Genomic DNA, 57,671 nt, shown 5'->3' with positions numbered 1-57,671 from the left:
AAGCCCCGCTTGCACGTCGACGATACGTTAGATGCGTTCGGTTGTCATGGGGTATCTGGAATTGTTGGTAGTCTTTTGACCGGACTGTTCGCTAGTAAGGCAATTAATCCGCAGGTGAAGTTTAGTGGCATCTTTGCTGGTGGTTCACTTCATCAGTTTTGGATTCAGCTGCTGGCAACTGGTTTCAGTATCGTGTTTGTGACCGTCATGGTTTTCTTGATTGTGTTAGTGCTAAAGCACGTTACGAAGATGCGAGTTACTCCAGAAGAAGAGGCTAAGGGACTAGACCTGAGCGAGCATAAGGAACGAATTGATTGTGATGCGATTAATCGCTAGGATAACATGAAAGAAAATAATTTTATGTAGCTTGCCTATTAAGTAAAAAAGCTCCTTCCTAAAGTGAAAGGAGCTTTTCTCTAGTCTTTAGTTCCAGAAAAATAGTTAAGTAAAAAGTCAATTAATTTTTCAATCAAATGAGTTAATAAATTAATTATTACTGGAATAATGACTGATAGTAAGAGATACATCAAATCACCGACGAGTATAGTTAGTATTGTGGTGTAAATACTCGCCTTAATTAGTGTATCATTGACTAAATAATAATATTAGATATAATTAAAACAGTAAGAGATACACAAGTCACCAGTTTGTGGTGAACTGATGATTGAGCTTATCAGCTAAAGCTGGTGGGCTCTTTTTTGTCTTACTATCGAAGCTAATGCCAATTGAATTACCACGTTTTTGATTTTATTTTTTTCATTTTAAAACCAACATTGTTAATATTGTCTATTCAGTTTGATTATTCTAGCTCTATATACTTCACTTGAAATTGTGGGAATAAAATCCTAATACCTGAATAATTGAGTCTTCCGTAAACACCAATGTTTTTTTGCCCTAACGATCCTACGTAATAATCTAAGTTTCCTGACCCTTGATCATCTGATAAATTTTTTAATGTCTCATATTTATGGCGTTTTATGTAGTTATAAGTGGCTAAATTCTTGCTAAACTTTTTAATTTTAGTATTTGATAAAGTTATTGCTCTCATTTGAATGCTTACTGCTGCATGGTCAGCAAATAAAAGGTCAAAAGCAAGAAAACCAATCGATAAAATGATAATGAGTGATGTTGATATAAGAATTGTTTTAGCTTTCATTTTGTAGTCCCCTCAATTTATTATTTTTAGTGATAATATTTTATCACGAAATATTATTTATGTAACATAACACCTATGAAAACGGATGAGCTGATTTTATTTGTTGTAATTTCAATTTTCTCGGTGTTTTTGGTTGCTTTTAGTAATATTAATTCAAATCCAATTAATATTTTTAGCAAGGACTTAATGAGCATGGATATGGGGTCAAAGATTGCTCATCATGGAGAGTCAAAAGAAACGACATCACAATTGGCCTAAAACTGCATGGTATCGAAATTAGAAAAAGTGCTATTAGATATTATAGGTAGGCATTTATGTGATTTTCTGTTTCTCATTATAATGATGATACAATTGTCACAGGAGCCTTTATAACTCTAAAAAACAAAAATCGAGGTAGATATCTATGTCAAAAGAAGATGATCTTTTAAAGGCCGCCTTAAACGGTGGAACGTTTGACTTTCGTGACCCGTCGTTTAAACCAATCTTTGATATTCATTTTAAAAATGCTGAATTATTGAAACAGTTTAACAGTGAACCAGATCCAGTTAAGCAACAGGAAATCTTGGCTAAGATTACTGGCAGAGAAGTACCGGAAAACGTGATTGTCTTTCCACCACTTCAGACTGATTTTGGTCGCAACATTTTCTTAAAATCAGGAGTCTTAATCAACATTGATTGTCTGTTTGACGATGCTGGTGGAATTTATCTCGACGAAAACGTTTTGATTGGACCACGAGTTTCACTGATTACGCTTAACCACGATACGCGACCAGACCACCGGAATTTGATTACTACTGGTGCCATTCACATTCACAAAAATGCTTGGCTTGGAACTGGTGTCATTGTTCTTCCAGGTGTTACCATTGGTGAGAATGCCATTATCGGTGCTGGCTCGGTTGTCAATAAGAATGTTCCTGCCAATTCAACTTACGTAGGCGATCCGGCCAAACCAATTAAGCGGCATGACTAAGAGTAAAATTGGTTTTAGCGTTTTTGAAACATGGAATGATTTGAGATAATAAAACTGTGAGTATTAACAATATAAATGCCAAAGCCCCTAACTAATGCGATAGTTAGAGGCTTTTTGTGGCGTATCAGTTTTTTATTACTATTTGTTTTATCCCTGGCTAGGGAAATTAAAGATCTGACCTACTAGTTGTTCTATGATTAGTAAGTCGTATTGAGTTAATTTTTCAATGAATTTAATATTTCTATCACTGTTACTAGACCAATCATAACTTGCTAGTTGACTAGTTATAACCTGACCATGTGTTTTGTATCCATTTAAATTAAAATTACCAGCATAGTTCCGAATTGTACTCGTAATTGGACAAACAACAACAAAACGAGTTGCGTCATTAAAGGCTTTGGTACTGATTACTAGGCCAGGACGTCTTTTTTTAATTTCGTTTCCTCTACTGGGATCAAAATCAATCCAAACAACGTCTCCTTGATTTGGACAATACGATTGATTATTCAAATCATTTCACGTCCCTCTAGTTGACTTTTATTATTAATGGGAGACTGGTAAAGTTTTCCGTTGGCATATTTTTTGTCGCCATAAATTTGTTTTATTTTTGGGACCAACATAAGTGCTCCCTGTTGATCTTTAGTTAGAAAGTATTCTTGTCCCAAAGCTAATCCATATTCTTTTTGAGTCTCACTATTGAAGTTAATACCAATTGAGTTTCCGCGTTTTCTGATTTTAACTTTTTCCATCAACATCATCTCCTTAATTACATTGTATCACATGTAACACTGAAGAACATAAGAGTACATAGTTTTTCTTTTTTTATTGTTAATTAAACTTTTTAATATATTTAGAACCTCTTAATTGGTTTTGAATTTTTGGTATTTTATTTCTCATTATTGGTGACTGTTGTTCGTTTTTGGAGGATTTATAGGATGGTTTGTTCCTGAAATTGTTGATGTATTTAAATAAATTAAATGAAGTGCCAGACATAGAATTTTAACTTTATCTGGCACTTCATTTTATTTTTACGGTTTTTGTTAAATAGTTTTACCTCATCTCAATCACTATCTTGCCAGTAGCGTGGTGTGATTCCAGTAGTTTATATCCCGTTAGCACGTCACTAAACGGGAAGACCTTGTCAATAATCGGCCTTAACTGCTGGTCTTCAATCATCTGGGTTAAAATATCCAGTTGAGGTCCACTGGGATGCATGATGAAAAAGGTGTATTCAACGTGATGTTTTTTGGCTAAAAGTCGCAAGGGACCACTAGCAATCTCAAACAAAATCGATTTAAACCAGCCGAGATGATGTTTCATTCCAAATTTAAAGGTTGGAATTCCATTGATTGTGATTAGCTTGCCACCAGGTTTTAAGATTTTAAAGGTATCTTTGAGGGTCTTACCGCCACGACTGTCAAAGGCAATGTCGTAATCACTTAACACCTCGGAAAAATCCGTCGTATGATAATCAATCACTTGATCGGCACCTAAAGAGCGCATTAACGCCACGTTCTTTTGACTCGTGGTTGTCGCAACGAAGGCACCTCGCGCTTTGGCAATCTGAATTGCCATGGTACCAACGCCACCAGATCCGGCTTGAATGAAGACTTTTTGGCCCTTTTTCAGTTTGCCAATTTCAATTAAAGCCTGGTAGCTTGTTAATCCGGTTAGGGGAACGGCACTGGCGTCAACTAGACTCAAGTTACTAGGCGTTTTAGCGATGTCGTTCTCGTCAATCGCGATAAATTCGGTTAAAGTGCCACTTTGATAATCATCAGGACGCCCGTACACCTGGTCACCCAATTTGAATTTAGTTACCTTTTTACCGATTTTGACAATCGTGCCAGAGAAGTCGTTTCCGACGGTAATTGGCAACTTGTACGGCATGATGATTTTTACCTTACCGGATTGAATCGTGTAGTCGATTGGGTTGAGTGACGATGCTGCGATTGACACTAAGACCTCGTTGTCATTGATTTGAGGAACGGGAATGGTGTCTTTTACAAAGGGCGTTCGGTATTTCAGCAGTTGTAGTGCGGTCATTTGTTTGGGGATGTTAGTCATATTAGACACCTCTTACATAAATTTAGGGATCAGACGATCCATCAGTCGCGTTGGTAAAACGGCATTGAAGAAAGCAGTCGGTTTTGCACCGAACCCGATGAGATATCGTGGTCTGAGATTTCTGGCTAAAACGACTTTTTGAATTGTTTTGGCAATTAAAGTGGGTTGTGACGCTAATTTTGAAGCATAAATTTTATTAGTTTTCTCGGCCATTTCTTTAGCGGCTGCTTCGTACTTGGTTCCTTTAGAGGAATCAACCAGCTTGTTCATAGCGATTTTGGACCAGTTACTTTTAACGACCCCTGGTTCGATTAGAACTACCTGGATGCCAAACCTTCTTACTTCCATTCGAAGTGAATCACTTAAAGTTTCAAGTGCATGTTTGGATGCGAAGTACCAGCCGGCGAGTGGGCTACTAAACCGGCCTGCCATTGAAGAAATGTTGATGATTTTGCCCGCGTGTTGTTTTTCCATGTAGGGTAAAACCAGTTTGGTTAGGGTAACTAACCCGAAGACGTTGACGTCAAATTGGCGTTTGGCTTCCTCAGTGCTGACGTTTTCGATGGCGCCAAAAGAACCATAACCAGCCCCGTTGATCAAGACGTCAATCTTGCCGGTGGTTTGAATAACTTGATGAACACCTTTTTGCATCGAATTTTGGTTGGTAACGTCCATGTTAATTGGTGTAACCCCGAAAGCCTTTAAAGGTTCCATTGCGTCCGTGTTTCTGGCAGCTCCAAAAACTTGATAACCGGAGTTTGCCAGTCGTTTAGCGGTTTGATATCCCATTCCGGAGCTAGCTCCTGTGATTAAGATCGTTTTCATTAGTTACCTCCTAAATGATATAAGTTTCATTGATTAAGTTACACGAGTATATTATAATACAACTGTTACATTTGCAACTATTAACCAAAAAAAGGTGATTATTAATGGAAAAGAAGATTGACAGAAGAGTTCGAAAGACCCAGAAAGCCATCCAGGACAGCTTTCGTGAACTATTGCAGGAGAAACCTAGTTTAGATCAAATTTCGGTGAAAATGATTTGCGATCAAGCCGACATTACGAGAAAAGCCTTTTACGACCACTATTCTGACAAGTCGGCGCTGGTTTTGGACTTTATGAATTCGTATTTCAAAGAGTTGAGGTTGACCTGTCAGAATGTCGACGACACCAAAGTCCAAGAAAAGATTGAACTTTGGATTAATTTCTTCACTCAGGATCGTAACTTCTTTCGTAATCTATTAAAAAGTCAAGATTCGTATCAGTTCAGAAAAGAATTCAACGATTTTACCAGGGAACAACTGGCGTTTGTCACTAAAGACATCAGTCAAACGGAACTAGATTTCATTTGCTACGGAATTGATGGCATCATCGAAGAGCTAGTTTTATCAGACGAGCAGGTTAATAAGGGTAAACTGGCTAAAAGGGTGAAGGCGATTTTAGTGCCATATCTGAGTCAAGATAAATAGGAGGATGCTGCGATGAAAAAGATTTTAGTGGTTGAGACTAACACGACTAATTTTCCCAATAGTAATCGACTGACTGGCTTATGGTTGGGGGAATCAGCTGAATTTGTGGCGGAAGTTCAAGAGGTTGGATACGACGTGGATTATCTTAGTCCGAAGGGAAGGTACGTCCCGATTGATCCGAGAAGTATGAAGTCGTCGTACGTTGATGCTGATACTCTAAGGATGTATCAAGATCGCGACTATCAGAATCATGGATTGGCTAACACTCTGAAACCAGTCGACATCAACCCCGAAGACTATTTGGCGATTTACTATACTGGTGGCCACGGAGTAATGTGGGATTTCCCCGATGACCCGCAGTTACAAAAAATCAGTTTGGAAATCTACAATAACGGTGGATACATCTGTTCGGTGTGTCATGGCATTGCGGGAATCCTTAACATTAAGTTGCCAGATGGGAAATATCTCATTTCTAATAAAAAGATTACTGGTTTTACGACTGCTGAGGAAGTTTTAAGTGGCAACTATAAAAGAGTGCCATTCTTAAATGAGAAGGTTGCCAAAGAGCATGGGGCCCATTTTGAAAAGGTACGACCATTTAAAAGCCATGTCGTGAGGGATGGACGCTTAATCACGGGACAAAATCCGCAATCACCGAAAGCGGTGGCAAAGGAGCTTGTGAGGGCGATAAATATAAGCAAGAAATAAAAAGATATATAATACTAATTATTAATTTAGCTAAAAGGAGGCTCACAATGATTGCCATTGTGAGCCTCCTTTTAATAAGAATGATTAATTTTCCCTTTCTTTTTTCATTTGCTTATATATTTCTAGTTTTTTGTTTATAAAATTGATGTAATTATTTACGATATTTTTGTTTTCAATAAGATGTTTTTTATGTTCATTTAGTAAATAAATTCTTTCATCAATTGAACTGTTACCCTTTTTTCGTAACATTGAATATTTAACAATTGTTTTTAATGGCATTCCGGTTTGTTTTAATCTTTTTATGAATTCAATCCATTTTATGTCTTTTTCTTGGTACGTTCTTCGATTACTTTTAGATCTTTTCGGATTCAATAATCCCAATTTTTCATAGTACCGTATTGTATCCATTGAAAGGTTTACTTTTTTAGAAAATTCACCAATATTCATAATTAATTATCCTATTTTGTTGATATAGATCTAAAATTGTATTTATATCAGCATTAATTATACTATATAATAATTTGTTTTTAACAGTAAAAGGCTAAATAAATTAACGTGATTTAAATACAGTTTTAGCTACTTCAATTGCATTCAACACTTTAGGAAATCCAACATATGGTATGCACTGGATAAACGTTTCGATTATTTCGTCTTTTGTAAGACCAACATTTAAACTTCCATTAATATGAACTTTTAATTGCTCTTTAGTGTCTCCTTGGGTTAATAGGGAAGTAATTGTTATCATTTCTCGTTGCTTTAAGTTTAGGGTTCCTCTTCCATAAATATCGTTAAAAGCAAATTCGATAATCAAAGATCCAACATCTGGAGCAACTTCATTCAATGACTCCATAACTTGATCGGCTGAAGACACATCGATCTTATCTAACAATTTTTTGCCATTTTCAAATCTTTTGTTATCCATAAAATATTATCTCCTTTATTTTTGTTAATTAGATAATATCTTATGGAGTTAACTCCATGTAAAGCGTGATTTTAGGATATTAAAAATATCATTTTAATTACGTACTACTAATAAGGTCATAATTTAAATTATTATAGATAATTGTAGAGAAATAAGTTTATAATTAAGATGAATAATTAGAAAGATAGGAGATTAAGAAATGCTATTACATAAATATTTAAAATTATTATCTCACTCGGGATCTTTTTTGTGGTTCTCAAGTAATTAATAAAAGTGTTCATGCCGATGATGTGAATAATCAATCAGTTACGCTACAAATTAATTATCTTGATAGTGAAAGCTATCAACCAATCTCGTCGTCTACTTCTATAACTGGAAATGCGGGATCTTCTTATCACATTACTCCTTCACAAATTAGTAATTATAAGTTTTTTGGTAGTAGTGACCCGATTAATGGTACTTTTACTTCTGGTGATAATGTAATTAATTTATATTATAGTAAGACTCCTGCAGCTAGCTCAAAAACTAGTAAAGAGGCTCAAAGTCCCGCTAGTCCTAAGAATTCGTCCAGCAATAACAGTCCTATGAAAAATGGATCGAAAGAAGCAATTAATAACTCAAATAATTCAAATAAGTCTAGTAATACAAATGATTCAAGAAAATCGAAAGTCAATAAAAAGAATGCTAGTTCATCTCCGGTTACTAGTAAAACGGATGATAATGGTAAAAATGCTGGTAGCAAAAACAAAGTCAAAAATTCTGGTCATGAAAAGAAAGATACAAATAAAAAATCAACTAAGCATGATAAAAGGAATAAAAGTAGTAAAACGCCATGGATTATTGCAATTATTGTGTTAATTTTAGTTGGTGCAGTTGGTGGATTCATCTGGCATCGTTTCCACAAATCAGAACACTTTAAACATTAATTTTAATAAGAACTGAATATCAGTAAAATACAACTAATTTATGATTAGTTGTATTTTTTATGATTTATATTTTATTTAAGTGTGAAATTTGAAATTATATAGAAAGCAGTACCATTATTTCTGTCGTTCATAATAAGTCTGAACTACAGTACTTTGATCATGCAATTAATCTAAATAGCTTAATTTGATAGTCATCCTCAGGCCACTAGCGGTTTGGGGGTGATTTTATTTCCGAACAATTCGTGTGATTTTCATTTTTATTTCGTTTTATCAAAACAATTATTGTGAAATTATTATTTATGTTAATTTATTTCAGAATAAAATGAGAATCAAAATGATTTAAAATATTGATCTTAGTATATTTGCTGATCCAGAAGCGCTTGTGAAGTTGTTATTTATTGCCATGCCAATAGTGTAAGCGGTTGCATTATTAAAATCCCGAGTATATATTGAATGTGTAAATAAAAACAAGCGCTTATTTTACTTACTATTAATTAATACTAAATTTAACATGATAAAAAGAGGCTATTTATTATGAACGATAAAATGAATGCTTTAGTAATGACTGCCAAACAGAAGATGAAGATGGAGCAGATTGACACTCCAACTCCAAAAGACGATGAAGTTTTAGTTGAAACAGCCTATGCCGGAATCTGTGGGACTGATAATGGGCTGTTCAACGGACTACCAGGCTCCACTGACGCCACCCCACCAATCGTGCTAGGTCACGAAAATTCTGGGATTGTTGCCGCCGTTGGTAAAAACGTCCAAGAATTTAAAAAGGGTGATCGGGTGGCCGTTGACCCCAATATTTATTGTGACAAGTGTTTCTATTGTCGAACTGGTCGTTATGAACTCTGTGACAACTTGTCAGCCATTGGAGTAACTCGTAATGGTGGACTTGCTCAATACTTTACAGCACCTGAAAAAGTGGTTTACAAGTTACCAGATTCAGTCTCACTTCAAGCTGCATGTTCACTTGAACCAATCTCTTGTGTGGTTCACGCAATGAAGATTACCGAGAACATTACCCCTTACCAACACGCTTTAATCATTGGTGATGGTTTCATGGCTCGTCTGTTCGCTCAAATCCTGCGTGACTACGGGATTCAACGAATTGATTTAGCTGGGATTCTAGACGACTCGGTGCTTGACCGTTTGAAGACTGAATTAAAGTTAGACAACGTGATTAACACGACAAAGACCCCGATTAAAGAAAATTATGACTTTGTGGTTGAAGCCGTTGGTCGTCCTGAAACTCAAGAAGAGGCCGCTGAACACACCAACAAGGGTGCTCAAGTGCTGATGTTTGGAGTCGGTAAACCTGATCAGACCTTCTCAATGAATACTTACAACGTCTTTAAGAAACAGTTAACGATTAAGGGATCGATTATTAATCCCCATGCCTTTGAAGATGCGATTGCTTTACTGGCATCCGGTGCCGTTAAGACCACTCCATTCCAGGATAATATTTTAAAGCTTGACGAAGTTGAAGGAGTTCTAAATCACACGACCCCCAGGATGGGGAAGTCGATTGTCGCAGTTAACCCAGAACTTAAATAGAAAAATGTGGTGATTGTTATGACTGCAAAGAAAACACCACGAACGATTTCGATGAGTGCTTCGATTATTTATTTTATTATTTCAATCATCATCAATTCGCTTGGAAACGTTCTGACGTTGGTCACCAGTGCCAAGGTGGTTCCGCAGTTTTTGGGATCCGCGTACTGGACGGCGGCCGAAACCAACTTTAGTATTGCGATTCATTGGAATCTTTTTTGGACTTTCGTCCTGATCGGAGTCGCCATCATCATTTTGAATGCACTCTTGCTTGGAAAATGGGACTGGGGCAGAGCCATTGGAAACATGATTTTCATGATTCCGTTTTCCTGGTTAGTTCAGGTATTCTATGACCTTTTGACCGAGATTATCAAGTTACCGGAGGCCCGTTCGTTGGGCTTAATCACCGTTTACGTGCTGGTCAACTTTATCGGAGTTGCATTTATTGCGATTGGAATTTCGATTTATCAACGGGTCAACCTGGTCTTACACCCAAATGACGATCTAATGCAGATCCTACGTTTCAAGTATTTTAAGGGGAACGCCGCTGAAGCAATGTGGGCTTCATACATCCCACCGACTGTTATTGGAATAATTGCGATTTTGATCACACATCGAATTGAATACTATGGGATTGGAACGATTTTTGCCTTTCTTTTCCAAGGTGGCATTACCGGAATTGCCGATAAGGTCGTTTTTCCAAGCCTCAAGCACCAAGCGTTAGATACGTCTAATGGCATAGAAGATTCAACGGTGGCAACCAACGTTGATAATGATGAACACCAATTATCGCATAATAAAAAGGGGAGTAAGAAAATGAATATTAGTGATTACTTTACTGGTCTTCAACACTTAGGAATTCCTACCAAAGACCTTAACAAAACCATTCAGTATTATGAAAAACTTGGATTTAAAAAGATTGGCGATTTCCCAAATGGTAACATTCACTGTGCCTTTATGAAATACGACAACCTCACCCTTGAAATTTGGGAAGGCGAGCCAACCAACCCAGTTGATGGCGCGATTAACCACTTTGCCTTAAATACCACTGACATTGAAAGTGCCTTTAAGGCCGCTAAAGAAATGGGACTGAACGTCGATGATGATCAGATTCAATACATTGGGGCATACTGGACAAAGGGAATTAAATTCTTTAACGTCTATGGTCCTAATCACGAACGCATTGAATTTTGTCAGATTCTGAAGTAACGATTGATTGCCATTAAATTATTAAAACCTTAATTTTTAAAACCCATACCAAAAAGGGGATGTTGAACAATTTGTTCAGCATCCTCTTTTAATTTTATAGGGATTTTTCTGATTTGTAGTTATCAGATTGATTTATTTATCACATTCACAAAAAAACTCTTGCAATAAATCCTCTGGGGGGGGGTAACATGGCATTATGAGAAGTTAAAATTTAATAACAATGTCATGATAATGTTCGTTTTTAATGAATACTTAGTACATTGTAAGATAGGATTGTGAAAGAGTAATGCATTTTAAATCAAGAAGGATTCGTTTTAATAAGGTTTTTAATCGTACGAATTTAATGTTTTTTTGTATTTTTTTATTTGCTAGTATGATTTTTTTAGGAATATGTAGTTACACTTCTCCTTTGTACTATTTTGACTATTCACCAGATAGTAACTGCTATTTTACTGTTGGGAAAGCTATGATGAATGGAATTATTCCGTATAAAGATTTATTTGAACAAAAGGGTCCTTATGTTTATTTTATTCATGGAATTGCTTGGTTAATAAATTCCAAAAGTTTAGTTGGAATGTTTCCATTTGAAGTGTTGTCTTTAATGGCAATTATGTACTTTGCTTATAAAATAACGCATCTTTATATAAAGAGTAATCCTATTTCTGTTTCAGTAGGCCTATTAACGTCAATATTATCACTCTATCACCCATACTATAATTATGGAGATTCCGTTGAGTTTTTTGCTTTTCCTGCAGTTTTAGGACTTATTTATCTTGTTTTACTAATTAGTAATAGAAACTTTACAGTTACAAAGCTTGAATGGTTAATTCAAGGTATTATTGTTGGAATTATTATATTTTCAAAATTTACTTTAATCGGAAGTTGGATTGTCTTCTATTTTCTCATTTTTGGTTTTTATCTTTTTCATAAAAGGTTTGAAGCGATGAGAAACATGATTTTATATAGTGGATTAGGTTTTTTATTATCTACTGTTCCATGGATTATTTATTTTATTATTACTAATTCATTAAAACAATTTATTAATGTTTATTTTATTGCCAATATTTTCCAATATAGTGGATCTCATGCTTCTATCATTGGGAAATTAATTAATGCTTTAATAGTATTTGAAAAATTTCTTACTTCTGATCCAATAATATTTTGTTTTGGATTTTTAGGAATTTTATTTTTATGTTTATATAATAACTTTTTTACAAACACGTTTACGCATATATTAATTTTGCTTATGTTATTTGGTAATGCACTTATTTCAATTTATGGACATGATCTATCTAATGTTCTTCAATATTATGAGCTTATATGGTTCCCTTATATTATTCTTTCAATAATTGCCTTAGTAGTCTACTTATATAAATCCTTATTAAAAAGTAAAATAAATGTAAAAGAGAGAAATATTATATTAGGAACTTTTCTTCTTTCCTTTTCACTTTTGCTAGGAATAAATAATAATGTAATGAACTCTAAAGTTTTTGCCAATAATGGATCGATGACTGTCAATCCAACTGGCAAGCCCACTCAACCTGCGCAAGTTATATTTGGTAAAATTATAGAACATAATTCGAAAGGGAAACCAACTTTATTAAACTACGGATCTCTTGATATGGGAATTTATACAACTTCAGGTGCAATGCCATCAACTTATTATTTTCAAAATTATAATTTTCCAGCAAAGTTTGAAAAGAAAGTTTTGAATTCTCAATATAATGTTATTAAGGATAGAAAAGTTCAGTGGGTAACTTTGAATACACTTGGAGGAACAAGTATTAGTGAATATAGTGGACCAGGTGGTGAAAAACAAGGACAGATGGCAGGAAGTAATTTAAATCCTGGAACACAACAAATTTCTTCGACGCTTTTTAAAAATTATAAAATCGTAGCAAAGCATGGGCAGAATTTTGAGAACCAAAATGTTACGTATTGGTTATTAGAAAGAAAAAAGATTTCTCATCATAAAAACAAACAACATAAAAATACCATTCAACGGGGTGCTTATCAAACAACATATAATAGTTATTATTGATCACAAAAAAAGGGATGTTGAACAATTCGTTCAGCATCCTCTTTTAATTTTATAGGGCTTTTTCTAGTTTTTGTAGGTGAGACATGTGTTGGTTGAACTTGTTGTGAATGTGTCGTCTTACGAAGTACTTTCTGACCTCATCAATTAGAACCAGCGGAATTGGAATGGCAATCAGATAGATCCAGTCACTGACACCAATTGCGGCGGTTCCAAAGACACCTTGAAGGAACGGAACGTAGATTAGAAGGGTGATTAGGACAATCTGAAAGGCGATGCCCCACATGATGCGGTGGTTACTAAAGATCCCAATTTTAAATAGGGAAGTCGAATCGGTTCGACAGTTAAGGACGGCAGCGATTTGACAGAAGCCGATGGTAGCTAGCGTCATGGTAGTGGCTTCGGCGTAAAATGTGCCACTGCCAGCTAGCGGAATCTTGGGCCAACCGTGTTGGTAGTTGGCAAAGAAGTAACCTCCAGTTGACAAGATAGACGCAAATAGTCCGTACCAACCAAACGCTTTGATAATAAGTCCCTTGTTTAACAGGTGCGAGCTTCTTGAACGTGGTGGCCGTTTCATGATTCCCGGTTCACTCTTTTCGGTTCCAAGTCCCAGAGCTGGCAGGAGATCAGTCCCCAGGTCAACGGTTAAAATCTCCATAACCGTCAGGGGGAGTGGAATGGCACCGTTAGAGATTAGAAACAGAATTGATGGAAAGGCTTCGGCCATATTACTGTTCAAGATGTAAAGGAGGAACTTCTGGATGTTGCTGTAGACGGTCCGACCTTCTTCAATGGCAGAAACGATAGAGGCAAAGTTGTCGTCGGTTAAAATCATGTCGGCGGCATCCTTGGCGACGTCGGTTCCGTTAACCCCCATGGCGATGCCGATGTTAGCTTTCTTTAGAGCTGGAGCGTCGTTGACACCGTCACCAGTAGCGGCAACCACGTCACCGTTTTTTTGACACATTGAGACGATGCGATATTTGTCTTCCGGAGCCACTCTGGCAAAGATGACTTCACCCTTGACGGCTTCTTGAAGTTGATCGTCTGACATCTTGGTTAATTCCTCTCCGGTGATGACCCGAGCCTTATTAGAGGTAATGCCGATTTGGACGGCAACACTCTTGGCAGTTAAAGAACTGTCTCCGGTGACCATGATGATTCGAATGTCGGCACTGTGACACTTCTTAACCGCGTCGAAGATTTCCTCTCGTGGGGGATCGGACATGACGGCTAGACCAACAAACACAAGGTTCTTTTCGGTGTTGTCAATCGTGGCTTGTTTCGGATCATCAGTATCGTTATCGCGGTAGGCAAAAGCGAGTGAACGCAGTCCTTGCTTAGCGTAATCGGCGTTCGCCTGGTTAATCTTTTGCCTGTCAGTTGCGGTGATGGAGCGCACCTGACCGTTTACTAGGATTTTGTCACAAATCGAAAGAATGTTATCAAGGGCACCTTTAGTGTAAATGACGTTACTGCCGTCTGGCGCCGTCTTTTGAATCGTGGTCATGCGGCGCCGATTGGCGTCAAATGGAAGTTCTTTCAGCCTCGGAGTCTGTTTTGTTGCGTCATCACGGGTTAAACCAGCCTTGTCGGTTAAGATGTTCAATCCCGCTTCGGTTGGAGTTCCTAAAATTGACGGAGCTTTCTTGTTGTCTGGGTCGTACTTAATGGCCGTATCATTATTTAGCAGGGCAATCTTTAACAAAAGGTTCAAATCCGGTTCGTGAGCGAGATCAACGTCTTGTCCGTTGAACTGGATTTTGCCGTTGTTGAAATACCCCGTTCCGGTAACGGTATACTCCTTGTCTGGAAGCCAAACGTGGTTGACCGTCATCTGATTTTGGGTCAGCGTTCCGGTCTTATCAGAACAGATTACGTTGGTTTCACCCAAGGTCTCAACGCTGTCTAAGTCTTTTAAAAGGGCGTGGCGTTTGGCCATGACCTGGGTGCCGTGGGCTAGAGACAACGTGACGGTCGGAAGGAGTCCTTCTGGGATAAAGGCCACAATCATTCCCAGTGCGAAGATAAACGACTTGGCAAGTGGGTAATGAACGAAGTAGATGGCGAGGATGAAGAACGTAATCCCAATCGCAAAGGCGATAATCGAGATTTGACGAGTGAGACGGTTCAGTTCCTTAGTAAGTGGTGAGTCCGTCTTCTTTTGGTTTTGCGTCAGGCTGGCAATCTTACCAAATTCGGTGTTCATCCCGGTCTTAACGGCTAAGACGGTCGCCGTTCCGTTAGTGACAACGGTCCCAGCGTAGACCACGTTACTGATGGCAAACTTTCCGTCGCCGTGTTGGTACTTATTGTTCTTATCAACCGGAAGTGATTCACCAGTTAGAGCAGATTCGTCCACCTGTAGTGATGAAGAATGGACCACGACTCCATCAACTGGGATGGCGTTACCGGCTTGTAGTTGTAGTAGGTCGCCGGCGACAATCCCATCAGCGTTGATTTGAACTGATTTCCCGTTTCTGATGACGTTGACGTAGGTTGGTAGTAGATTGCTCAGTGCGTCGGTAGCCTTTTTGGCCGCGTGTTCCTCCCAAAATGAGAAGAGACCATTAATAATGTTGACCGCCCAGATTGCGATTCCAAGGTCTACGGTGCCTGCCAGAATGGCAATCACACCACTGACCCACAGCAGCATGGCCATTAGTGAAGTGAAGTTTTTAAGGAAGGCGACTAAAACCGATTCCTGCTTACCCTTCTTGATGACGTTGTATCCGTTTTTTTGTAACTTTTGTTTGGCCTCGCTGGTAGTTAGACCCTTGGTGCTCGAGGTGTCTAGCGTGCTAGTGAGATCTGACAATGGCATTTTGGCGTAATCATCGTCAGTTAGAATTTTGTTATCCAATGTTTCTCACCCCTTTTTCCAAATATCGTTTAGAATGTGCTTCTAAACAACCGTGGACTGATTTTAGCCTCTTTTTTTAAAAAAGCAATAGAAAAAACTGACTTTTGTAAAATAAATTAATTTAACCTGAGTCAGGGCAAAACCATCACGATTAAGTAGGAATAATTGCCGGCCTTCTGCTTTTGAATTATCATAAAATTAACTACTTCAAAGGAGTCTTAAAATGGTTAAATTCATTGAACGTGAACATAAATTTTCGCCTGCCGATTCTGACTTCGTGGACCGCAAGTTCATCGATGTGGCCTATGCGGATGGAGAACGACACAAACTAGACGTTTACCTCCCAAACGAAAAGCGTGACCGTTACCCGGTCATCATTGATGTACATGGCGGTGGGATGTACTTCGGACAGAAGAGTTCTTTTAAATTAAACGGTGCTTTGGAACTGTTAAAGCGCGGTTACGCGGTTGTCAGTCCCAATTATTCGCTTAGTTACATGAAACCATTTCCCACCGCAATCTACGAATTAAAAGCCGTGGTGCGCTTCGTGAAAGCTCACGCTGATAGTTATCACTTTGATAGTAACGCAGTTTTCATGATGGGTGAATCATCAGGGGCTCAATTAGCGATGTTACTGGCAGCTTCTGAAGCCAGTGGCCACCTTGAAAGTGATTTTGGTAGTCATTTTGACTATTCGAGTCAGGTTGATGGTGTGATTTCTTCGTACGGATTGTACGAAATGGACCTTTTAAAGCCGGAGTTTGAGGCGCTCGGTCAAAAGCCCAATTTTTATGAAACCGGTGACGCCGACTCTTTTGAGGGTGCCATGCTGGGATTTCACCGACCGATTGACGTTCCTGATTTAGTTGCCGAGGCCAATCCGGTGACGTACCTAAATGATGCCATGGTTCCGGCGCTTCTATACGCGGGAACCGGTGACCGAGTTGTTCCTTACGTTCAGACGATTAACATGGCGGCCGAACTCATCAAGTTCATTGGCAAACAGAACGTTGAGGTTCACATTGTTGACGGCGTTCCCCATGGTCCAAGTGGTTTTATGAATGAGACCGTGTTTGACCAGAAGGATCAGTTCATGAAACGAGTTATGAAACAAAAGGAAAAGGCATCCTAGTGGGATGCCTTTTTGTTAATTAATGAAAGAAATGGGCAATCGTTCCGTTTTGAACTAAAACGGAGACTCCCAAAAGAATGTACACGATTGATGACAGGTAACGGCCGTATTTTCCTAACAGCTTCTTGATGGGCTGGTTATCCTCAATGAGGATGGCACAGAAGAAAAAGATGACCGCCATGATGAGCATGGTGATGAGTGCCAAGAGTAGTTCTAAATTAGTTTTGCGGATGAAAATGGGAATGAAAACGGCGACGTTATCGGCACCACACGCAGTGATGGTGATCGCCACGACTTTCATCACGATTTTGAATTTCGATCCCTTACTGGTACTGATGTCACTACTTGAGTGCGGCTTTGGTGGAAATAACTCCTTAATTCCGAATAAAATGGGGAAGATCCCAAGAAGACCGAGAATCCACATCTGAGGCACGGCCCCGAGAATTCGCGCAATTATCATTGGCAGTAGAGTGAGCCCCACCGTTCCAATTAAGTCACCAGTTAGGACCAACTTTGGGCTCTTATAAGCTCCTAACAAGAGGACCAAGACGAGTAAGTAATCCAGATTGGTTGAAAAATAAGCCACGATTGAGCTGAAAATAATTTCGATCATTGGTTCACTCCTTAAAATGCTCGAACGGCAATGACGATGCCATCGGCGACGAAGAACAAGGCCAATAAGATGACCATTTCTGAGGTGGAGACAAACGACAGAATGGTGAGGGCAACTGAAACGATAATGCCCAAAATCCCAAGGCCAATCACGACTGCGTGGTACCACTTCCGAACCTTAGGGATGAATTTGACCGTTAAAAGTTCGGTGAGGGAGTCCACGATTATCCAGGTAAATATTAAGATCAGGACCACGTGAAAGTTTAGTAACTGATGAAAAAACAAGATGATACTGATTACGAGTTCAATCGTTCCCGTTACAATTAGGGTCTTATTAATCACATTGAAATAGTTGGACAACTCGTAGTACAGGACGTAACGGTAAATTCCGGCAAGTAGGGTTCCAAGTGCCATAATGGTAATTAAAGAGCCAATTGGTCGGATAAATAGGAGGAACGCAACAAATAAAAAGTAGAGTCCGACTACAAGTGAGAAGGAGTCGAAGCGTTTGTTTTTGGTGGTGAGCATGGGGGGTGTTCTCCTTATTGATAGAATAAATCTGCAGAAAACCTGCAGAAAAGATGATGTAAAAACGTTGATTTGATAGTCTTTGGGTACTTAAGGGTGCTGAAAACCTGCAGAAAACATGAAGAAAACCTGCAGAAAAAATTAATGATTTTGCTTTATTTTCTCACAGTTTTGGGTCTGACCAACAATAAATTAATCAGAATCATGGCAATTAAAATGATGAGTCCCATTGGCAAATACGTATTTTCACCCATGATACCAACGAGTGGTGAAACAATTCCACCCATGGCGTTTTGCGTTAGACCCACAAGAGCTGAGGCACTGCCGGCGTTCTTACTGGCAGCGTTCATGGCGACGGTCGTGGATAACGTCAGCATGGCACCGATAAAGATGAGAATGATGAAGACTAGGATAATAACCACTAACAGGTTTTTAAACCAGATGGCACTGAGAATCAGGATGAAACTAGTGATGATGGTGGCCTTAATGAACCATTTTAATAGGGTGATGGAGTCGGTTTTCATTACCAAACGACCCGGCAACGCACTACCAATCCCAATTGCAACTCCGTTTATGGCGTATAAGAAGCTAAATTCGGTGACTGACATGTGAAACTGACTCTGAAAGACAAAGGAAGAGGAAGAAATGTAGCTAAATAGCGACCCGTAGACCAGTCCGGTTGCGAGCACCAGGCGGAGAAACTTGGGATCCTTTAGTAGGTAAAACATCTGTACTTCGGATTGAAAAAGGGAACCGGTGCTGCGGTTTTTGGGCGTTAAGGTTTCGGGAATGCCAAAGAGGCACATGAAAACGATGACGATTCCGATCACCCCTAAAATGAGAAAGATTCCCTGCCAGTCGGTAATTTTAATGATTAAACCACCAAAGATGGGAGCAATGATTGGGAAGATGCCGTTAACAGCAGTCAATAGTGAATAAAAACGGGTCAGGATTTTTCCTGAAAACATGTCACGAGCGACGGCTCTAGAAATGACTTGACCGGTTGCTCCAGCGATTCCTTGAATGAGTCTTAAAGTGATTAAGGCATAGATATTGGGAATGAACGCGATCATTGCAGATGAGACACTAAATAGGACAAAACCGATGATTAGTAGTGGTTTTCTACCATAATGGTCACTTAAGGGGCCGATGATGACTTGTCCAACCGCCAGGCCAATCAGACAAGCAGTGATGCTTAGTTGCATCATAGAGGCGTTGGTGTGAAACGTTGCCATCATCTGTGGGAGCGCCGGCATGTATAGGTCCATTGATAGTGGACCTGTTGCGCTCACGATCCCAAGGAGGACCGCTAACCAAATGACGTGACTTTTCTTTGTTTCCATTTTTTCATCCCTAGTAAAAAATTTGCGATCAATGACGCACTAATTGCTATTATAAGGTATACTTACTAAATATATAAAGGAAATTTTCGGGATGGAGTTCATCCCTGACAAATCATTAGTGATAGAATAAAATTATACATAATGATTGAGGAGAATCTGAAATGAAATTTTTTAAGAGCGTCATGAGTTGGGTGATTCCGATTGTGATTGGACTGATCCTAGCCTTAATAATCAGACAATATCTATTTACGCTGGCCAAGGTTGATGGACCGTCGATGCAGCCGAACCTTGAAAATGGGGAACGGATCATGGTCTTCAGACAGGCGAAGATTAAGCATCGAAGTGTCGTCGTGTTTAATGCGGCGGGGGAGGATCCCACCGCTGCCCCGAACACCGACTACGTTAAGCGGGTGATTGGACTTCCTGGTGATACTGTTGCCTTTAAGGGTGGCAGTATCTACGTTAACAACAAGAAGGTTAACCAGGATTACATCAGTAAGAGTCAGCAGCAACAGGGAACTTACTACAACCGGATGCCTGGTGACTGGGATCTAACTAGTTTATCCAAGAACTGGCCTAAAAATAAGGGTGCCGTTAAAGTACCTAAAGGTGAGTACTTCGTTCTAGGTGATCACCGGAGCGTCTCAAACGATAGCCGTTACTGGGGCTTTGTTCCAAAGAAGAAGGTCGTTGGGGTTGTCAAGACCTTCCCATGGAGTACCACCAAGCAAAAGCGGTATAATATTAATGAATTAGGATATTAAATCAATAAAAGCTCATCATATTTATGATGAGCTTTTTATTTAAATTAATTTTTGGGGGATTATATGAAGGGATTGATGAAGAAGCTTTTATTTGTGATGTGTCTGCTTTTTGTTGGATTGGTCGTCATTTTTTACCTTTTAGAATTTATGAAATCAAATCAAAATGAGACCCAATCATCAAAACAAGCACACGCCTATCAGGTAGTTGACAACAAGGATTACTCACGGGGCTATTATCCATACGAATCGGCCTATAAACCCGATGAGAACTATCCGAACACTTTACATACGATTCGGGGTGACGGTCATTCTGACTTTGTTACCCAATACTTTTTACCTACTTATACCAGTAGACACGCGCGTTTGAACGACCGCAATCACCGGCTGATGCGTAATCCACAGAGTGTGGTGCTACACGGACAGTATGCGTACGTTATGTACACCTTCTACGGTGGCTCCAACACCGGGTTCGTGGTGCGCTATGATTTAAAAAAGCTAAACGAACTGGGATTTGACTTGCCAGGCTACATGGGGAAGTTTCGTCATAGTAAGACCGAATTGGCCGCCATCAAGGTTGGGCCCGTCTTTCACACGGGGCACGGGCAGTCGATGGCCTATAACCCTAAGAATAAACAGATGTGGTTTATCAAACAGAATGGCTTCAAACCGGTTGTCCAACGTCTGAACATGGACACCTTAAAGCCAGAACAAAAAGTCAGAGCACGGGTTCAGTCGACCATTCCTGGTAAGGTTCCAATGGGAATGGTCCTCGCCTTTGATAAAACCGGTCGGGCGTATTTTTACAGCATCACCCATCATGGAATTGCTCCAAGGGGAGCCGTCAAGATTTATCGCGGCCAGATTAACGAGCGGGGAGCTAAGTTCAAACTAATTCCGCAGTTAATCCGACACGCTCCTGGGATTGTGCCTCAGTCACTAGCGTACAATGATAAGAATAATAACCTATATCTCGTTTCCAATGGTGGCATCATGCGGATTCCGGTCAATAAGTTAGGCCACTTAAAGACCAGTGACATCCGGACGATTATCACCGATGGTCACCGTGAATTTGAGGGACTGTCGTTTGAAAACGGGAAGGGCATGTTGCTGGTAAACCGTGGTCCCGAGCTGATGCGAATGACGAATCCTAATTTTTAGTCCCTTCGCTTGTAAAACGATTAGTTGAGACTTAGAATTACAATTAACTAATTAATCGAAAGAAAGGACGAAGATAATGACGGAATTTAATCATCCAATTACACCAGACGACGTTGATCAAATGCAGGCCGATCTGGAAGTGCAACCTAAAAATGAAGTGATCTCACGGGCCATCATGACTAATGGGATTGATAAGGCTTCAGAGGACCCTAAGACGGCGGTGCGTCTGAACCGCACCTTCTCAATTGACATTGATACGGGAACGGTTTCTAATCAGAAACACAGTGGCCGCTGCTGGCTATTTTCATTGTTAAACACCTTGAGACATAAATTTGCGGTCAAGTACAACAAGAAAGACTTTGAGTTATCCCAAAACTACCTGTTCTTCTGGGACAAGATTGAACGGGCGAATATGTTTTACGACCGTATGATTGCATTGGCCGATCGACCAACGAGTGACCGGGACGTTGACTTTTACTTGAGCATGCCGGGTGAAGACGGTGGCCAATGGGCAATGGCAGCGGCACTGGTCCAAAAGTACGGCGTTATGCCCAAAGAGGCTTTTCCAGAAACGGCCGTCACCGATGACACCACCGACTACGATGAGGTGATGGATCGAAAGTTACGTCACGACGGGATGGTCCTCAGAGACTTGGTTAATTCTGATGCCTCAGACGATGATATTAATCAAATGAAACAGAAAATGATGACAGAAGTCTACCGCATGACGGCTTACTCATTTGGTGTTCCACCAAAGACCTTTGACCTTGAATATCGTGATGATGATAAGAAGTATCATTTAGACCAGGGTTTGACTCCCAAGCAATTTTACGACAAGTACATTGGCGTTGACTTAAACGATTACGTCGTTTTGACCAATTCACCTGATAAGAAGATGGATGAGATGTATTCTCTTCCAAGTCAAAACAACGTTGAGGGTGGCATGCCAATTGAGTTCTTGAATGCCCCAATGGACGAACTGAAGGAAGCCGCCATTAAGCAACTTAAAGATGGCGAGACCGTTTGGTTTGGAAATGATGTTTTGCATCAAATGAACCGACAAAAGGGTTACTTGGATAGCAAACTCTACCGTCAATCTGCCTTATTCGGGGTTGATATGACCATGACCAAGGCTGAACGCCTCAAGTACCACGAAGCTGAAGTTTCCCACGCCATGACGTTGACCGGTGTTGATTTAATCAACGACGTTCCAACGAAATGGAAAGTTGAAAACAGTTGGGGCAAGAAGGTTGGAGACGACGGCTACTTCGCAATGACCGACGAATGGATGCAGGACTTCGTTTACGAAGTGGTTGTTAAGAAGAGTTATCTAAAACACACCCAAAAAGAGGTCTTGAAGAAGACTCCAATCAAGTTGGATCCATGGGATTCATTACAATAAAAATTAATTTAACACTCTTCCGATGGGAAGGGTGTTTTTTTATGGCTTATTTTATTCCGTATGATAATATATAATTATAAAAAAAGGCAGTCGCATTGATATACAGCTGCCCGTACAATTGCTTCATACTTTAATGAATCGTTATTGGGATGCATAGCTAGGACAGTTATTGATCACAAAATGTTATTGGTAAATATTCCATTTTTGGTTTTAACGTAAGTTCGTTTCACAGTAGGTTACCTCTTTTTTAGATTTACATTCGTTGTTTTGGCATGAAAAAAGTGTTTGTGACATTATACACTATTACAATCCATTTAACAGCGGGTTAAAATTCCAAAACACCGCTACTAAGCGGTAGACACCGATTTATATTGCTTGTATAATTTGCATCAATAATTATTAAACAAGCAGTAGAATAGGTGGGAGAGTAAGATGAAGTGGTTTTTAAAAATTGGATTGTACGTCGTTGAATTTATGATATTTGGATCGTTATCTTTGGTACTAATTAGTCTCCCCATCGATTACTTTCCGATGCTAATACTGCTTTTCTCCAGTTTGGCATTCTTGTTAATCATTAATCAACGTGTTCAGAGTACAATTAATCATCATTATCGATATAAATGAACAAATAATAAAAAGTGTTCCGTAGTTGTGAACGATGTTTACTAATCGCCAACTATGAAACACTTTTATTTTTTCAAAAACAATTGATAAACTAAGATCGCGATTACTATGGCGGCAAAGACCACGGTTGCGACCTGCGGATTGGCAATCAGGGCGTTGACTAATCGATGAAGAATCGAAAAACTGTGTACACCATGTAGTCCAAGGACAAAGTAAGAATTCATTTTCATCACCTGCTATTTCATGCGAAGTACATATCATTTTAATCCATCGTTAGCAAAAAAGTAAGCAAAGTCTTTTAAAATTATGTATTATAGACGTATAAAACCTAGGAGGATCTACAATGGCAATTGATTGGATGTTAATTTGGCACATTATCGTCATCGGTAATGCGATTTTTGCGATTATTACCGTGTTCAGGCAACCCCGAGACATCGCCGCAACGTGGGCATGGCTTTTAGTACTGGTATTTCTACCATTACTAGGTTTCATTATTTACGCTTTCTTTGGGAGAAAACTACCTAAGAGTAAGTTCTTTCGGTTAAAGGGTAGCGTGAAAAAACACGTGAGACACGAACTTAGTGAAGAAAAAGCAATGCTTAAAAAACCGAAGGATGCTGACACACCATCAAAACAGATTGCGTGGGAGTCAGCTAACATGGTTCGCATGTTTATGAATTCTGATACCTCGCCACTCTATGACAACAACAAAATCGACGTTTTCACTAATGGCGACAAGTTGATGGATCAGATGTTTTCTGACATTAAGAACGCGAAAAGTTCCATTAACCTTGAATTCTACACTTTTTATGCTGATAAAATTGGGAAAAAGGTCTTAGCGGCATTGGTTGAGAAGGCCAAAGAGGGCGTTGACGTCCGGGTCATCTATGACTCATGGGGTTCGATGGGGACCACGCAGAAATTCTTTAAACCGCTGTTTGAAGCGGGTGGCCATGCTTACCCATTTTTACACACCCATTCTAATTTCTTTGATTTTCGGGTTAACTTTCGAGATCACCACAAGATTCTAGTGATCGATGGTGAGCATGCTTACGTCGGTGGCTTTAACATCGGCGACCAGTACATGGGTTGGAGTAAGAAGTTTGGTAATTGGCAGGACTGTTCAATTCGAATTCACGGAAACGCCATTTATGGACTCCAGTCCCAGTTTATTTTGGATTGGAACGCCACTGATGGGAAACTCCAAATTAATCCCAACAACCCAGAAATGATCAAGAAGTACTATCCAATCATTCATACCGACGGTGAAGCGGTCATGCAGATTGTTTCCAGTGGCCCTGATACCAGTATGGAACAAATTAAGATTGGCTACATTAAGATGATTGAAATGGCCAAACACAAGGTCCAGATTACGACGCCATATTTAATCCCTGACCCATCGGTCTTAGATGCCTTGAAGATTGCGTCCATGTCAGGCGTTGACGTCCAAATCATCGTGCCAGACATGCCGGATCATCCGTTCGTATACCGGGCCACCCAGTACTATGCACGTCAGTTAACCAAACTGGGGGTCAAAGTCTACTACTACAATAACGGCTTTATGCACGCTAAAACGGTTGTCGTTGATGATAAAATTGTCTCAGTTGGGTCCGCTAACATGGATTATCGTAGTTTTAAACTAAACTTCGAGATTAATTCATTTACCTATGATGAAGCATTTGGAAAACAAATGGGAGCAATTTTTGAAGAGGACTTGAAGAATAGTACCCTGCAGACAACGAAGATGTTTGAATCGGAATCATGGTGGTTAAACTTTAAGCAGCACTTTAGCCGTTTATTGTCACCAATTCTCTAACGTTCAAATTTAAAAATAAAGAAGAGCCTAGATTAAACGATCTAGACTCTTCTTTATTAAAAAGGATGAATTATTTAAGTTCATTCTTAGTTTGATTTATTTTTCAGGATCAGTGGCAACCAGTGCACCTGCCAGGTTATGCATATCTGGTTCTTGAGCGGTAACGATCAATTGTTGATTGACGAATGCCATTTGACCAATGTCACTCATTTCTCTACCATAACCAGAACCTTTTACACCACCGAATGGTAAGGCTGGAAGGGAAGCAAGGAAGTTGTTAACAAAGACCATCCCGGTTTCAATCTGGTCGGCAACCTTGGCGCCATGTTGGGGATCACCGGAGAAGACGATTCCACCTAGTCCATAAGGGTTGTCGTTTGCAAGATCAATGGCTTCTTGTTCACTGTGGGCCTTGTAGACCGAAGCAACTGGACCAAAGAATTCAGTGGTGTAGCCAGGGTTAGACTTGTCGATGTCGGTAAGAATGGTTGGCATGAAGAATTGGCCTGGGAGATCAACTGGTTCATTGCCATAGACTACCTTAGCGCCGGCTTTAATGGTGGCATCAACTTGGGATTGAAGTTTGTCCTTAGCTTTCTTGGAATTCATTGGAGCAAGCGTTGTGGATGGGTCCATTGGATCACCCATTTTAACCTTGCTGAAGTCTTCCTTTAATTTCTCAACAAACTTGTCGTAGACGTTGTCCATGACGATGAAACGTTTGTCAGAACAGCAGACCTGACCGTCGTTATAGAGACGAACCCGCCAAGCAATGTCTTCCGCTTTGTCTAAATCAGCGTCATCTAGAATCAGGAATGGATCCATTCCACCCAGTTCCATTGAGTTTTTCTTGAGGTTTTTACCAGCGGCCTCAGCGACTGAAGATCCACCTCGTTCGGAGCCAGTTAGTGCTACTCCTTGAACCCGTTTGTCTTCGATGGCTTTTGTGACCTGGTCGTATGATAGGAACATATTGGTTAAAGCGCCCTTTGGTGCCCCAGCCTTTCTGATGACGTCCGCAAATGATTGGGCTGAGTCTGGGATGTTTGAGGCATCCTTTAGAATCATTGGGTTTCCTACCATAAAGTTGGGAGCAAAGACTCTCATGATCTGGTAGTAAGGGAAGTTCCATGGCTCAACCATGACTAACGTCCCGAGGGCGTGGTAGTGAACTTCAGCCTCACCAGTTACAATTGAAGAGATGGCCTTTGGTTGAAGCAATTCTTCGCTGTGGTCGGCGAACCAATCAGCAATGATGGCACAAAGTTCAACTTCACCTTGAGATTCGCGGAACAACTTGCCCATTTCAATGGTAGCGGTCTTAGCTAGATCGTCCTTGTTGTCACGCAAAGCCTTGGCAACGTTGTGAAGGATTTTAGCTCGTTTTTTAATGTCTTGTTTTTTCGTTTTTTGATAAAGCGCTTCGTCAGTTTTTAGGACTTGCTCTAATTCTGCGTCGGTAGCGTTTGGATAAGTCTTAATTGTTTCGTTGTTAAATGGATTTACAGTCTCATATGCCATAATAACTCTCCCTTATTATAAATAAACTTGAATTAAACTTTAGTGACCAAATAACTATGAGAATCAGTTAGCTAACTCATATCTCACCTTGAGTATAATCCATTCGGAAGCGGTTACAATGAAATTGGCTTAATTGTTTTGAAAAAATTATTTACCTATATATTTACGAAAAAGATACAAAAATCTTGCAAGTGGGAAAAGAACAAAAAATAAATATATACTTGATAAGGGGAGAATATAATGAATAAGTTAGAAAAGTATGTCTTAGATAGAGATAAAAAAGAACCCGGCTTTAAGAGTGGGGTTCAAAAAGAAGAAGGCAAATTAGAAGGTGCTGTTTTAGTTATGAAAGTACGGAAAGATGCGGGATATTCTCAAAGAGAACTTGCTAAAAAGGCTAGAATTCCTCAGTCAACCGTTAACCGCGTTGAGAAGGGTGATAACGTTAGTGTAAAGACGCTTTCAAAAATTGCGACGGCGTTAGGTAAAAAACTTAGTATTATCATTTCTTAAAAAAGCCCCAAAATGAACTTTCAAATTCATTTTGGGGCTTTTTGTTATTTTACGTTTAAGATCCACAAGAAGACTAGGAAGATAATTGCTAACGAGTACATCATCCAACCGACTTCTTTACCACGTTTAGCGGCAATCATGGTAATTGGGTAGGCGATGAAACCAAGTGCAATTCCGTCAGAGATACTGTACGTTAGTGGCATTCCAATTGCAATCAGAAAGGCTGGGGCTGCCACTTCAAACTTGTTCCAATGAATGTTACCAAGTGACTTGGCCATCAAGATTCCAACGATAATCAGTGCGGGAGCTGTCACCTGACTAGTAATAACGGTCAATAGTGGCGAGAAGAACATTGCTAACAAGAACAGAATTCCGGTCACAATTACCGTAAATCCAGAACGACCACCAACCGCAATGCCGGCTGATGATTCCACGTAGGCACCCATTGGCGAAGTTCCAAGAAGTGAACCAACCAGCATGGTAACCGAGTCGGCACCTAAAGCACGGCCGATTCGTGGAATTTTATTGTTTTTCATGTAACCAGCCTGTTCGGCTAATCCAACTAACGTTCCGGCGGTATCAAAGAAGGTTACCAAAAGGAACGTCAACACGACGACAATTAACTGGGGCGTGTTGATCTTGTCAACATTGAATAGTCCTACTAGGAAAGTGGACTTAATGCTGGGAACTGCCGAGACGATTCCGGTAGGCATTTTGATTAATCCGAAAAGGACTCCAATTACGGCTGAAGCAACCATCCCAATGAAGATTGAGGCTGGAACGTTAGCGGCCATCAAGAACAAGGTGATGACTAAGCCGGCAACCGTCAGTAAAGTAAGAGGGTTACTGAACGAACCAAGACCCACCAAAGTGGACTTGTTAGCAACCACAAGCCCACCATTGTTTAATCCTAAAAAGGCAATGAACAGGCCAATCCCACCAGCAATGGCTGACTTTAAGTCAGATGGAATCGAATCAATGATTTTTTCTCGCAACTTGAGCAAGGTCAAGATGACGAAAAGAATGGAGGCAACAAACACGCCGGCTAGTGCGGTCTGCCATGGAATCTTCATCCCAATACATACGGAGTACGCAAAGAAGGCGTTGAGCCCCAGACTGGCGGATAATGCAAACGGATAGTTTGCGATGATTCCCATTAGGAAACAGCCAAAGGCAGAGGCGAGGGCCGTTGCCGTAAAGACGGCACCTTTATCCATTCCTGCGGCACCCAAAACATTCGGGTTTACGAATAAAATGTACACCATGGAAACAAAAGTCGTAACTCCCGCAACCGTTTCACGGGTGAAGTTAGTTCCTAATTCCTGAAAGTGAAAAAACGAGGCAATTCGATTAGCCATTTCCACAACTCCTATCAAATTAATATTCGGTTTTTCAAAAACGAATTACGATAATAGGATAACACAAAGTTAAAATGTGTCAAATCACGAACGATACTAATTACAAGGCAAAAATCGTGCATTAACGTCCGTTGACATGTTTGTTAGAATTAGAGTATGAATGGAGTTTTAGAGATGAAGAAGATTTTATTATTAGGAAATACTCCGGCCGAACAAATGGTCTTTAACTACTTTAATAGAAGTAATAAATTTCAGGTTTTTGAGATTACCGCGGGCGATTTTACTAAGGAACGGACGTATCGGGGACACTTAAAGGATGTTGATATCGTGGTTTCTTTTCTGGGACCGATGGACGTTGATTTGGACATGGAAGCGTTGTTTTCCGTGATTTATTCGCACCGCCTTCAACTAGAACGAGTTATTTTTCTTTCGGTAGCAGGCATTGACAAAGAAGTTGACGGAAAACTTGATTATCCGGGAGTCGATGACGTCTCTGAATTTTTAAAGCAGCAACAGTATGCCATAAAAGTCATTGATGAATCGGAAATCCCCTACACTGTTTTTCGCTTGGTTAACGTAGTTAATACCAAACACAACGATGGTCATACGATTGAAGAAGGAAAGTCCGTTCCAGTTGGAGACGTTTCCCATGAAACGGTTGCACATTTTGTAATTGACGCAATCGTGAACGAGAAATTTATCAATCAGTCACAAGCACTCATTGAGGAGCGTTCAGAAAGGAAAGCATAATGGCACTACAATTTGTCTTAGGCAAAGCCAGTAACGACCATTTTAAAAAAGTGGTTGGAAATCTTGATCAGTCCATGCAGCAGCATCCACACGATGCATATTTTTATTTGGTACCGAACCATATTAAGTTTGAGTCCGAACTAGGGACGCTGAAACAATTGAATCATAAGCAGCAGAACACGTTTGCTGAGACACGGGTCCAGGTTTTTTCCTTTTCGCGATTGATGTGGTATTTTCTCGGCAACAGTAAGGAGTATCAACTACCTCGGCTTTCAAAAGATGCCATCAACATGATTATTTTTCAGATTATTGAAAATCAACAAGAGCAATTATCCGTATTTAAGGGTGAAGGAGCCCAACCAGGTTTTATTTCGCAGGTGGCTGATCAGATTAACGAACTGCAGCAGGGCAAGATTGACCCCGATACGTTGGATAAGATTGCTGATCTTGATCCTGGAACGATTAATCCCGAATTACAGGGAAAACTGAAAGACATTAGCGTGATTTATCGCGAATTCTTGAAAAAAACGGACGGAAAATACGTCTATAGTTCACAGACTTTGACAATGTTAAACCAGTACCTACTAAACACCGACCTGTCCCAGATGCATTTTTACATCAGTGGTTTCTCCCAATTTTCTGCTTCGGAACTAGACATCGTCAAAACGTTGATTGATAAGGCCAAAGACATCACGATTGACCTCAACTTGGACCGTTCGTATCCAAATGAAATGCCCGATAACTCGGCCTTCTTTTTGCGTTCGGGAAGACTGTACAACCAGTTGTACCAGTACGCTAAGGCAAGCGGGGTCAAAATCATGACCGATCAGTACGCGGGCGACTGTCGTTGTAGTGATGGCATTAAGGAACTAGAGGACTACTGGATTTCAAGTAGCCAGGTCGGGACACCAATTTCGCCGAACACGAATGGCAACTCGGACCTCGAACTTTTTCGGGCTGATTCCAATTATGACGAGTTGATGAACATTGCGACCATGATTCGTCAGATGGTTGCCACGGGACGCTTTCGTTACTCCGATTTCATGGTGGTTACCAGACATTTGGACAAGTATCAAAACGTCATTGATCCCATTTTTCAGATGCAACAAATTCCGTATTTCGTGGACATTCAGAAACACATGGACAATCATCCCCTAGTGGAACTAATCGACGCGTTGTTTTCCATCTATCGTACCGATCGGAAACGGAATTACCGCTACGACGATGTGATGCGATTACTAAAGTCAGAATTACTACTGCCAAGGGATCAAGACGGAAAGCCGATGAACATTGATCGTTACCGTCGCTGTCTTTCGTTGTGTGAAAATTTAGTCCTAAAAAATGGCTACGAGGGGAAATGTTGGACTCAGGACGAAGACTGGGAGTACGCCACTGTTTCTGACAACGATACGGGCATTGTGTCAAATCGAAATAAGGAAATCTCCACTGACATCAACGTCATTCGCCACTTTGTAAAAGAAACGTTACCACCATTTTATAAGAAAATGGCGCAAGCCAAGACGGGGAAAGATGCTGCCAACCTGCTGTACCAATTTTTGGATGAAAATGGTGTGATTAATGAACTAAAACACTGGCAGGATCATGCCACTGAACGTGGTGACTTACAGGAAGCTGGTCAGTCGGAACAAGTTTGGAACACGTTGTGTGGTTTACTGGACGACTTTGTGACTTTTTTGGGTGATCATCCCTTTGAAATGGACACCTTCCTGGACCTCTTAAAGGCTGGTTTTGAAGGGGCTTCGTACTCCCAGATTCCATCAACCTTGGATCAGGTCACGATTTCTGAAACCGGACTAGTCCAATTGAACGATAAAAAAGTGACCTTTGTAATGGGGGCTGACGACAATAGTATGCCGGCCACGATTGAAAACAATAGTCTTTTTAACGACGCTGATCGTGACCAGATGAATGATCACTTTACTGATGACCAGTATTTAAATGACAACAGTGAGACCCAGATGGTCAACGAACCCTACTTAAATTATTTAGCCTTCATGACTCCATCTGATAAATTGGTCTTTTCATACAACTTGGGTGGCGGAAAGGAAGACGTGACTCAGTCCATCTCACCGTACATCGCAAGAATTAGGGATCATTTTAACCTAAAAGAGCAACATGTAAGTGGGACGCCAGTATCTGATTCTAATGATGTTCGGCAGTTCATTGGTTCCAAGCGTGCCACCCTGAAGTTTTTGGTCAAGGCCGCACTCGATGCGAAGGTTAGTGGTAAAAAATTGAGTCCGGCTTGGAATCAGATTAAAGCGAACCTTGAAAATGACCCAACGATGCGGACCATCACGCAGAAGTTACTTGGCAGTCTGACGTATGAGAACGTGCCAGCTTCTTTGAAGCCACAAATTGTGACGGGGCTGTACGGGAACACGATTAATACCTCCATTTCTAAGCTAGAAGAATTCTACTATGATCCGTACGAATACTTTTTGAAGTATGGCTTACGACTAAGAGAACGAGACGAGTTTAATCTTGACCCCAGCAGTACGGGAACGTTCTACCACGAGTCCCTTGATGAGCTGGTCAAGAAAATTAATGCCGAACACATTGACATTACTAAATTAACCAACGAACAGATTAAAAACATGGTAACTGAAATCACTGATACCATTATTGAAAACGACCCGAACCTGCAGTACGAAATCCTGAAGAGTTCCAACCGGATGGAGTACATTGCTAGGCAGTTAATTCAAACCGTGATCCAGATGGCGACGGCGCTTAGAGACCAGTCCCACTACACCAAGATGCGGCCGAAAAACACCGAGGTCATCTTTGGTGAACCCGGAAAACCGAATGGCATTGACGGTCTGAACTTTGATTTAGGCAGTCAACACTCGGTGAACGTGCGGGGTCGAATTGACCGGATTGACCAGATGTTCATTGATGGGACCGAGTATCTCGGAGTGGTTGACTATAAATCTGGTGAAAAGAAGATTGATTTGTCGGAAGCCTATGACGGAACGCGGATGCAGATGATGACTTACCTTGATGCAGTGCTACGAAATCAGGACAATCTGTCTACTACTGACAAGGTGAAGTTAGCGGGGGCACTTTATATGCACATCTTTGATCCGATTTTGAAGCCGCAGGATGTCAAGAATTTTGATGATCCGAAGCAGCTGGAAGCTGCATTGATGAAGGCTCATAAGTACACGGGCCTCTTGGTTAATAACGATGGTATGTTAGAAGACATGGTCAATAACGTTGACGATGCCGGTAATATTTATCCATATCAGTTTACCAGCAAGGGTGATTTATACAGTAATGCGGTCAAGACCAGTATTGTTGAACCACGTGACTTGGACCTTCTACTGAAACGGACTGAGGATCGGATTAAGAATGCCGGTAAGCAGATTTTTGCCGGAAACATTAAATTGGAACCGTCTCAGTATAAAGACCAATCCAAGATTATTTATTCTCCCTATAAACCGGTGATGCAGTTTGACCCATTATTAACTGAAAATAACTATCGAATTGTGAAAGACATGGGGAACAACAAGGACGTGATTGACTTCTTAAGAAAGGAGGCACGTGATAATGGCGAACAATAGTATGAATTTTACCCCCGAACAAGAAAAAGCTATTACGGAAAAGTTCCCGGGGAATGCGCTAGTGTCGGCCTCGGCTGGCTCGGGAAAAACCCGAGTGCTGGTTCAACGAGTCCTAAATAAGGTCGAACACGGCATTGACGTCGATCATCTATTGATTGTGACGTTCACGAAGGCCGCTGCTAAGGAGATGCAGGACCGCATTAAAAAAGGTCTCCAGGATCAAATTAATCAGACCAGTGACAATGCACAAAAACGAAACTTGGTCAAACAAATTCGGAAGTTGTCAGTGGCCCACATTTCAACGATGGATGCTTTTTGTCAGTGGTTGGTCCAGAAGTACTACTACGCCATTGACCTAGATCCCAACTTTCGGATTTTGGCCGACCGAACGGAGCTGGAGATGCTCCGGGATACCGTTTGGGAAGACGTGCGCGAAGACCTGTACGGAGACGATGAGGATGGGTCATTTGCCAGATTAACCCGCAATTTTTCAAGTGACCGGGGTGACGACGGTTTAACCGACGTGGTTCTGGGACTTTATGATTTCGCAAACGTTGATCGAGATCCAGTGGCGTGGTTAGATAAGCTTTCAGGTTTGTACCAGATGGACGGTAGTATCACTCGGAGTGCGTTTTACCAGAAGTACCTCCTCCCAGAACTTCAAAACAAAATGAAGCAGGCCCTTAGTTTACTTGAACAGTCCCGTCAGGAATTTTTAAACGGTGCCATGTCTGATCGGGCCGATTTGGTTGAAGCCGACATTAAAAAGTTGAATCAGATTTACGATCGGTTGAAAACGGCGGACTGGGATGCCCTCTATGATGTATTTCATGATTTTAAACTGGGAACCATGTCTCGGAAAAAGGTGGATGATTCCCAAAAAGAATTCAAGAAACGAGCCATGGAACTGCGTAAAAATGCTGATGATACGATCAAAAAGAACCTTACCAATCGATACTTTTTTGCCAAACAAGCTGACAATTTGGATGTGATTCATCATTCTGAAACCATCGTTAACAAGTTAGTGGACGTCGTTAAGACGTTTTCGACGCGCTATGCTGAAGTCAAAAAACAAAAGCACGCCTACGAATTTATTGATATTGAACACTTTGCGTTAAACATTTTGACGGGAAAGGGCAAGGACAGTCCTGAAATTCAACATCAGTTTCAGAACTACTTTAATGAAATCATGGTTGATGAGTATCAGGATAATAATCGTCTTCAAGACGCCATTTTAAACGCCATGAAGAATCCGAAACATGAGAACATGTTTATGGTAGGAGACGTCAAGCAGTCGATTTATCGTTTCCGGTTGGCCGATCCCGGGATGTTTCTGGAAAAACTAGACGATTATCAAGAATCCGATAATCAGGATACGGCGGTCGTTTTGGCCGATAATTTCCGTTCAGCCAAAAACGTCGATGACTTTACCAACTTAGTCTTTTCTCAAATCATGGACCGGGGTCTTGGTGAGATGAACTATACCGGCAACGCCAAGTTGAAGTACGGGGCCACTTACTACGGTGACGACGTTCAATCAAACGCCAATATCATGATGTACGTTGATGATTCAGACCATGATGACGACGATCTGACCCTTGAACCAGACAGTAGTTCTGAAGGTCAGGTTAAAATGGTCGCCGATCAAATCCAGGACTTAATGAAAAAGAAGATACAGATCTACGACAAGGCCACGCACGAGATGCGTGACATTCGTTACGGTGATATTGCCATCTTGGAACCAACCCGGAAGAATAATTTAGATATTTCCAAGGAATTTGCCCAAAAACAGATCCCACTTTCAATTGATGGTGGCGAGAGCTACTTTAAAACCACTGAAGTTCAGATTATGATGTCACTCTTACAGATTATTGATAATCCTTATCAAGATATTCCGCTCGCGGCTGTCCTGCGTTCGCCAATCGTGGGAATGGATGAAAATGAGATGGCTTATCTGCGAATTAACCATAAGACTGGTGACTATTTCACGTCGCTTCTTGATTTCTACCACAACTATCCGACACAGGAACCAACCGAATTCGGGAACTTGGTTTCCAAAAAAGTGCAGTTGTTCTTGGACCAACTGAATGATTTTAAGGACTTTGCGACAAAGCATGAGCTTTCGGACTTGATCTGGCACATTTACAGTGTGACGGGTTTCTTGGACTACGTTGGTGGGATGCCAGCTGGAAAGAAGCGCCAGGCTAACCTGCACGCTTTGTACGAACGAGCCGCTGAATACGAAAAGAGTAGTTTTAAGGGTTTGTTTGCCTTCGTGCAGTTTGTGAAACGACTGCAGGACAAGGATGACGATTTAGCGGAGGCCCCTGCAGAAGTTGAGACCGACTCGGTCCACGTCATGACGATTCACGGTAGTAAAGGACTAGAATTTCCGGTGGTCTTTTTGATGGACGCCACCAAACAGTTCAATAACTCTGACAGCCGGGGAAACTACATTTTCAATAATAAATTGGGAATTGGGGTTAAATACTTAGATCAAAAAAAGCATGAACTGTTGCCTAGTCTACAGTACGTGGCCATTAATGATCTAGAGTACAACAGTATGCTAGCCGAAGAGATGCGGCAGTTGTACGTTGCACTGACCCGGGCTGAGCAACAACTCTACATCACTGGGATTGTTAAGAATAAGAAGTCGGTTGAAGATGAGACCAAGAAGTGGGAACGCGCTTATCAGAGTTCAGACCTGGTCTTAAATCAGTCCACGAGAAGTAGTGCGAATAACTTTATGGACTGGATTGGGGCGGCCCTTGCTCGTCACCCAAACTACTATCAGGACCGTGGAAAAGTTGACGCCACCCACGTTTTGGCGAAGGATCCGACGAACTTTAAGGTCGAATTTGTGACGGCGAAGGATTTGAAGCAACCTGGGACGACCGAAACAAAGTCGGCCACAGAAGAACAGGAACTTCCAGCTGATCAAATTGATCAATCACAAATTAAGCAGATTATGGGGTTCAAATATCCATACAAAGCAGCCACTACCACCACGGCCTATCAGTCCGTTTCGGAAATCAAACGATTATTTGATGATCCGGACAACATTCAGCTGGGAAGTGTCGCCGAAAGTCGTAACATGATTTTAAGGCGGACGCGGTACAATAACTCAACGTTTATGCAGCCGCAGTTCATGCAATCGGTCGGACAACCCAACTCGATGGAGATTGGAACGGCAACTCATCTGATTTTGCAGAAGATTAACGTCAAAGAACCAGTTAATCACGAGACGGTTTCAGAACTCTTGGCGCAGCTGATTAATGATAAGTTAATTACGCCGGAGGTTGCCAAAAAGGTCAACGTTGATTCGGTTGTCGAGTTTTATCAAAGTGACCTAGGCAAACTAATTAAGGCTCATCCCGATCAACTTCATCGGGAAGTTCCGTTTTCACTGCTGGTTTCAGCCGACCAAATCTTCTCTGAATTTGAAAACGATTCAAAACAAAAGTTGTTGGTCCACGGAATTATTGATGGTTATCTTGATTTAGACGATGGACCCGTTCTGTTTGATTACAAGACCGATTTCGTTAATCCGAAGAAGCCGGATGAAAGTGTCAAGAAGATCATTGACCAGTATCGTGGTCAGGTAAATATCTATGGGATTGCTTTATCAGACATCTTGGGTAAACCAGTTAAAGACGAATATTTATACCTGCTATCAAATAATACTTTGCAGCGGGTTAGGGCTAAAAAATAAATAATAATAACGTCAGTCAAAAGTGATTGGCGTTTTTATTTTCGTAGAAAGCGAACAATATTAGCTAGCCAACTTAATTGATTCAAAGAAAAACGAATGATAAAATTTGTGGTAACTTAATGATTTACTTAATGTAATTTAGAATTTTCGTAATTGAGGAGGTGTTCGAATTATTCGTTGTGAAGGATTCTTTCAGTGGTATACTTGAAATAAGTTGCAAATACGACCATCAGACAGTAAACCAAACCAGTCGTTAATAATTGGAGGATAAAATGGAGCGAAATAAGAAATATGCATTTGAGTCAATCCCAATTTCCGAACGAGACATGAATTATTGGGATATGTTTGCCACGTGGTTCGGAGCGAACGCTAACAACGGAACCTGGTTCATTGGTGGCGTGATTGCCGCCGCTGGTTTCTTTGGTGGGATTAGTTCGGCAATCGTTGCTTCAGCAATTGCCTTCGCGTTTTTGAGCATGGTGGGCTACATGGGATATCAAACGGGGGCATCGACCACGATCTTGTCCAGAGCCCCCTTTGGAATTCGGGGAAGTGTTGTGCCATCAGTCATTAACCTGACGCTTTTTATGGGGTGGACGGCCGTTAACACGTTTATCGCCGCCACGTCCCTTGCGTATCTGTTCCACAGTATGTTTGGCTGGGCGTTGTTTGGTCAACCCGGCGGTTACTTTGGGATTATTGTTGGAATTATCATCATGAGCATTCTGCACTTACTTAGTATCATCGCTGGTCCCAAATCCGTTCAAATTATCGAACGAATCGGAGTGATTTTGGTAATTATTTTTGTGATTATCGAAGTCATCGTGGTCTTTCGTGACGTTTCGTTTTCACAGATTGCCAAGTATCAAGTTCCAATGAAAGCCCGGATGCCATTTGGGGTCGCCCTTGATACGATTGCTGCAGCTGCGCTTGGCTGGGTAGTTGGTGGAGCTGACTTTACCCGGTTCACTTCCAGTAAACGCATTGCCACCCAGGCCCCGTACGTCGGCGCCATTCTTGGGATGGTCAGTTTTGTCATCATCGGTCTGTGCACGACGCTGAGTGTTGCTTTGACGTCCGGGGTCTTTAATCCTAATAACTCCGATCCTAGTACGGTTGCTAATAAATTGGGACTAGGAGTTATCGCGATGGTTGTCATTGTTTTGACCAGTATGACTGCTAACGCCGTCAACATTCAGTCTGGTGGCTCCGCTCTAAATAACCTGATTCCTAAGATTAGTTTGAATAAATCACTGTTCATCGTTACCATCTTGTCCATGATTTTGACACTGGTTCCCTTGATTAACGGTAGTTTCCTCGATGCCTTTACCGCATTTCTAAACTATACTGGGATGTTCCTTGGTCCAATCATTGCCATCTTGGTGGTTGACTACTTTGGCTTGTCGGACGGTAAATACGATTTGAAAGCCTTAGAAACTCCCGCCGGAAAATATTGGTACAAAAATGGAATTAACTGGTTCGCGATGTTATGTATCGCAATCGGGGTGGTATTGTACATTGCGTTAAACATGTTGCCAATTATTAAGGCAACGGTTGGAGCCACTTTCATTTCTATGATTGTTATTGCCATTATCTACTACGTTGGTAGTAAGTTAATGCGAAAAGCCTAATTTAATAACAAACAAAAAAGCATCAAATCATTACATAATGATTTGATGCTTTTTTAGTTTTTATCAATGAATTGTTCATTTACGAAGCGATGATATTCTGGAACTCGATTCATTAATTCTTCGTGGTTTCCAAAGCCTAATATTTTGTGACGGTTTAGAAAGTATATTTTATCGGCATTTATAATGGTTGAAAGTCTGTGTGCAATGGCAATAATTGTTTTGCCGGTCATCATCTTATCAATTTCATGTGTTACTAATTGTTCAGAATCAGAGTCCAGACTAGAAGTTGCTTCATCAAGAATTAGGAATTTAGGATGTTTTAAATATGCTCTAGCAATTTGTAATCGTTGTCTTTGTCCTCCAGATAATTTAAGTCCTTGTTCACCAATGATTGTTTTTATTCCATCTGGTAATGATGATACACAATTTTCTAAATCAGCAATTTTAATTGCTATTGATATTTCTGATTTGCTTGGGATATTTACTAAACCAAGAACTAAGTTATCATAAAATGTTCCAGAAAAAATAGTGTTATCTTGAGTTACTACTCCAAAAAGCGAACGCCATTGCGAAATAGAAAAATTAGAAGCGTCATTGTCATCAAACAAGAGTTTTCCATATTGGATTGGATAAAGTCTTGTTAATAAATTGATAATAGTGGTTTTCCCAGCGCCTGAGGGACCAACGATTGCAATTTTATCACCAGGAGTAAAATCCATTGAAACATTACTTAGTACTAGGTGATTTTCATAAGAAAAAGATACATTTTTTAATTTAATAACTGAATTTTTTGAAGTGTTTTTAATAACAGGATTTTTATAGTTATTTTCTGGACTTAACTGTAAGATTCTAGTAATTTGTTTTGTTGCTCCCTTTGCTTGCTTGTAGCTTGCATAGAAATCAGCTATGACATTAATTGGTCCAATTACTTGGAATAGATACATTAGAAAAGCGACTAGGGTTCCAATGGAAAGAGTTCCAGCTGATACCCGAACGCCACCGTACCAAATGATTATAATAATCAATAAAAGTCCAAACATGGTTTGAATTGGACCTGTTATAGCAAAAATTGCATTCATTTTTAGTGATAAATGATAAAGAGCATTTACGTCTTTTTTGAATTTATTTTGGATACTATGTTCTGCGTTATTTAATTTAACCGCTCGAATGTTTCTAAGACTTTCAGAACTGGTTTCATTCATTTGAGCTAGTTTCTCTTGAGATTTAATTGAAACCTTCTCATCAATTATTCCAATTGGGATGGTAACCATCGCGTCTAGTGGAAATGCAATTAAGATAAGTAAAGATAGTTTCCAATCAAGTGAAAATAAAATTGCAAATGTTCCCACCACAGTAATTATTCCACTAATTGAAGAGGGGATTATTTCAGTAGTAAAGTTTTGAATTATTGAGGCATCATTAATAACTCTACTAGAAAGTTTTCCACTTAATTGGTTATCAAAATAGGTAGTTGGTAAATAAAGAAGATGATCTTGAATACGAGTGCGAATATTTGCAATTTGTTTGGCTCCTGAACGACTAAGCAAATATCCACTAATTGCTGTAAAAATGGCACTAAAAATTAGCAACGCCAAAATTCCAATAATTGTCCACGTATTATTTTTTTGACTGAGTAACGATTTAATGTTGATAGCCTTACCAATTAATAGGGGAATAAATAAAGAAACTATTGTTCCAATCAGACTTAAACCGAGTCCAACGAAGAAGCCGGCATCTAGTTTAATGAAATTAATTTTTGTCTTTTTCATTATTTTCCTACTTTTAATTTATTTAAGAATTAATCATAATAAATGATTTTATACGATGACATTAATTTAATTTTGATTAGGAAAGAAACAGTTGATTTAAGACAGATTTAGGCACTGGCATCCATTTCCAAGCGTTATTATCTTTAATGCCTTGTAAGACAGTCATTAGACCAGCATTTCCAGTAAACAAATCATTTGAAAAACGATATCCATATGTTCCGGGTGACATAATATTATTATTAGAATCTACAAGCAGATAGTTTTCTAATGACTGGACTAATTTATCGATGTCGGATAATTTGTTTTTATTATCAATTCCTATAAGGATAATTCCACTGATCCCTCTGGTTAGTCCAGATGAGTATGTGCAGTAAGTTTGGAGATTTTTAGTGAATTGTTCTTGAAGGTTTAAATATTTTTCGTTTTGAAATTCATGTAAGCGCCTAATAAATTGGCTCAATACTAATCCGACACCAACTCCTCCTTCTCCTAGATATGGAAGTATTCTGGGAAAACCAATTGAATTATCCAAAATCTCTGCAGATTGTGAGTCGGAAATTTCAATGTTTTTATCTAGTTCAAAATTCAACATATCTTTGGCATTTTTCAGAGTTTCTTTGTTTTTTGTTACATCAAATAGTAGTAATAAAAATAAACTCGCGCCTGACCATCCATTCATTAATCCATAAGGAATGGTATCTTCATCATCTGGTTGAGTTCCCGAACCATTTATAAATAATGTATTTAAGCGGATCGCGATTAATTTACTCATTTCTAAAAATTTATTATTATTATTTTTTTTAAAGAAGGCTAGTAAACTTAAACCAATTCCGCTTAATCCAGAGTAAAGAGTGTAATCTGTTTCTTTTAAAATTCTATTTTTTTGATCAAGTATAAATTCAAGAAATTGGTTTGAATGTTCCTGTAAGTTTAAATCATCTAAAATAGACGCGATTCCTGAAATACCATTAAATAGTCCAAGACTGGTGTCTTCATTGAAGTGGCTAATAAGATTTTTGCTGCTATTATTAGCCCAATTGATTTCTTTTGTTAACTTTGTATTACTCCGATTTAATGCCATTAGTATTCCAAAACCACCATTAGCGATGTTAACTTTTCCAAGCTTGTCAATAAATTGTCTAATGTCACCACCTGAAAAACTATCATTTTGATTTGATGAATATTCAATTATTCCGGTTTTTAACCCATTGATGAGTTTGTCTACTGCTTTTATATTGATTTCAAATTTTGGGACGTCGAAAATGTTCTTTAATTTTGGAATGAAATTTTTACAATCCTTTTCTGTATTTTGTAATATATCAAGTGCTTTTTCTCCAAAATAATCTGTTATCCATTTATTTTGATTTTCTTCAATTTTTAAAGACAAATCAGAAACGAACTCAATCGGTAGTAACAAAAATCTTGAGATCCTCATGTAAGCAAACCAATCAGCACTTTTAAAGTCACTAATTTTAGAATTAACGTATCCCATAGTTTGTAGTTCTGGATGATATTCATTTGAGAGGAGGGTAGCAGTCTCAAAATCGATTAGTTTAATGTTATTGTTAGGAGTAACCATAATATTATTTGGATTTAAGTCACCAATAGCAAAACCAGCCTGATGAACTTCTGTGATTGCCACTTTTAATTGTTTGATTAATTGATCTATAAGTTTTAAATATTCATTTCGATTCTTTTCGTATGAGAAAGGAAAGTTTTCTGGAATGAAATCGGATAATGAATTTCCAGGAACAAATTCTTCAATCAAGTAATTATTTTCCCATATCTCAAAATAATCATAGACCTTAACTGTTCTGTTAATCCCATTTAATTTTTTTAGGGTATTGTATTCATTCTTTACACGGAAAAAACCATCATTCCCTTGTGCATCAATTCCAGACTGTTTTCGTCCCTCCTTCATTACATAATTTTTACCATCTTTTGTGACTTGATAGACGCCGCCACCATTACTAAAGTGAATTGCGGAAATAACCTCATAGCGTTTGAATTTAGTTAAATCAATTTTGGAATATTCAATCGTTTGTATTTTATCCATTTTTTTAATTTCTTTTGGTTCAGAAATAAATGAGGGAACGTTATAGTATGGAACCCTTAAGTCTGGCACTAACTCTCCATTTGGATTTTTGATTCCCATGATCGTTTTTCCATCATGTACCATTGGCATTCCAATAAATCCCCCATACCTAAAGAAGATGTTGGAATTGTACCACTGTTTATCGTTTAAAATATATGCACCCTTGGGGATGTCATTGGTTAGGTCAGTTAGGGGACTTAATAGTTGAATAAATTGATCTTCATCTTTGGGGTAAATTGTTATGAATTTTCCACATGCAGATCGATCACCATATTTTGAATTTTTCATAATTAATTCTTTTTTGGTAGGAACAAATTTAAAAGAAATGTTATTTTCTATCAAATACGGTGTGATTTGGTCCAATGTTTTTTGCGCGTAATCAATGGGAGATGTTACATGAATTTTCCACCCTTGGTTTGGCAGTTGTCTATTTTTATTGATAAAATAATTCCAATTTTTATCGATATGATGATTCCATTTATCCTTGTCGTGAATAGTAACTTTATAAATTAAACTGTTTGTTTCGGCTGTGGTGGGTTGATAAAATAATGATCCTTTTTTTAAATAATCTAAATATCTTAAATCCATAACTACATCCTTTAAGTTTAAAATAAAAAGAGAGTCCTATTAGGGCTCTCTTATCTCTTGCATATAAGAATACTAACGTCACTGTTAATTGTGCATCCAACGCTCAGATGAGAACCCTTACGTCCTTTTCGGCGCTTTTTTCTTAATGCTACATTATCAAGTTGTTGTAATTGCAGAATAGGTTTCATGAAATGCTCCTATAGTATTATTTGCACATAATACTAATATTGCTGTTGTTGCCACATCCCATAACACTAATATGAGAATCTTTTTTCCCGCCAACAAGCTTCTTGGCATTTTTACCCACAGTCTTTTGGAGGTCTAGCAAAGTTTTCATAATAAATACACCTATTGTTAAATTACTGACAGAAGACACTTACATTGCTTCGAACATCACATTGAACACTGATATTACTTCGTACTCCGTGATGGTGATGACGACGCTTCTTCTTTAACTCCACGTTTGGTTGTGCTTGTAAATTAAGCAAGTACTTCATATTAAATCTTCCTTTCTTGTGAGAGGTTTAATTACCATAATTAATATAAATTAAACGATATAGAAAGTCAACAATTTTTTAAAAGTTATAAAAATTGTTTTTTATAGTTGTGTAATTACACTGAAAATTCATTTGAGTATTCGATATTTGACTTATGTAGATTTAATTAAAATATTGTTTAAAGCTTTATCAAGATTATTATTTGTATTAAAAAAGCATCAAATCATTACATAATGATTTGATGCTTTTCCATTTAATTAAACGTCTAACTTAGTTTCGCTATCTTTTTTGGTACTTGCTTTGGTTGTTTTCTTAGTAGTGGCCTTATTGTCAGTTGACTTGGATTTTGCATCCTTGTCACTGTCATCGTCCTTTGATTCTTCATCATTGGCAATGCCATAGGCTTCTCTGACCTTGTTCTTGATTTCTTCGACCATCTCAGGTTTGTCACGCAGATTGGCCACGGTCTTATTTAGGCCTTGTCCCAGTCGTTCCTCACCGTATGAGTACCATGATCCAGATTTGTCGACGATGTCTTTGTCAACGGCTAGGTTGACCATGTCAGCAATCGGTTCGATACCCTTTCCAAAACTCATCAAAGTGTCAACGGTCTTGAATGGGGGAGCCACCTTGTTCTTTACGACTTTAATCTTGGTTTCTCGACCAACGACGTCTTGACCTTCCTTTGATTGCTTACCAGAACTAACACGGAGTCGCACACTTGAGTAGAACTTAAGGGCCCGACCACCAGGAGTTGTTTCTGGGTTACCGAACATCACACCAACTTTTTCTCTTAGTTGGTTAATGAAGATAACGACGGTATTGGTCTTGTTGATACTGGAAGCTAGTTTTCTAAGTGCCTGTGACATTAGACGAGCTTGTAAACCAACGTGAGAATCACCAATGTCACCCTCAATTTCAGACTTCGGAACTAGGGCAGCTACTGAGTCGACAACGATTAAGTCGATAGCACCGGATTGTACCAGTGCATCGGCAATTTGCAGTCCTTCTTCACCGGTTCCTGGTTGCGATAACAAAAGGTTGTCAATGTTAACTCCCAGGCTGTGAGCGTATTCCGGATCCATCGCGTTTTCGGCATCGATGTATGCGGCCGTTCCGCCAGCTTGTTGGAGGGCAGCAACGGTCTGAAGGGCAATCGTGGTTTTACCAGATGATTCGGCACCGAAGATCTCAACGACTCGGCCACGAGGGAAACCCCCAATGCCAAGGGCGATATCTAAGGATAAAATGCCGGTTGAAATGGAATCAACGTTTTGGTTAGGGGATTCGCCCATCCGCATGATAGCGCCAGTTCCAAATTCTTTTTTGATTTTGCTGAGTGCTTTATCGAGCTCGATTTGACGCCCGTCGACACTGTTTTTAGAATTTGCCATAAAATTCCTTTCTTTTTACATATTACGTAATTGCGAACATACGTTTGGTTATTTAATATAATCAATTGTACACTAATAATTACGTAATTTCCAATTAAATTAAATCAATTAATTAGATTCGTTTATTAACGTAATAGGGCGAAGTTTGATCGTTATTTTTAGCATCTGATTGAGCGTTATCCGAAAGGAAAATATCGAATGATTTTTTGTCTTTTCCATGAACTACTACGACGTTTTTGGCCTCCACTTGTTTGTCACGGTAAAGTTGAGCAGAACGAACTGCATCATTATAGTCGTGAAAGTTTCCAAGTGAGTCGCCGGGATTGAAAAATACTGTTTCTGGCATAGTAATTACCACCTTTCTTCTACTATATTGTACCAGATTACGACCTTAATTATCTATTCGCAGGCTGACATGTGAGTTGCTTAATGGTTGACGTAAGAACATTAATTAAATAAATTATTAAATCAAATTGATAAGTTACATTCCAACTTTTGGGTACGTTATAATATAAATATAAGCATATGTGAAACTGCTAACATAGAGACAAATGCTTACTACGTATTTAAATCTAGGAGGTTTAATATGACTAAGAAAAAAGCAATTATGATTGGTGCCGGCATTTCTAACATGGCCGCCGCCGTTTACTTGATTCAAGAAGGTCACTGGGACGGAAAGAACATTACTTTCTATTCATTGGACGACCATGGCGCAAATGATGGTGCCAAGACTGACGTGACCGGCAATGAATACTGGAATCGCAATCACGAAACGTCTGACCAGACTGGCTTTGTCGCTCGTGGGGGAAGAATGTTGAATTACCGGACCTACGTTGATTTGATGGATCTCTTAAGTCGGGTTCCGTCAGCCACCGAAGAGGGAATGACTGCCGCAGAGGACACGCGTGACTTTGATTCTAAGCATCGGACCTACGATAAAGCGCGTTTGATGGAAGGCGAAAAGGGCATCATTAACTCCTCTAAAATGGGATTTAACAACAAGGATCGGTTCTTATTGACGAAGTTAATCATGATGCCAGACGACAAGGAGACTGAACTTGATAACGTCTCCATCGCTGACTACTTCAAGGACGATCCCCACATGTTTCAAACCAACTTCTGGTACATGTGGGAGACGACCTTTGCCTTTCGTACCCAAAGTTCAGCTCAAGAACTCAGGCGTTACATGCACCAAATGATTTACGAATTTACCCAAATTAACACGCTCGTGGGGGTTAACCGAACTCGCTACAATCAGTACGAAAGTTTGATGCTACCATTAATTAATTACTTGAAGAAACAAGGCGTAACCTTCGTCTTGAACCGTCGGGTTAATGATTGGGACTTCAAAGAAACTCCAATGAACGAAGAAATTACCGTTAAGGGCCTAGAAATGGAGAACGTTGACACTGGTAAAGATGAACACATTGATGTCGATGATGATACTGCGGTCTTCTTCACCAATGGTTCCATTACCGATTCGGCTACGCTTGGAGACTTCAACACCCCGTCCGGTGAAAACACCGATTATGGAGCTGCTTCAAGTTTGTGGAAGAAAGCCACCAATCACTTCTACAACTTGGGGAATCCAGACAAATTCTTCGCCGATCGGAACGCCAGTGGCTGGAGTAGTTTTACCGTAACCACTAAGGATCATACTTTCTTAAACGAAATCACCCGTATTACTACGCAACTACCTGGGAATGCTTTGAACTCCTTCCTATCAACGAGTCCAATTACTCCGTTAGGTCAAAAAGACGTGAGAATGTCGATTGTGGTTCATCATCAACCTCATTTCACCGACCAGAAGCCAAACGAAACCGTTCTTTGGGGTTACTTCTTGTATCCATATCGTCGCGGTGAATTCGTCGACAAGCAGTACATCAAGATGACTGGAAAAGAAATGGTTCAAGAGTTGATCGGACAGCTTTCAAAGGTCGATCCGGGTCCCGTAAACATCCGTGATAAAGAAAAGGAAATCATGGACTCAATTGTCAACTCGGTTCCCGTTTACATGCCATACGCTTCGGCATTGTTTAACAACCGGGCTAAGATTGACCGTCCCAAGGTCATCCCTGACCATTCAACGAATCTAGCATTCACCGGTGAGTTTGTTGAACAACCTTACCAAATGGTCTTCACCGAACAAAGTGCCGTTCGTTCTGGTGAAATGGCCGCTTACCACTTTGCTGGTGTTCCAATGTCAAAACTCGTGGACAACCCACGATTTGATAAGAATCCGAAGATTCTGGCCAAGGCCGCTAAAAAATTATTTGAATAGATGATCGTAAATGAAAAGCTCAACTTCGAAATGAAGTTGAGCTTTTTTGATGTTTCAATCAACATAGTCTTTAATTTCAGTAAAACACACGTCACGTAGTGAATCCGGGATGGCAAATAAATCCATGAATTCCTCTAGGTTAAGCTGGTCAATTTCCTTGTTGTCAGCGTAGAAGGGAACTAGAAGCCTAACGGCATTCACGTTGGCCTTCTGTTCGTACTTGGGATTCATCAGAGTGGTAAAACTAAGAATGGCATCATCCTGATCGCACTGCAGGACGTGGCTAATTTCGTGCGCAATGATAAATGGAAGTTGTTTTCGTAGCTGCCAGTTGGCATTAATCACAATTGAATGGGAACGAACGTCCGCAAAGGATTGAGTATTTTGATGGAGTTTGTCCGTGTATACAACGGCAATGTCATTATCTAACGCATAGTTAAAAAGACTATTGATGATTTCGTGCATTTCGAAGTTTCCTTAAGATTTCCACGACTGTTTCACGGTCTTCTTCTGGGATGGGTTTGCCCCCAAACATCATGATCGTTGAGAGGTCATCTAAGTCAGCCGAGTTACCAGTTGAGTTTCCTAAGAGATAGTCAACGGAGACGTTGAAGTAGTTGGCAACTTTTTTGAGTTTTTGCGAATTAGCGGTTTGGTCCCACTTTTGCATGGTTCCGTTGGAGAACCCAAGTTGATGCTCTAATTCGCGAATGGAAATATTTTTATTTTTAGCAAGCTCTTTAACCCGTTGATAGATCGACATTTTTGACTCCTTTTAATTATTTACATAGAAAATTAATCTATGAAATTGTTGACATGTAGAAATAATGGATATATGATTGTTCTTGTAAACAGATGAGAAATCAAGCAACAACCTCGAAGAGATGTCGGTTTAGATTATTTCAGCTGATTTTCTTTACCATCATTGTAGAACTTTTGTCTATAAGATTCAATGATTATTCTACATGATTGCAAATTGATTTTGATGTGTTTACGTGCGAGTTAGCGCTAGCTCTTAAATTTTATAAAGAAAATTTTAGGAGGAAATAATTATGGATGAACAAGTTTTAAGCGTTCAAAAGTGGTTGAACCAAGAATACGGTAATGTTTCAGGATTTGATAAGGTCAAGGAAAATGGAAAGACGGGTTGGCCAACTATTTATGCTTTAAGAATGGGACTTCAGCATGAACTAGGGATTAGTCCACTTGGTAGTGGTTTTGGTGATAAAACCAAGAAAGCACTAAGTGGAATGGTCGATCAGTTGAAGGTCGGTTACAAGGGCAAGATTGCGAAGTTAATTCAGGGTGCTTTTTGGTGTAAGGGAATTAGCCCGAATGCGTTTGATGAGAAATATACCAAAGATACACAGAATGCAGTAAATAAATTACGTAATGATGCTGGATTAGATAAAGGTGGGGTTACTGTTCCATTAATGGCTGGTCTATTTGATATGGCTGCCTTTGAATTACTTGATGGTGGTAAAAAGAAATATCGTCAAATGCAACAATATTTAAACCATAACTATTTAGATTATTTTGGTGATGATCTTGGCTTGGTTCCAACTGATGGTTTGTATCAACGAAATACAAACACAGCTTTGATTTATGCCCTGCAAGCTGTTGAAGGAATGACACCTGGACAAGCAAACGGAGTTTATGGACCTGGAACCATTAATAAAACGCCAACTTTAACTGAAGGGGACAAAGGTGCAGGCGTTAAGCTACTTCAATATGGATTAATGGTTAATGATTTTCTGAGTGGATCTGTTGATGGAGTATTTAATAATTCGGTTGCTGAAGATGTGGTTAATTTTAGGAAGTTTATGAATTTACCACCATTTACAGGGAAAGCTGATTTAACCGTTATCAAGGGGTTGCTTACCAGTAATGGGAATACTAATCGAGATTCAAATGCTTGTGATACTTCATTTCAATTAAGTGATAAAGACGTTAAAAACATCAAAAATTATGGCTTTGAAATTGTTGGTCGCTATTTAACTGGATCAGTTGGCACTGGCTCAAAACGTCGTAACAAAAATCTGACTGATGATGAACTGAAAAGAATTACTGATGGTGGCCTAAAGGTGTTTCCAATCTATCAAGATAATGATGGCAGTCAGGAATACTTTAAATACGGCCAGGGTTGTGCTGATGCAGGAATTGCAAATGCAACAGCACAACGGCTTGGATTCCCAAAGGATACTATTATTTACTTTGCTGTTGATACTGATATTCAAGCTGGTGACATTGATAGTACGGTTATTCCATATATGGAGGGAGTCAAAAAAGCATTAGGCGGCTCAAGTTATCAAGCAGGAATTTACGGAACCAGAAATGTTTGTGCTCAAGCCCTTGGTAAAGGACTTGCAAAAACGGCGTTTGTATCTGATATGTCAACTGGATATAGTGGAAATTTGGGTTATCAGATGCCTAAAAATTGGGCAATTGACCAATTTGTTGAATACAGTTTAGGTGACATTGCGATTGACCAAGATGCGTCGTCTGGTAGAGATGATGGTACTAATAAGATTAAGCCAACGGGAATTGGAGAAATGTCTGCTAAAGAAGCTTTAAAGAATATTGTTGATAATACACAGGTAGAAATTGATGTTCCTTATGTGCTATACAATGATAATAAATCATTAAAAATTACTTTAGTAGGTGAAGCTGATATTAAGCCAGTCCATGGATCTGGGATGTTTACCATTAGTAATGGGAAATTACCACTAAAATTTATGTTTGATTGGGTCATGCAAAGTTGTAATAACAATGTTAATGCTGGCGTATACATCGTTAGTTTATTTAATAAGTGGGAATTTGTTCAAAAAATTGAAGATGGTCAAGTTTCAATTGAGATTGTAGAAACTAAAGACGGTTGGAGTATATCAGTAGAATTTAATATTTTTAAGTTAAAAATTAATAATAAAAGTTTTGATACAGAGCTTTCTATTTCAATAGATATTGATTCTCATCCACATGATTATCCTGACTTTAAGAGTTATGAAAAAGCTTATGATGAGGTTACCGATAAATTAGGAGAAAAGACTGATACGCTGGCGTTGACACCGGCATATGTAAGATATGCAATTGAGGGTGAAAGTGTTGGTATTGCTGTAATAATTGCATTTTTAGCGGCACTAGTAGGATGATATATGTCATTATTTGCGTAATTTATGTTGTATTAAAATGATTAAATAAATGGACCTGTAATTTGTAATTACAGGTCCATTTATTGATTTATATCTCAATTACTTATTTCATCTTTTTAATTCCCTCAGTAAGTTCTTTTGAATATTTCTTTTTCCGATATTTTAAGGTGCTTTTAGAAAGATAATATAATAAAAATCCAGAGCAAATTAAAAACGTTGGCAGCATTGGAGATTCATATGCCTCCCATAAATTGTTTGAAAGTAATAGTATTTCAATTGATCCAATGAAAACAAAAATTCCAAAACACAGAAATAAAATAATGACCCATAAACAATAATAATGTTTTAACCTTGAAGGTCGCATATGCTTAATCTTATATTTTTCTATCATTAATCTTATTGTAGTTCCTAGTGCGGTAATAAATAGCGAGAATGTAATTCCATCGATTGTCCCCATGATCCAAAGGATGAATTTGTTTGCATGCATATTAAGGAGAATGGATCCCAAAGTGAAGGTAATGATTACCAATATAATGGATGGTAGCAATAAGCGTGACATAATGTGGTATTTATGTAAGTATTCTTGGTAGTCTTTGATGTAGTCCGGTTTTTCTGACATTTATCTTCCTCCTCACAATTAGGATATTACCTTATTAGTAAAATACAAAATGATAGATTATTCCTAATGCAACATTAATAAATGAAATTATGCAAGTAAATATAATTAATATATAGATATAGTTAATATGTTTAAAAAATGATTGTTTCAGTTGCTTAATTAATTTTGGTTGTTGGTTCCCATTATTGTAAATGTTCCAGCGTTTGATTGTCATGCACAAAATAATACAGGTAAGAATAATTACGTATGACATTAGCATAATTAGTCCACTAGGGTTCCCGATTAAATAATTCCAGCGATCTGTTAATGTTTTGTTCCACATGTAATTATCAGTTAAAGTATGTCCAATCACATTGTTAGAGACAAAATATAGAAAAAGAATCAAAATGTATATTAGGGAAGAGATATTGTTAAATATTTCTCCCCTTTTTCTTAAATAATGTCTGGAACGCTCATAGGCAACAATTTCATAGATAATTACTATAAGCATACAAAAAAAGAATAATTTAGCCAGCAGATAATAACCTAATTGAAAATATGATTGCAAGAGAATCCCTCCAGTAAAAGTACGTTATCAATGCCCTTATGTTCCATCTTTTTTAATCCCCTCAGTAAATTCTTTTAAATACTTCTTTTTTCGATACTTTAAGATGTCTTTTTCCATCGAATAAATAAATATACTTCCAAAAACTGAAAATGTGGTCATGTTAGAAACAAGATATATATAACTTAAATTATGTAAAATTGGCATCAGTACAATTAAAAATAATAAAAAGTAATATACCAAAGACAAATAAAATTATTAAGATCCATAAATTAAGGTAGTATTTCTTTCTCATTAAATTTACACTCTTAGGTTTTTTTATTTTTAAATTTAACCATGCTCCTAATGAGGCTATAAATAATGCTAGTACAATTCCAGTCAGTAATCCCATTATTAAAATAATAACCCTATTTACATCTAGCTTGATAAGAGTAAATCCTATGGCTAAAAAAATTACTGATATTATGATAGAAGGGATCAATAAGCGAGAAGCGGTATGATACTTATGTAAAAATTCTTTTCGATCTTTAATGTAATTGGTTTTTTCTGGCATTTTATTTTTCTCCTTATAACTATGGTTACCTAATTAATAAAATATAAAATGATAAATTATTCCAAAGCAATATTTATGTGTATAAATTTGATTATCTTATTGTATTTCATTAAAACTCTTCTTAACTAAATTAACGGTTTTAAGTATAGTAAAGTCTCAATGTTTACACAAATTGATGGTTAAAGAATCCCAAAACAAAAGGCCCAATCCGTGAATATCATAGGTTGAGCCTCTTTTTATACCAGAATAACTAGGATGATAATGAAAACCGAATATTCTTATTGATTAATCGTTATCTTGATCATTATTGGTATTTGGTTCCGTAGTTGTGTCATCGTCAGAGTTGGTATCAGTATCTGAGTTATTGTCATTATCAGAATCTGAATTATTATCATTAGAATCAGTATTTGAATCTGAATTATCGTCGTTTGAATTTGTGTCAGCATCTGAGGAGTTATTGTTAGAGCTATTATCGTTAGTATTAGAGGCACTATATGTACCATTTAAAAAATTATTCGAACATCCTGATACACTTACACTTCCATTTTGATTTTTGGTAATCTGTATGTTTTCTGGTTTACTAATAGTTGAGGTTGCCGTTGATTCTCCATCTCCAGAATTGCTATCACCTTTAATAATGTAAGTATTCCCAGTCTTTTTATAAGATTTAACTAAGATACTACTATCGGCAGTTCCTAAGCCCACGGTGTTACTAGATATTATTAGTGTATAATCGTCTGATTCCTTATAATCTCCCTGTAATGATTGAGGCAAAGTTGTTCCAGTTTCCTCAGCATTTGAACTGTTATTTTTAGTTGAAGCTTGATCAGCTGCTTGCTTATTTTTGTTGTCAGTTTCTTTTTTGTGCTTAGTTGGCTTACGTTTCTTAGATATACTTGTAGTATTTTTCTTATTATTACTATTGTTATTATTTCCATTTATTTTAAATGCAAATATTACTCCTAAGGCAAATGCTAGGAGGACTACTAGAACGACTATAATTATATTTTTCTTGTTTTTCAAACCAGTTTACATCCCTTAACTTTTTATTAAATTTTGACACATAAATAATTATATTCTTTAGATAACAGAATTAATAGGGCGAATGTGAAATCTGGTACACATTATAAATGATTAGTTATTAATTATAGTAGAAAAAATAAACAAAATTACAAAACAAAAGGCCCAACCCATGAATATCATAGGTTGAGCCTCTTTTTATGCCAGAATAATTAGGATGATAATGAAACAAATTGCCAACACCGATAATGCCAAAAAACGTTTTGACGTTAATTTGTGGGTCTTGTGATAGGTCCATCCCATGCAACCCAAAATTACGATCAATCCGAACGTTGCCATTATGATTAATTTGATTAATACCACTGTGTCGCCCAATTTGGCCACTTCCTAGTTATTATTTTAGTTCGATTTGGTAAGCGAAACGTTTTGTTCCATGACTCTTTTTACCGTTTGCGTAAATGATACCACGTTTGGTGAAACCATTTGAGAGAATGACGTGTTGCATCCCCTTGTTGTCGGGATGAGTGTCGATTCTGACGTCTTTAAAACCACGAAAGGCTGAGATGGTGAATAGGCCACTGATGAATTTGGATGCTAGTCCCTGACCGCGATAGTCGTTTGAGACGGCGATACGGTGAATGGCAGAGTAGTGACCTTGGTCACCATTTTCCCACTCGCCACCTTCAAGGTGTAAGTAATCGGGGTCGATTCCTAAATGAAGGGTGGCGGTTCCAGCAACTTTTCCGTCAACATCTAGGACGTATGAGATGCCAAATTTAACGTCTCTGGCTAAATCTTCTTCACTAGGGTAATCACTTTGCCATTGGTCGATGCCTTGTTCGCCCAAAAACTTCTTGGCGTTTTTGATGATAGTGTAGATATCGTTTAAGTCAGCTTCAGTAGCTTTTCTTACGTAAATAGTAGACATAATAACACTTCCTTACTTTTATTATCAGACGATAAATAATTATAGTGAAGCTCATGTGGTTTTTCAACCACCAAATTAATTAGGGAGCCGGCTTTTTTTCTGGTAAAATGCATTGAACAGTAATTTAGGAAAGTTGGAGAAAACTTGGAAAAGAAATTAAGTGTAAGGCAGATTATTTACGTTGGAATTATGTTGTTTGGGATTTTCTTTGGCGCTGGCAATTTGATCTTTCCCGTTAATATGGGACAGATGGCTGGTGGCAACGTTTGGTGGGCAACCCTTGGATTTGTTTTAACTGGAGTGGGTCTCCCCATCCTAGGGATCATTGCGTTAGGGGTTACTGACAGTTCCGGAGCCTTTGAAATTTCTTCAAACGTTGGCAAGTCGTTTGCGTACGTCTTTACTATTTTAATTTCTTTTATAATGGGACCACTTTTGGCCATTCCTCGTTTGGCAGCCACTTCATTTCAGATTGGAATTGCACCATTTCTTAGTTCTGGTCGTCAGCAGTTAGGCTTAATCGGATTTATTTTAATTTTCTTCATTGCCGTTTTTTTACTCTCGTATAATCAAGGGCGCTTATTAGAATACATTGGGAAATTTTTGACACCATTGTTTTTAATTTTATTAGCGGTTATCATCGTCATGTCGATTGTTAAACCAATGGGTTCACCACGCTTTTATCATCCAATGGGTGAATACGGGCACTCCCCACTCCTATCTGGATTCGTTGAGGGATACAACACGCTTGACGGTGCTGGGTCCATTGCATTTGGAATTGTGATTGTGGAGACTGTGCGTGGATTAGGGGTCAAGAGTCCGAAGCAGTTGGCCGTTAGCATCGGAAAAGCTGGTCTGATTGGCGGATTGATGATGGCAGTTGTCTACGTTCTACTAAGTTACATGGGCGCTAGTAGTCTGGGAGATTTTCGTCCTTCAGCGAACGGTGGCATTGCCTTAGTTCAGATTGCCACGCATTATTTTGGTGGTTATGGGAACATTTTGTTATCACTGATTGTGATTGTTGCCTGTCTTAAGACGGCAATTGCGATGAGTAGTGCCTTTGCGGATACGATGTCAGATGTTTTTCCTAAGTTTAAGTATCTCCCGTTGCTCGTTTTTGCGGTGGTTATGTCAGCGCTTTTGGCAACTTTAGGTTTAACAGAGATGATTAGGTTTATCATGCCAGTCTTGATGATTGTTTATCCGTTTTCCATCTGTCTGATTTTGATTTCGTTAATTAAACCATTACTTAAAAACTCTAAGATTGTTTACCAAATGACGATCTGGTTCATCGCCATTCCAGCCTTTTTAAGCGGGATTACCACCATTCCCGAATTGACGCACGTGCCAGAATTAGCTTGGTTATTTAAAATTAATGACCTTTTGCCGCTGGCGCAGTACGGAATGGGATGGGTTTTGTTCGCATTGATTGGATTTGCGATTGGATTGATTCTTTCGGTGAAAAAGACCAGAAAACAATTGAAGCAAGGATAAATAAAGACCCCGGTAGTTAGAAATGAATCTAACTACCGAGATCTTTTTTTGTTTCTTCATTATAGTGTATGAACTGTCATCGCCATTCCCATTCCACCACCGATACAGAGGGTGGCCAGTCCCTTAGTCTGACCAGTTCGTTTGAGGTTGTTAATTAAGGTAATGAGGATTCTAGAACCGGAATCGCCGAGGGGGTGACCCATTGAGACGGCACCACCTGTAATGTTAAGCTTAGCGTCTGGGATGTGAAGGTCCCGTGCTACCGCTAAACTTTGAGAGGCAAAGGCTTCGTTTAGTTCAAACAAATCAAAGTCACTGATTTGTTGGCCCGTCTTATCCAGTAGTTTATTAACGGCGTAGTAGGGGGCATATCCCATGATTTTAGGGTCACATCCAGCTTCGGCGTAGTCATCCAGCACCGCCAGCGGAGTTAGACCAAGCTCGTTGGACTTACTTTGCTTCATTAATAGGATTGCGGAAGCCCCATCATTTAGGCTGGCAGCATTTCCGGCCGTCACCGTTCCGTTTTCTTTAAAGGATGGCTTTAACTTTTTTAATTGTTCCATTGAGGTGTCAAAACGAACGCCCTCATCCTTATCAACCACGGTGCTTCCGTGGCGATTCTGAACTTCAATTGGGATCATTTCTTCATTAAAGTAACCATTTTGTTGAGCTTTGCTGGCTTTTCGATGGGACTGAAGGGCAAAAGCATCCTGATCCCTTCTTGAAATGTTGAACTGGTCGGCAACGTTTTCGGCGGTCATTCCCATCGGTTTTCCACTCCAGGCGTCGTTTAGTCCGTCTTTTTGAATGCTGTCCTCTAAAGTGATTGGGCCAAATTTGTGGCCCCTTCTTTCGTTCACATTTAGGTATGGAGCGTTCGACATGCTTTCGGTTCCCCCGACAAGGACGATGTCAGCATCGTCCATTTGGATGGCGGATTGCCCCAGTCGGACCGCTTTCATACCGGAACCACAAACTTGGTTAATGGTGGAGGCGGTGGCTGTGTCAGAAATGCCAGCGTTTAACTCGATTTGTCTGGCGACGTTTTGTCCACCGCCCGCTTGAATTACGTTTCCAAAGATGACTTGGTCGATTTGTTTTGGATCAATGCCCGCGTCTTTGATGGTTGCCTTGGCGGCAATGGTTCCAAGATCAACCGAAGTTAGGCTATCGAGGGTGCCGTTGATTTTACCAATCGGAGTCCTCTTTGCGCTTACAATTACGATATTGTCATTCATAGATTCGATGCTCCTTTGACATGATTCGTTGATAATTATACATGTTTTTACTTAACTTTTTTTAAAGTGCAAAAGTTAATGTTAATTTCGAGTTTCTACTATAATAAAGTGAATAATAAAAATACTTTAGGAGATGAAGTCATGGATAAGGATGAAGAAGTACAACAAGTAGGGGAAATGATCGATCGCTGGCTAGACGCTATTGATGATCAATCTGATGTATCAGAAAAGACTCAAGATGAAATTGACGAGATTGATACGATTATTGATAGTTTTTCTGAGATTGCGATTGTTGGTTTAGGCGTTCAGCCCAAAGACTGGAACGTTGATTTAGTTACTAACGTAATGTTTAATCGTTTTACTTTGATGCTAGATAGTGATGAGAAAACGGACTCGCTGTTTCAACTAATTCCCTTTGCCTTAATCCATTTATTTTCTTATTTAAACGATCAGGGAATTATTAGTAATGGTCCTAGTTTGAATAAATGGGTAGAAAATAATAGTAAAGCATTACGTTCAATGTACGATTCTAATTTTGATGCCTTTTATAAGAAATTGGTTAGTGCGATGGAAGATGCTGACGTTGATTTAGAGGATAGGAGTGCAGTGGATGCTTTTACGACGCGTTATCTAAGACAACACCCGCAAGATGGAATTGACTTATATTCAAAGAAAAAGTAGGCCAATTTTCTTGATAAAAAATGAAAATTAAAAAAGTTTGACCTTTTTTGACCAAAAGTGTTGACAAATGATTTGAGCGCATGTATAGTAGTAAATGCTCAGTGAGGGAGACAAAGTGATTTGATAATAATCGATTAGTCACTGATTATGAACTGAATTAATTATTTTAATCATTTCTCTTGCATCTTCATTATGAGCGTTGTATAATAGTCTTTGTTGTCTGGATTCTCCGGATACAATGCTTGAACAAATAAATTTAAAATAATTGAGTTTATCTGTTGACATTGAAAACACAATGTAGTATAGTTATACATGTTGCGTTAAGGAAGAATCAAACGGCAACAATCAAGAGTAGATCTTTGAAAACTGAACAAGATTTTGATTACAAGTGTAAGGTAATTTTAAGTTGTAGAACTTAAAATTAAACATTTGCGAAGTCAATTCGCTTTTTAATTCTTTTGAAAAAGAATAACAAC

General features: G+C 39.1%; 53 protein-coding genes and 1 pseudogene (1 of these 54 running past the window's edge). 24 read left to right on the top strand and 30 right to left on the bottom strand.

Features of this window, described 5'->3' with window-relative positions; translation table 11 throughout:
* On the top strand, nt 1-336 hold the end of the coding sequence (locus tag AC6UD0_RS01985; RefSeq protein ID WP_500695913.1) for an ammonium transporter. The gene continues 891 nt to the left of window position 1, outside the view; the window shows 336 of its 1,227 coding nt (coding positions 892-1,227); the start codon falls outside the window, past its left edge; the stop codon is at nt 334-336.
* Between the two features lie 463 nt (nt 337-799).
* Here the strand turns inward: AC6UD0_RS01985 and AC6UD0_RS01980 are convergent, their stop codons facing one another.
* Entirely contained in the window at nt 800-1,156 is a 357-nt protein-coding gene (locus AC6UD0_RS01980; RefSeq protein ID WP_500699731.1) for a hypothetical protein, read from the bottom strand.
* Between the two features lie 403 nt (nt 1,157-1,559).
* Here AC6UD0_RS01980 and AC6UD0_RS01975 point away from each other — a divergent pair, with 403 nt between their 5' ends.
* Entirely contained in the window at nt 1,560-2,126 is a 567-nt protein-coding gene (locus AC6UD0_RS01975) for an LbetaH domain-containing protein (protein ID WP_500707544.1), read from the top strand.
* Nucleotides 2,127-2,273: 147 nt separating this feature from the next.
* Here the strand turns inward: AC6UD0_RS01975 and AC6UD0_RS01970 are convergent, their stop codons facing one another.
* The 4 genes from AC6UD0_RS01970 to AC6UD0_RS01955 all read right to left on the bottom strand — a co-directional run bounded on the left by AC6UD0_RS01970 (nt 2,274) and on the right by AC6UD0_RS01955 (nt 5,018).
* Complete coding sequence (locus AC6UD0_RS01970) at nt 2,274-2,636, bottom strand: type II toxin-antitoxin system PemK/MazF family toxin (protein WP_500699733.1); 363 nt, start codon at nt 2,634-2,636, stop codon at nt 2,274-2,276.
* Nucleotides 2,633-2,875, bottom strand: coding sequence for a hypothetical protein (locus tag AC6UD0_RS01965; protein WP_500694239.1), 243 nt, complete (start codon nt 2,873-2,875; stop codon nt 2,633-2,635). Before AC6UD0_RS01965 ends, AC6UD0_RS01970 begins: the two co-directional genes overlap by 4 nt.
* Before the next feature lie 301 nt (nt 2,876-3,176).
* Nucleotides 3,177-4,193, bottom strand: a complete 1,017-nt coding sequence (locus tag AC6UD0_RS01960) for an NADP-dependent oxidoreductase (RefSeq protein WP_500707955.1) — start codon at nt 4,191-4,193, stop codon at nt 3,177-3,179.
* 12 nt (nt 4,194-4,205) lie between these two features.
* A complete protein-coding gene (locus AC6UD0_RS01955) occupies nt 4,206-5,018 on the bottom strand; it encodes an oxidoreductase (protein ID WP_500707546.1) in 813 nt (270 codons plus the stop codon).
* Nucleotides 5,019-5,122: 104 nt separating this feature from the next.
* On the opposite strand from AC6UD0_RS01955, the gene AC6UD0_RS01950 reads away from it, so the two are divergent.
* Together AC6UD0_RS01950 and AC6UD0_RS01945 are read left to right on the top strand one after the other, a co-directional pair.
* Complete coding sequence (locus tag AC6UD0_RS01950) at nt 5,123-5,662, top strand: TetR/AcrR family transcriptional regulator (RefSeq protein WP_500707547.1); 540 nt, start codon at nt 5,123-5,125, stop codon at nt 5,660-5,662.
* Between the two features lie 12 nt (nt 5,663-5,674).
* The gene (locus tag AC6UD0_RS01945) at nt 5,675-6,370 is read left to right on the top strand and encodes a type 1 glutamine amidotransferase domain-containing protein (RefSeq protein ID WP_500707548.1); all 696 of its coding nucleotides are present in this window, start codon (nt 5,675-5,677) and stop codon (nt 6,368-6,370) included.
* 84 nt (nt 6,371-6,454) lie between these two features.
* On the opposite strand, the gene AC6UD0_RS01940 is transcribed toward AC6UD0_RS01945, so the two are convergent.
* On the bottom strand, nt 6,455-6,817 hold the full coding sequence (locus AC6UD0_RS01940; protein WP_500707549.1) for a MerR family transcriptional regulator: 363 nt from the start codon (nt 6,815-6,817) through the stop codon (nt 6,455-6,457).
* A 103-nt stretch (nt 6,818-6,920) separates the two neighbouring features.
* Nucleotides 6,921-7,292, bottom strand: coding sequence for a carboxymuconolactone decarboxylase family protein (locus AC6UD0_RS01935; protein WP_500699738.1), 372 nt, complete (start codon nt 7,290-7,292; stop codon nt 6,921-6,923).
* 290 nt (nt 7,293-7,582) lie between these two features.
* On the opposite strand from AC6UD0_RS01935, the gene AC6UD0_RS01930 reads away from it, so the two are divergent.
* The 5 genes and pseudogenes from AC6UD0_RS01930 (at nt 7,583) to AC6UD0_RS01910 (ending at nt 13,028) form a co-directional block, all read left to right on the top strand.
* Complete coding sequence (locus tag AC6UD0_RS01930) at nt 7,583-8,218, top strand: MucBP domain-containing protein (RefSeq protein WP_500707550.1); 636 nt, start codon at nt 7,583-7,585, stop codon at nt 8,216-8,218.
* Nucleotides 8,219-8,764: 546 nt separating this feature from the next.
* Nucleotides 8,765-9,781, top strand: a complete 1,017-nt coding sequence (locus AC6UD0_RS01925; protein WP_500707577.1) for a zinc-dependent alcohol dehydrogenase family protein — start codon at nt 8,765-8,767, stop codon at nt 9,779-9,781.
* Nucleotides 9,782-9,799: 18 nt separating this feature from the next.
* A pseudogene (locus AC6UD0_RS01920) lies at nt 9,800-10,522 on the top strand (DUF6198 family protein); the annotation flags it as partial.
* A gap of 72 nt (nt 10,523-10,594) precedes the next feature.
* Nucleotides 10,595-10,987, top strand: coding sequence for a VOC family protein (locus AC6UD0_RS01915; protein WP_500707578.1), 393 nt, complete (start codon nt 10,595-10,597; stop codon nt 10,985-10,987).
* A 286-nt stretch (nt 10,988-11,273) separates the two neighbouring features.
* The gene (locus tag AC6UD0_RS01910) at nt 11,274-13,028 is read left to right on the top strand and encodes a teichoic acid glycosyl transferase (protein WP_500707954.1); all 1,755 of its coding nucleotides are present in this window, start codon (nt 11,274-11,276) and stop codon (nt 13,026-13,028) included.
* A gap of 49 nt (nt 13,029-13,077) precedes the next feature.
* On the opposite strand, the gene AC6UD0_RS01905 is transcribed toward AC6UD0_RS01910, so the two are convergent.
* Nucleotides 13,078-15,852, bottom strand: coding sequence for a cation-translocating P-type ATPase (locus AC6UD0_RS01905; protein ID WP_500708063.1), 2,775 nt, complete (start codon nt 15,850-15,852; stop codon nt 13,078-13,080).
* 262 nt (nt 15,853-16,114) lie between these two features.
* Here AC6UD0_RS01905 and AC6UD0_RS01900 point away from each other — a divergent pair, with 262 nt between their 5' ends.
* Nucleotides 16,115-17,023, top strand: coding sequence for an alpha/beta hydrolase fold domain-containing protein (locus tag AC6UD0_RS01900; protein WP_500707953.1), 909 nt, complete (start codon nt 16,115-16,117; stop codon nt 17,021-17,023).
* 19 nt (nt 17,024-17,042) lie between these two features.
* Here AC6UD0_RS01900 and AC6UD0_RS01895 read toward each other — a convergent pair whose 3' ends face one another.
* The 3 genes from AC6UD0_RS01895 to AC6UD0_RS01885 form a co-directional block, all read right to left on the bottom strand.
* Nucleotides 17,043-17,636 carry a cadmium resistance transporter gene (locus AC6UD0_RS01895; RefSeq protein WP_500707553.1) on the bottom strand — a complete coding sequence of 198 codons (594 nt, stop codon included), beginning with the start codon at nt 17,634-17,636 and terminating at the stop codon, nt 17,043-17,045.
* An 11-nt stretch (nt 17,637-17,647) separates the two neighbouring features.
* On the bottom strand, nt 17,648-18,163 hold the full coding sequence (locus tag AC6UD0_RS01890; protein WP_500707952.1) for a hypothetical protein: 516 nt from the start codon (nt 18,161-18,163) through the stop codon (nt 17,648-17,650).
* A 155-nt stretch (nt 18,164-18,318) separates the two neighbouring features.
* On the bottom strand, nt 18,319-19,506 hold the full coding sequence (locus AC6UD0_RS01885) for a multidrug effflux MFS transporter (RefSeq protein WP_500707555.1): 1,188 nt from the start codon (nt 19,504-19,506) through the stop codon (nt 18,319-18,321).
* Nucleotides 19,507-19,667: 161 nt separating this feature from the next.
* Between AC6UD0_RS01885 and lepB the strand changes: the two genes are divergently transcribed.
* The 4 genes from lepB (at nt 19,668) to AC6UD0_RS01865 (ending at nt 23,454) form a co-directional block, all read left to right on the top strand.
* Nucleotides 19,668-20,270, top strand: coding sequence for a signal peptidase I (gene lepB, locus AC6UD0_RS01880; protein WP_500699744.1), 603 nt, complete (start codon nt 19,668-19,670; stop codon nt 20,268-20,270).
* 63 nt (nt 20,271-20,333) lie between these two features.
* Nucleotides 20,334-21,428 (top strand): hypothetical protein, encoded by a 1,095-nt coding sequence (locus tag AC6UD0_RS01875; protein ID WP_500707556.1) that lies wholly within the window; start codon nt 20,334-20,336, stop codon nt 21,426-21,428.
* A gap of 76 nt (nt 21,429-21,504) precedes the next feature.
* The gene (locus AC6UD0_RS01870; RefSeq protein WP_500707951.1) at nt 21,505-22,830 is read left to right on the top strand and encodes a C1 family peptidase; all 1,326 of its coding nucleotides are present in this window, start codon (nt 21,505-21,507) and stop codon (nt 22,828-22,830) included.
* A 432-nt stretch (nt 22,831-23,262) separates the two neighbouring features.
* A complete protein-coding gene (locus tag AC6UD0_RS01865; protein WP_500694254.1) occupies nt 23,263-23,454 on the top strand; it encodes a hypothetical protein in 192 nt (63 codons plus the stop codon).
* A 65-nt stretch (nt 23,455-23,519) separates the two neighbouring features.
* Here AC6UD0_RS01865 and AC6UD0_RS01860 read toward each other — a convergent pair whose 3' ends face one another.
* Nucleotides 23,520-23,678 carry a hypothetical protein gene (locus tag AC6UD0_RS01860; protein ID WP_500694255.1) on the bottom strand — a complete coding sequence of 53 codons (159 nt, stop codon included), beginning with the start codon at nt 23,676-23,678 and terminating at the stop codon, nt 23,520-23,522.
* A gap of 119 nt (nt 23,679-23,797) precedes the next feature.
* Here AC6UD0_RS01860 and cls point away from each other — a divergent pair, with 119 nt between their 5' ends.
* Nucleotides 23,798-25,270 (top strand): cardiolipin synthase, encoded by a 1,473-nt coding sequence (gene cls / locus AC6UD0_RS01855; protein WP_500706035.1) that lies wholly within the window; start codon nt 23,798-23,800, stop codon nt 25,268-25,270.
* A 96-nt stretch (nt 25,271-25,366) separates the two neighbouring features.
* On the opposite strand, the gene AC6UD0_RS01850 is transcribed toward cls, so the two are convergent.
* Nucleotides 25,367-26,791 (bottom strand): NAD-dependent succinate-semialdehyde dehydrogenase, encoded by a 1,425-nt coding sequence (locus AC6UD0_RS01850; protein WP_500696202.1) that lies wholly within the window; start codon nt 26,789-26,791, stop codon nt 25,367-25,369.
* Between the two features lie 240 nt (nt 26,792-27,031).
* Between AC6UD0_RS01850 and AC6UD0_RS01845 the strand changes: the two genes are divergently transcribed.
* Nucleotides 27,032-27,304 (top strand): helix-turn-helix domain-containing protein, encoded by a 273-nt coding sequence (locus AC6UD0_RS01845; protein ID WP_500707950.1) that lies wholly within the window; start codon nt 27,032-27,034, stop codon nt 27,302-27,304.
* Nucleotides 27,305-27,348: 44 nt separating this feature from the next.
* On the opposite strand, the gene AC6UD0_RS01840 is transcribed toward AC6UD0_RS01845, so the two are convergent.
* A complete protein-coding gene (locus AC6UD0_RS01840) occupies nt 27,349-28,662 on the bottom strand; it encodes an NCS2 family permease (protein WP_500707948.1) in 1,314 nt (437 codons plus the stop codon).
* 174 nt (nt 28,663-28,836) lie between these two features.
* On the opposite strand from AC6UD0_RS01840, the gene AC6UD0_RS01835 reads away from it, so the two are divergent.
* The 4 genes from AC6UD0_RS01835 to AC6UD0_RS01820 all read left to right on the top strand — a co-directional run bounded on the left by AC6UD0_RS01835 (nt 28,837) and on the right by AC6UD0_RS01820 (nt 38,339).
* Entirely contained in the window at nt 28,837-29,412 is a 576-nt protein-coding gene (locus tag AC6UD0_RS01835) for an NAD(P)H-binding protein (RefSeq protein WP_500695890.1), read from the top strand.
* Complete coding sequence (locus AC6UD0_RS01830; RefSeq protein WP_500707947.1) at nt 29,412-32,996, top strand: PD-(D/E)XK nuclease family protein; 3,585 nt, start codon at nt 29,412-29,414, stop codon at nt 32,994-32,996. The genes AC6UD0_RS01835 and AC6UD0_RS01830 overlap by 1 nt, the downstream gene beginning before the upstream one ends.
* Nucleotides 32,983-36,708, top strand: coding sequence for a helicase-exonuclease AddAB subunit AddA (gene addA / locus AC6UD0_RS01825; RefSeq protein ID WP_500707946.1), 3,726 nt, complete (start codon nt 32,983-32,985; stop codon nt 36,706-36,708). Before AC6UD0_RS01830 ends, addA begins: the two co-directional genes overlap by 14 nt.
* Before the next feature lie 272 nt (nt 36,709-36,980).
* The gene (locus AC6UD0_RS01820; protein WP_500695887.1) at nt 36,981-38,339 is read left to right on the top strand and encodes a cytosine permease; all 1,359 of its coding nucleotides are present in this window, start codon (nt 36,981-36,983) and stop codon (nt 38,337-38,339) included.
* A 53-nt stretch (nt 38,340-38,392) separates the two neighbouring features.
* Here the strand turns inward: AC6UD0_RS01820 and AC6UD0_RS01815 are convergent, their stop codons facing one another.
* From AC6UD0_RS01815 to AC6UD0_RS01785, 7 genes are all read right to left on the bottom strand, one after another.
* Entirely contained in the window at nt 38,393-40,108 is a 1,716-nt protein-coding gene (locus AC6UD0_RS01815) for an ABC transporter ATP-binding protein (protein ID WP_500695886.1), read from the bottom strand.
* A gap of 76 nt (nt 40,109-40,184) precedes the next feature.
* A complete protein-coding gene (lanKC, locus tag AC6UD0_RS01810; protein WP_500694265.1) occupies nt 40,185-42,791 on the bottom strand; it encodes a class III lanthionine synthetase LanKC in 2,607 nt (868 codons plus the stop codon).
* Between the two features lie 50 nt (nt 42,792-42,841).
* Nucleotides 42,842-42,979: a class III lanthipeptide gene (locus tag AC6UD0_RS01805; RefSeq protein ID WP_500694266.1), complete on the bottom strand. Its 138-nt coding sequence runs from the start codon at nt 42,977-42,979 to the stop codon at nt 42,842-42,844.
* A gap of 17 nt (nt 42,980-42,996) precedes the next feature.
* Entirely contained in the window at nt 42,997-43,128 is a 132-nt protein-coding gene (locus tag AC6UD0_RS01800; RefSeq protein WP_500694267.1) for a class III lanthipeptide, read from the bottom strand.
* A 22-nt stretch (nt 43,129-43,150) separates the two neighbouring features.
* The gene (locus tag AC6UD0_RS01795; RefSeq protein WP_500694268.1) at nt 43,151-43,288 is read right to left on the bottom strand and encodes a hypothetical protein; all 138 of its coding nucleotides are present in this window, start codon (nt 43,286-43,288) and stop codon (nt 43,151-43,153) included.
* Between the two features lie 257 nt (nt 43,289-43,545).
* A complete protein-coding gene (recA, locus tag AC6UD0_RS01790; RefSeq protein ID WP_500694269.1) occupies nt 43,546-44,682 on the bottom strand; it encodes a recombinase RecA in 1,137 nt (378 codons plus the stop codon).
* Between the two features lie 112 nt (nt 44,683-44,794).
* The gene (locus AC6UD0_RS01785; RefSeq protein ID WP_500694270.1) at nt 44,795-45,028 is read right to left on the bottom strand and encodes a hypothetical protein; all 234 of its coding nucleotides are present in this window, start codon (nt 45,026-45,028) and stop codon (nt 44,795-44,797) included.
* 195 nt (nt 45,029-45,223) lie between these two features.
* Between AC6UD0_RS01785 and AC6UD0_RS01780 the strand changes: the two genes are divergently transcribed.
* Entirely contained in the window at nt 45,224-46,963 is a 1,740-nt protein-coding gene (locus AC6UD0_RS01780) for an oleate hydratase (protein WP_500696007.1), read from the top strand.
* A gap of 54 nt (nt 46,964-47,017) precedes the next feature.
* Here the strand turns inward: AC6UD0_RS01780 and AC6UD0_RS01775 are convergent, their stop codons facing one another.
* Together AC6UD0_RS01775 and AC6UD0_RS01770 are read right to left on the bottom strand one after the other, a co-directional pair.
* Nucleotides 47,018-47,428, bottom strand: coding sequence for an ImmA/IrrE family metallo-endopeptidase (locus AC6UD0_RS01775; RefSeq protein WP_500694271.1), 411 nt, complete (start codon nt 47,426-47,428; stop codon nt 47,018-47,020).
* Nucleotides 47,409-47,726, bottom strand: a complete 318-nt coding sequence (locus AC6UD0_RS01770) for a helix-turn-helix domain-containing protein (protein ID WP_500694272.1) — start codon at nt 47,724-47,726, stop codon at nt 47,409-47,411. The genes AC6UD0_RS01775 and AC6UD0_RS01770 overlap by 20 nt, the downstream gene beginning before the upstream one ends.
* 289 nt (nt 47,727-48,015) lie before the next feature.
* Between AC6UD0_RS01770 and AC6UD0_RS01765 the strand changes: the two genes are divergently transcribed.
* Entirely contained in the window at nt 48,016-50,112 is a 2,097-nt protein-coding gene (locus AC6UD0_RS01765) for a glycoside hydrolase domain-containing protein (protein ID WP_500694273.1), read from the top strand.
* 103 nt (nt 50,113-50,215) lie between these two features.
* On the opposite strand, the gene AC6UD0_RS01760 is transcribed toward AC6UD0_RS01765, so the two are convergent.
* The 6 genes from AC6UD0_RS01760 to AC6UD0_RS01735 form a co-directional block, all read right to left on the bottom strand.
* A complete protein-coding gene (locus AC6UD0_RS01760; RefSeq protein ID WP_500694274.1) occupies nt 50,216-50,731 on the bottom strand; it encodes a hypothetical protein in 516 nt (171 codons plus the stop codon).
* Between the two features lie 583 nt (nt 50,732-51,314).
* On the bottom strand, nt 51,315-51,437 hold the full coding sequence (locus AC6UD0_RS01755) for a hypothetical protein (protein ID WP_500707567.1): 123 nt from the start codon (nt 51,435-51,437) through the stop codon (nt 51,315-51,317).
* 28 nt (nt 51,438-51,465) lie between these two features.
* Complete coding sequence (locus AC6UD0_RS01750; protein ID WP_500707568.1) at nt 51,466-51,828, bottom strand: hypothetical protein; 363 nt, start codon at nt 51,826-51,828, stop codon at nt 51,466-51,468.
* Nucleotides 51,829-52,113: 285 nt separating this feature from the next.
* Nucleotides 52,114-52,851 carry a hypothetical protein gene (locus AC6UD0_RS01745; protein WP_500707945.1) on the bottom strand — a complete coding sequence of 246 codons (738 nt, stop codon included), beginning with the start codon at nt 52,849-52,851 and terminating at the stop codon, nt 52,114-52,116.
* 195 nt (nt 52,852-53,046) lie between these two features.
* Nucleotides 53,047-53,187: a hypothetical protein gene (locus AC6UD0_RS01740; protein WP_500695882.1), complete on the bottom strand. Its 141-nt coding sequence runs from the start codon at nt 53,185-53,187 to the stop codon at nt 53,047-53,049.
* Between the two features lie 55 nt (nt 53,188-53,242).
* The gene (locus AC6UD0_RS01735) at nt 53,243-53,776 is read right to left on the bottom strand and encodes a GNAT family N-acetyltransferase (protein ID WP_500694276.1); all 534 of its coding nucleotides are present in this window, start codon (nt 53,774-53,776) and stop codon (nt 53,243-53,245) included.
* A 144-nt stretch (nt 53,777-53,920) separates the two neighbouring features.
* Here AC6UD0_RS01735 and brnQ point away from each other — a divergent pair, with 144 nt between their 5' ends.
* Nucleotides 53,921-55,273, top strand: a complete 1,353-nt coding sequence (brnQ, locus tag AC6UD0_RS01730) for a branched-chain amino acid transport system II carrier protein (protein ID WP_500707944.1) — start codon at nt 53,921-53,923, stop codon at nt 55,271-55,273.
* A 59-nt stretch (nt 55,274-55,332) separates the two neighbouring features.
* Here brnQ and AC6UD0_RS01725 read toward each other — a convergent pair whose 3' ends face one another.
* A complete protein-coding gene (locus AC6UD0_RS01725; protein WP_500707943.1) occupies nt 55,333-56,514 on the bottom strand; it encodes a thiolase family protein in 1,182 nt (393 codons plus the stop codon).
* Between the two features lie 141 nt (nt 56,515-56,655).
* Between AC6UD0_RS01725 and AC6UD0_RS01720 the strand changes: the two genes are divergently transcribed.
* Nucleotides 56,656-57,195: a hypothetical protein gene (locus AC6UD0_RS01720; RefSeq protein WP_500707940.1), complete on the top strand. Its 540-nt coding sequence runs from the start codon at nt 56,656-56,658 to the stop codon at nt 57,193-57,195.
* The last annotated feature ends 476 nt before the right edge of the window (nt 57,196-57,671 follow it).

Source organism: Fructilactobacillus sp. X7R9C1, from assembly GCF_059901005.1.
This window is presented reverse-complemented; position numbering and strand designations above follow the sequence as displayed.

Coding starts and splice junctions, on each gene's coding strand:
- lanKC (WP_500694265.1), bottom strand. CDS start 42,791: ATGGATTTAAGATATTTAGATTATTTAAAAAAAGGATCATTATTTTAT.
- addA (WP_500707946.1), top strand. CDS start 32,983: ATGGCGAACAATAGTATGAATTTTACCCCCGAACAAGAAAAAGCTATT.
- recA (WP_500694269.1), bottom strand. CDS start 44,682: ATGGCAAATTCTAAAAACAGTGTCGACGGGCGTCAAATCGAGCTCGAT.
- cls (WP_500706035.1), top strand. CDS start 23,798: ATGGCAATTGATTGGATGTTAATTTGGCACATTATCGTCATCGGTAAT.
- AC6UD0_RS01865 (WP_500694254.1), top strand. CDS start 23,263: ATGAAGTGGTTTTTAAAAATTGGATTGTACGTCGTTGAATTTATGATA.
- AC6UD0_RS01860 (WP_500694255.1), bottom strand. CDS start 23,678: ATGAATTCTTACTTTGTCCTTGGACTACATGGTGTACACAGTTTTTCG.
- AC6UD0_RS01845 (WP_500707950.1), top strand. CDS start 27,032: ATGAATAAGTTAGAAAAGTATGTCTTAGATAGAGATAAAAAAGAACCC.
- lepB (WP_500699744.1), top strand. CDS start 19,668: ATGAAATTTTTTAAGAGCGTCATGAGTTGGGTGATTCCGATTGTGATT.
- AC6UD0_RS01740 (WP_500695882.1), bottom strand. CDS start 53,187: ATGGCAACGTTCGGATTGATCGTAATTTTGGGTTGCATGGGATGGACC.
- AC6UD0_RS01905 (WP_500708063.1), bottom strand. CDS start 15,852: ATGCCATTGTCAGATCTCACTAGCACGCTAGACACCTCGAGCACCAAG.
- AC6UD0_RS01830 (WP_500707947.1), top strand. CDS start 29,412: ATGGCACTACAATTTGTCTTAGGCAAAGCCAGTAACGACCATTTTAAA.
- AC6UD0_RS01820 (WP_500695887.1), top strand. CDS start 36,981: ATGGAGCGAAATAAGAAATATGCATTTGAGTCAATCCCAATTTCCGAA.
- AC6UD0_RS01890 (WP_500707952.1), bottom strand. CDS start 18,163: ATGCTCACCACCAAAAACAAACGCTTCGACTCCTTCTCACTTGTAGTC.
- AC6UD0_RS01835 (WP_500695890.1), top strand. CDS start 28,837: ATGAAGAAGATTTTATTATTAGGAAATACTCCGGCCGAACAAATGGTC.
- AC6UD0_RS01815 (WP_500695886.1), bottom strand. CDS start 40,108: ATGAAAAAGACAAAAATTAATTTCATTAAACTAGATGCCGGCTTCTTC.
- AC6UD0_RS01795 (WP_500694268.1), bottom strand. CDS start 43,288: ATGAAGTACTTGCTTAATTTACAAGCACAACCAAACGTGGAGTTAAAG.
- AC6UD0_RS01765 (WP_500694273.1), top strand. CDS start 48,016: ATGGATGAACAAGTTTTAAGCGTTCAAAAGTGGTTGAACCAAGAATAC.
- AC6UD0_RS01770 (WP_500694272.1), bottom strand. CDS start 47,726: ATGTCGATCTATCAACGGGTTAAAGAGCTTGCTAAAAATAAAAATATT.
- AC6UD0_RS01735 (WP_500694276.1), bottom strand. CDS start 53,776: ATGTCTACTATTTACGTAAGAAAAGCTACTGAAGCTGACTTAAACGAT.
- AC6UD0_RS01945 (WP_500707548.1), top strand. CDS start 5,675: ATGAAAAAGATTTTAGTGGTTGAGACTAACACGACTAATTTTCCCAAT.
- AC6UD0_RS01980 (WP_500699731.1), bottom strand. CDS start 1,156: ATGAAAGCTAAAACAATTCTTATATCAACATCACTCATTATCATTTTA.
- AC6UD0_RS01870 (WP_500707951.1), top strand. CDS start 21,505: ATGACGGAATTTAATCATCCAATTACACCAGACGACGTTGATCAAATG.
- AC6UD0_RS01925 (WP_500707577.1), top strand. CDS start 8,765: ATGAATGCTTTAGTAATGACTGCCAAACAGAAGATGAAGATGGAGCAG.
- AC6UD0_RS01975 (WP_500707544.1), top strand. CDS start 1,560: ATGTCAAAAGAAGATGATCTTTTAAAGGCCGCCTTAAACGGTGGAACG.
- AC6UD0_RS01960 (WP_500707955.1), bottom strand. CDS start 4,193: ATGACTAACATCCCCAAACAAATGACCGCACTACAACTGCTGAAATAC.
- AC6UD0_RS01950 (WP_500707547.1), top strand. CDS start 5,123: ATGGAAAAGAAGATTGACAGAAGAGTTCGAAAGACCCAGAAAGCCATC.
- AC6UD0_RS01895 (WP_500707553.1), bottom strand. CDS start 17,636: ATGATCGAAATTATTTTCAGCTCAATCGTGGCTTATTTTTCAACCAAT.
- AC6UD0_RS01725 (WP_500707943.1), bottom strand. CDS start 56,514: ATGAATGACAATATCGTAATTGTAAGCGCAAAGAGGACTCCGATTGGT.
- AC6UD0_RS01840 (WP_500707948.1), bottom strand. CDS start 28,662: ATGGCTAATCGAATTGCCTCGTTTTTTCACTTTCAGGAATTAGGAACT.
- AC6UD0_RS01805 (WP_500694266.1), bottom strand. CDS start 42,979: ATGAAACCTATTCTGCAATTACAACAACTTGATAATGTAGCATTAAGA.
- AC6UD0_RS01875 (WP_500707556.1), top strand. CDS start 20,334: ATGAAGGGATTGATGAAGAAGCTTTTATTTGTGATGTGTCTGCTTTTT.
- AC6UD0_RS01775 (WP_500694271.1), bottom strand. CDS start 47,428: ATGCACGAAATCATCAATAGTCTTTTTAACTATGCGTTAGATAATGAC.
- AC6UD0_RS01935 (WP_500699738.1), bottom strand. CDS start 7,292: ATGGATAACAAAAGATTTGAAAATGGCAAAAAATTGTTAGATAAGATC.
- AC6UD0_RS01885 (WP_500707555.1), bottom strand. CDS start 19,506: ATGGAAACAAAGAAAAGTCACGTCATTTGGTTAGCGGTCCTCCTTGGG.
- AC6UD0_RS01755 (WP_500707567.1), bottom strand. CDS start 51,437: ATGACCACATTTTCAGTTTTTGGAAGTATATTTATTTATTCGATGGAA.
- AC6UD0_RS01965 (WP_500694239.1), bottom strand. CDS start 2,875: ATGGAAAAAGTTAAAATCAGAAAACGCGGAAACTCAATTGGTATTAAC.
- AC6UD0_RS01850 (WP_500696202.1), bottom strand. CDS start 26,791: ATGGCATATGAGACTGTAAATCCATTTAACAACGAAACAATTAAGACT.
- AC6UD0_RS01750 (WP_500707568.1), bottom strand. CDS start 51,828: ATGCCAGAAAAAACCAATTACATTAAAGATCGAAAAGAATTTTTACAT.
- AC6UD0_RS01940 (WP_500707549.1), bottom strand. CDS start 6,817: ATGAATATTGGTGAATTTTCTAAAAAAGTAAACCTTTCAATGGATACA.
- AC6UD0_RS01955 (WP_500707546.1), bottom strand. CDS start 5,018: ATGAAAACGATCTTAATCACAGGAGCTAGCTCCGGAATGGGATATCAA.
- AC6UD0_RS01785 (WP_500694270.1), bottom strand. CDS start 45,028: ATGCCAGAAACAGTATTTTTCAATCCCGGCGACTCACTTGGAAACTTT.
- AC6UD0_RS01800 (WP_500694267.1), bottom strand. CDS start 43,128: ATGAAAACTTTGCTAGACCTCCAAAAGACTGTGGGTAAAAATGCCAAG.
- AC6UD0_RS01900 (WP_500707953.1), top strand. CDS start 16,115: ATGGTTAAATTCATTGAACGTGAACATAAATTTTCGCCTGCCGATTCT.
- AC6UD0_RS01720 (WP_500707940.1), top strand. CDS start 56,656: ATGGATAAGGATGAAGAAGTACAACAAGTAGGGGAAATGATCGATCGC.
- AC6UD0_RS01915 (WP_500707578.1), top strand. CDS start 10,595: ATGAATATTAGTGATTACTTTACTGGTCTTCAACACTTAGGAATTCCT.
- AC6UD0_RS01910 (WP_500707954.1), top strand. CDS start 11,274: ATGCATTTTAAATCAAGAAGGATTCGTTTTAATAAGGTTTTTAATCGT.
- AC6UD0_RS01760 (WP_500694274.1), bottom strand. CDS start 50,731: ATGTCAGAAAAACCGGACTACATCAAAGACTACCAAGAATACTTACAT.